Annotated in this window: 47 protein-coding genes, 8 pseudogenes and 1 riboswitch (1 of these 56 cut by a window edge); of the genes and pseudogenes, 27 read left to right on the plus strand and 28 right to left on the minus strand. The window is 62.5% G+C overall.

Features of this window, described 5'->3' with window-relative positions; all coding sequences use genetic code 11:
• Nucleotides 1-355, plus strand: a pseudogene (locus APH36_RS30975) (hypothetical protein); the annotation flags it as partial.
• 219 nt (nt 356-574) lie between these two features.
• Here the strand turns inward: APH36_RS30975 and APH36_RS31730 are convergent.
• The 3 genes and pseudogenes from APH36_RS31730 to gspG all read right to left on the minus strand — a co-directional run.
• A pseudogene (locus APH36_RS31730) lies at nt 575-761 on the minus strand (IS3 family transposase); the annotation flags it as partial.
• Nucleotides 733-1923 carry a type II secretion system F family protein gene (locus tag APH36_RS19365; RefSeq protein WP_060499876.1) on the minus strand — a complete coding sequence of 397 codons (1191 nt, stop codon included), beginning with the start codon at nt 1921-1923 and terminating at the stop codon, nt 733-735. The gene APH36_RS19365 and the pseudogene APH36_RS31730, both read right to left, overlap by 29 nt.
• Nucleotides 1924-1934: 11 nt before the next feature.
• On the minus strand, nt 1935-2360 hold the full coding sequence (gene gspG, locus APH36_RS19370) for a type II secretion system major pseudopilin GspG (protein ID WP_003253843.1): 426 nt from the start codon (nt 2358-2360) through the stop codon (nt 1935-1937).
• Nucleotides 2361-2545: 185 nt separating this feature from the next.
• On the opposite strand from gspG, the gene APH36_RS19375 reads away from it, so the two are divergent.
• From APH36_RS19375 to APH36_RS19390, 4 genes are all read left to right on the plus strand, one after another.
• On the plus strand, nt 2546-3139 hold the full coding sequence (locus APH36_RS19375; RefSeq protein WP_060499939.1) for a lytic transglycosylase domain-containing protein: 594 nt from the start codon (nt 2546-2548) through the stop codon (nt 3137-3139).
• Nucleotides 3140-3289: 150 nt separating this feature from the next.
• A complete protein-coding gene (locus APH36_RS19380) occupies nt 3290-4750 on the plus strand; it encodes a HAMP domain-containing sensor histidine kinase (protein ID WP_060499877.1) in 1461 nt (486 codons plus the stop codon).
• Nucleotides 4751-5034: 284 nt separating this feature from the next.
• Complete coding sequence (locus APH36_RS19385; protein WP_060499940.1) at nt 5035-6528, plus strand: sensor histidine kinase; 1494 nt, start codon at nt 5035-5037, stop codon at nt 6526-6528.
• On the plus strand, nt 6497-7924 hold the full coding sequence (locus APH36_RS19390) for a sigma-54 dependent transcriptional regulator (RefSeq protein WP_060499878.1): 1428 nt from the start codon (nt 6497-6499) through the stop codon (nt 7922-7924). The genes APH36_RS19385 and APH36_RS19390 overlap by 32 nt, the downstream gene beginning before the upstream one ends.
• Nucleotides 7925-7933: 9 nt before the next feature.
• Here the strand turns inward: APH36_RS19390 and APH36_RS19395 are convergent, their stop codons facing one another.
• The 3 genes from APH36_RS19395 to APH36_RS19405 form a co-directional block, all read right to left on the minus strand.
• Nucleotides 7934-8233: a hypothetical protein gene (locus tag APH36_RS19395; RefSeq protein WP_060499879.1), complete on the minus strand. Its 300-nt coding sequence runs from the start codon at nt 8231-8233 to the stop codon at nt 7934-7936.
• An 84-nt stretch (nt 8234-8317) separates the two neighbouring features.
• Complete coding sequence (locus APH36_RS19400) at nt 8318-9670, minus strand: GntP family permease (RefSeq protein WP_060499880.1); 1353 nt, start codon at nt 9668-9670, stop codon at nt 8318-8320.
• 110 nt (nt 9671-9780) lie between these two features.
• Complete coding sequence (locus tag APH36_RS19405) at nt 9781-10320, minus strand: gluconokinase (protein WP_060499881.1); 540 nt, start codon at nt 10318-10320, stop codon at nt 9781-9783.
• A 207-nt stretch (nt 10321-10527) separates the two neighbouring features.
• Between APH36_RS19405 and APH36_RS19410 the strand changes: the two genes are divergently transcribed.
• The 3 genes and pseudogenes from APH36_RS19410 to APH36_RS33250 all read left to right on the plus strand — a co-directional run.
• Nucleotides 10528-11547, plus strand: coding sequence for a LacI family DNA-binding transcriptional regulator (locus APH36_RS19410; RefSeq protein ID WP_060499882.1), 1020 nt, complete (start codon nt 10528-10530; stop codon nt 11545-11547).
• A gap of 207 nt (nt 11548-11754) precedes the next feature.
• Nucleotides 11755-12540 (plus strand): annotated as a pseudogene (locus APH36_RS33245) (PAS domain-containing protein); the annotation flags it as partial.
• A 102-nt stretch (nt 12541-12642) separates the two neighbouring features.
• A pseudogene (locus APH36_RS33250) lies at nt 12643-13074 on the plus strand (methyl-accepting chemotaxis protein); the annotation flags it as partial.
• On the opposite strand, the gene APH36_RS19420 reads toward APH36_RS33250, so the two are convergent.
• The 8 genes from APH36_RS19420 to APH36_RS19455 all read right to left on the minus strand — a co-directional run bounded on the left by APH36_RS19420 (nt 13049) and on the right by APH36_RS19455 (nt 20954).
• The gene (locus tag APH36_RS19420; protein ID WP_060499884.1) at nt 13049-16324 is read right to left on the minus strand and encodes a transporter substrate-binding domain-containing protein; all 3276 of its coding nucleotides are present in this window, start codon (nt 16322-16324) and stop codon (nt 13049-13051) included. The pseudogene APH36_RS33250 and the gene APH36_RS19420 sit on opposite strands and share 26 nt — an antisense overlap.
• Nucleotides 16325-16337: 13 nt before the next feature.
• Entirely contained in the window at nt 16338-16952 is a 615-nt protein-coding gene (locus APH36_RS19425) for a response regulator transcription factor (RefSeq protein WP_060499885.1), read from the minus strand.
• Between the two features lie 221 nt (nt 16953-17173).
• Nucleotides 17174-17416, minus strand: coding sequence for a DUF1272 domain-containing protein (locus tag APH36_RS19430; protein ID WP_060499886.1), 243 nt, complete (start codon nt 17414-17416; stop codon nt 17174-17176).
• Nucleotides 17417-17481: 65 nt separating this feature from the next.
• The gene (gene cobM / locus APH36_RS19435; RefSeq protein WP_060499887.1) at nt 17482-18234 is read right to left on the minus strand and encodes a precorrin-4 C(11)-methyltransferase; all 753 of its coding nucleotides are present in this window, start codon (nt 18232-18234) and stop codon (nt 17482-17484) included.
• A gap of 32 nt (nt 18235-18266) precedes the next feature.
• Nucleotides 18267-18653: a cobalamin biosynthesis protein gene (locus tag APH36_RS19440; RefSeq protein WP_060499888.1), complete on the minus strand. Its 387-nt coding sequence runs from the start codon at nt 18651-18653 to the stop codon at nt 18267-18269.
• Nucleotides 18653-19339 (minus strand): CbtA family protein, encoded by a 687-nt coding sequence (locus APH36_RS19445; RefSeq protein ID WP_060499889.1) that lies wholly within the window; start codon nt 19337-19339, stop codon nt 18653-18655. Before APH36_RS19445 ends, APH36_RS19440 begins: the two co-directional genes overlap by 1 nt.
• A gap of 9 nt (nt 19340-19348) precedes the next feature.
• Nucleotides 19349-19537 (minus strand): CbtB domain-containing protein, encoded by a 189-nt coding sequence (locus APH36_RS19450; RefSeq protein ID WP_060499890.1) that lies wholly within the window; start codon nt 19535-19537, stop codon nt 19349-19351.
• A gap of 92 nt (nt 19538-19629) precedes the next feature.
• Nucleotides 19630-19854: riboswitch (cobalamin riboswitch) on the minus strand.
• Between the two features lie 53 nt (nt 19855-19907).
• The gene (locus APH36_RS19455) at nt 19908-20954 is read right to left on the minus strand and encodes a LacI family DNA-binding transcriptional regulator (RefSeq protein WP_060499891.1); all 1047 of its coding nucleotides are present in this window, start codon (nt 20952-20954) and stop codon (nt 19908-19910) included.
• Between the two features lie 261 nt (nt 20955-21215).
• Between APH36_RS19455 and APH36_RS19460 the strand changes: the two genes are divergently transcribed.
• From APH36_RS19460 to APH36_RS19485, 6 genes are all read left to right on the plus strand, one after another.
• Nucleotides 21216-23432, plus strand: coding sequence for a TonB-dependent receptor (locus APH36_RS19460; protein ID WP_060499892.1), 2217 nt, complete (start codon nt 21216-21218; stop codon nt 23430-23432).
• Between the two features lie 70 nt (nt 23433-23502).
• The gene (locus APH36_RS19465; protein WP_060499893.1) at nt 23503-24837 is read left to right on the plus strand and encodes an LLM class flavin-dependent oxidoreductase; all 1335 of its coding nucleotides are present in this window, start codon (nt 23503-23505) and stop codon (nt 24835-24837) included.
• A complete protein-coding gene (gene mgrA / locus APH36_RS19470) occupies nt 24834-25877 on the plus strand; it encodes an L-glyceraldehyde 3-phosphate reductase (RefSeq protein ID WP_060499894.1) in 1044 nt (347 codons plus the stop codon). The genes APH36_RS19465 and mgrA overlap by 4 nt, the downstream gene beginning before the upstream one ends.
• Before the next feature lie 3 nt (nt 25878-25880).
• Nucleotides 25881-26810 (plus strand): aliphatic sulfonate ABC transporter substrate-binding protein, encoded by a 930-nt coding sequence (locus APH36_RS19475; RefSeq protein ID WP_060499895.1) that lies wholly within the window; start codon nt 25881-25883, stop codon nt 26808-26810.
• 136 nt (nt 26811-26946) lie between these two features.
• On the plus strand, nt 26947-28074 hold the full coding sequence (locus tag APH36_RS19480; RefSeq protein ID WP_060499896.1) for a hypothetical protein: 1128 nt from the start codon (nt 26947-26949) through the stop codon (nt 28072-28074).
• Between the two features lie 126 nt (nt 28075-28200).
• Entirely contained in the window at nt 28201-28584 is a 384-nt protein-coding gene (locus APH36_RS19485) for a YkgJ family cysteine cluster protein (protein ID WP_016501425.1), read from the plus strand.
• A gap of 94 nt (nt 28585-28678) precedes the next feature.
• On the opposite strand, the gene APH36_RS19490 is transcribed toward APH36_RS19485, so the two are convergent.
• Nucleotides 28679-29158 (minus strand): GNAT family N-acetyltransferase, encoded by a 480-nt coding sequence (locus tag APH36_RS19490; RefSeq protein ID WP_060499897.1) that lies wholly within the window; start codon nt 29156-29158, stop codon nt 28679-28681.
• A gap of 124 nt (nt 29159-29282) precedes the next feature.
• Here APH36_RS19490 and APH36_RS19495 point away from each other — a divergent pair, with 124 nt between their 5' ends.
• The 4 genes from APH36_RS19495 (at nt 29283) to APH36_RS19510 (ending at nt 32283) form a co-directional block, all read left to right on the plus strand.
• On the plus strand, nt 29283-29912 hold the full coding sequence (locus APH36_RS19495) for a LysE family translocator (RefSeq protein ID WP_060499898.1): 630 nt from the start codon (nt 29283-29285) through the stop codon (nt 29910-29912).
• Nucleotides 29913-29933: 21 nt separating this feature from the next.
• Nucleotides 29934-30806 carry an alpha/beta fold hydrolase gene (locus APH36_RS19500; protein WP_060499899.1) on the plus strand — a complete coding sequence of 291 codons (873 nt, stop codon included), beginning with the start codon at nt 29934-29936 and terminating at the stop codon, nt 30804-30806.
• Between the two features lie 96 nt (nt 30807-30902).
• Nucleotides 30903-31790, plus strand: coding sequence for a pirin family protein (locus tag APH36_RS19505; RefSeq protein ID WP_060499900.1), 888 nt, complete (start codon nt 30903-30905; stop codon nt 31788-31790).
• Between the two features lie 232 nt (nt 31791-32022).
• Nucleotides 32023-32283 (plus strand): DUF1652 domain-containing protein, encoded by a 261-nt coding sequence (locus APH36_RS19510; protein WP_016714039.1) that lies wholly within the window; start codon nt 32023-32025, stop codon nt 32281-32283.
• 58 nt (nt 32284-32341) lie between these two features.
• Here APH36_RS19510 and APH36_RS19515 read toward each other — a convergent pair whose 3' ends face one another.
• The 6 genes from APH36_RS19515 to APH36_RS19540 form a co-directional block, all read right to left on the minus strand.
• Complete coding sequence (locus APH36_RS19515; protein ID WP_016714040.1) at nt 32342-32629, minus strand: hypothetical protein; 288 nt, start codon at nt 32627-32629, stop codon at nt 32342-32344.
• Nucleotides 32630-32775: 146 nt separating this feature from the next.
• Nucleotides 32776-33423 carry a DNA oxidative demethylase AlkB gene (gene alkB / locus APH36_RS19520; protein ID WP_060499901.1) on the minus strand — a complete coding sequence of 216 codons (648 nt, stop codon included), beginning with the start codon at nt 33421-33423 and terminating at the stop codon, nt 32776-32778.
• Nucleotides 33424-33532: 109 nt separating this feature from the next.
• Nucleotides 33533-34978 (minus strand): curlin, encoded by a 1446-nt coding sequence (locus APH36_RS19525; RefSeq protein ID WP_060499902.1) that lies wholly within the window; start codon nt 34976-34978, stop codon nt 33533-33535.
• A 16-nt stretch (nt 34979-34994) separates the two neighbouring features.
• Complete coding sequence (locus APH36_RS19530) at nt 34995-35468, minus strand: curlin (RefSeq protein ID WP_060499903.1); 474 nt, start codon at nt 35466-35468, stop codon at nt 34995-34997.
• 15 nt (nt 35469-35483) lie between these two features.
• The gene (locus tag APH36_RS19535) at nt 35484-37715 is read right to left on the minus strand and encodes an Ig-like domain-containing protein (protein ID WP_060499904.1); all 2232 of its coding nucleotides are present in this window, start codon (nt 37713-37715) and stop codon (nt 35484-35486) included.
• Nucleotides 37716-37747: 32 nt separating this feature from the next.
• Complete coding sequence (locus tag APH36_RS19540) at nt 37748-39076, minus strand: hypothetical protein (RefSeq protein ID WP_060499905.1); 1329 nt, start codon at nt 39074-39076, stop codon at nt 37748-37750.
• 246 nt (nt 39077-39322) lie between these two features.
• Here APH36_RS19540 and APH36_RS30985 point away from each other — a divergent pair.
• The 3 pseudogenes from APH36_RS30985 to APH36_RS32115 form a co-directional block, all read left to right on the plus strand.
• Nucleotides 39323-39493, plus strand: a pseudogene (locus APH36_RS30985) (LysR family transcriptional regulator); the annotation flags it as partial.
• 32 nt (nt 39494-39525) lie between these two features.
• A pseudogene (locus APH36_RS32110) lies at nt 39526-40033 on the plus strand (hydroxymethylglutaryl-CoA lyase); the annotation flags it as partial.
• Nucleotides 40034-40495, plus strand: a pseudogene (locus tag APH36_RS32115) (OprD family outer membrane porin); the annotation flags it as partial.
• Between the two features lie 3 nt (nt 40496-40498).
• Here the strand turns inward: APH36_RS32115 and APH36_RS30995 are convergent.
• The 7 genes and pseudogenes from APH36_RS30995 to APH36_RS19585 all read right to left on the minus strand — a co-directional run bounded on the left by APH36_RS30995 (nt 40499) and on the right by APH36_RS19585 (nt 50010).
• Nucleotides 40499-41643, minus strand: a pseudogene (locus tag APH36_RS30995) (DUF6708 domain-containing protein).
• Nucleotides 41644-44322, minus strand: a complete 2679-nt coding sequence (locus tag APH36_RS19560) for a T6SS effector BTH_I2691 family protein (RefSeq protein WP_060499907.1) — start codon at nt 44320-44322, stop codon at nt 41644-41646.
• A gap of 10 nt (nt 44323-44332) precedes the next feature.
• The gene (locus APH36_RS19565) at nt 44333-45211 is read right to left on the minus strand and encodes a DUF4123 domain-containing protein (protein ID WP_060499908.1); all 879 of its coding nucleotides are present in this window, start codon (nt 45209-45211) and stop codon (nt 44333-44335) included.
• On the minus strand, nt 45211-47391 hold the full coding sequence (locus APH36_RS19570) for a type VI secretion system Vgr family protein (RefSeq protein ID WP_060499909.1): 2181 nt from the start codon (nt 47389-47391) through the stop codon (nt 45211-45213). Before APH36_RS19570 ends, APH36_RS19565 begins: the two co-directional genes overlap by 1 nt.
• A 13-nt stretch (nt 47392-47404) precedes the next feature.
• The gene (gene icmH, locus APH36_RS19575) at nt 47405-48253 is read right to left on the minus strand and encodes a type IVB secretion system protein IcmH/DotU (protein ID WP_060499910.1); all 849 of its coding nucleotides are present in this window, start codon (nt 48251-48253) and stop codon (nt 47405-47407) included.
• A gap of 246 nt (nt 48254-48499) precedes the next feature.
• A complete protein-coding gene (locus tag APH36_RS19580) occupies nt 48500-49318 on the minus strand; it encodes a phosphatase PAP2 family protein (protein WP_060499911.1) in 819 nt (272 codons plus the stop codon).
• A 2-nt stretch (nt 49319-49320) separates the two neighbouring features.
• Complete coding sequence (locus tag APH36_RS19585) at nt 49321-50010, minus strand: histidine phosphatase family protein (protein ID WP_060499912.1); 690 nt, start codon at nt 50008-50010, stop codon at nt 49321-49323.
• 276 nt (nt 50011-50286) lie between these two features.
• Here APH36_RS19585 and APH36_RS19590 point away from each other — a divergent pair, with 276 nt between their 5' ends.
• The 6 genes from APH36_RS19590 to APH36_RS19615 all read left to right on the plus strand — a co-directional run.
• On the plus strand, nt 50287-51036 hold the full coding sequence (locus APH36_RS19590) for a gluconate 2-dehydrogenase subunit 3 family protein (protein ID WP_060499913.1): 750 nt from the start codon (nt 50287-50289) through the stop codon (nt 51034-51036).
• Nucleotides 51037-51039: 3 nt separating this feature from the next.
• Nucleotides 51040-52824, plus strand: coding sequence for a GMC family oxidoreductase (locus APH36_RS19595; protein WP_060499914.1), 1785 nt, complete (start codon nt 51040-51042; stop codon nt 52822-52824).
• Nucleotides 52825-52836: 12 nt separating this feature from the next.
• Nucleotides 52837-54084: a cytochrome c gene (locus tag APH36_RS19600; protein WP_060499915.1), complete on the plus strand. Its 1248-nt coding sequence runs from the start codon at nt 52837-52839 to the stop codon at nt 54082-54084.
• A 220-nt stretch (nt 54085-54304) separates the two neighbouring features.
• Nucleotides 54305-55324: a transcriptional regulator PtxS gene (gene ptxS, locus APH36_RS19605; protein WP_060499916.1), complete on the plus strand. Its 1020-nt coding sequence runs from the start codon at nt 54305-54307 to the stop codon at nt 55322-55324.
• A gap of 66 nt (nt 55325-55390) precedes the next feature.
• Entirely contained in the window at nt 55391-56164 is a 774-nt protein-coding gene (locus APH36_RS19610) for a sugar phosphate isomerase/epimerase (protein WP_060499917.1), read from the plus strand.
• A protein-coding gene (locus APH36_RS19615; protein WP_060499918.1) for a sugar kinase crosses the window boundary here: on the plus strand, nt 56157-56653 show its 5' portion. Its footprint extends 454 nt past the window's final position; 497 of the gene's 951 nt are visible here — the first part of the coding sequence; the start codon lies at nt 56157-56159; the stop codon falls past the right edge of the window. Before APH36_RS19610 ends, APH36_RS19615 begins: the two co-directional genes overlap by 8 nt.

Genomic DNA, 56653 nt, shown 5'->3' on the forward strand with positions numbered 1-56653 from the left:
TAGGGATACTTCATTGCCAATTAAAAGTAAGGAAGGGCCATGGGGCTCACAGGTTACCGGTCCTGTCTTCTGTCAGCAAAGTGACGGCCCAGTGACCGGATTTAAGATTCGCATCGAACAGTATAAAGGCAATGATGATGATACTGCCGCCGGCAATGTGCGATTGTACTGCAGAAACGGGAAAGAGTTGGCGCTGGAACCGGGGGCTCAATGGGGAGAATGGAGTCAACGCTTCTCTTGCCCGACGGGTCAATCTGCAAATGGTTTTGCAACCCGTGTCGAGGATCCTTTTGATGGGGACGACACGGCACTCAATGGTATGCGATTGCACTGCGAGCTAAATGAGACACCCTAGTCGAGATGACAAGAGGGTGGGTCGTGTCTTTCCGGACACTGATTACGGTGATCACACCGCTTGCTGCTCCATCGCTATTGGCGACCGGTAGTTGTTGCGGCGCTGGAGCCAGATGGGGTGTATCGCATGAAGAAGCTGGTCATATCCTGCCTGGCTTCTTCAATTTCCTTGTAACCCTTGCTGGGAACATCCTTTTGCCAATCTCAGCTACTGAGTTGGGCTGCCTTGGTCTGAATGAATCATCACTTGCTGCTGTGGCTTGGGGCGCCACACGACGCATCACCAATGCGTCGATCGCCAGGTCGCTGCACATGCTGTGGTTGATTGACCAGCCAATCACCTGGAAGGAAAACAGATTCAGCACTGCCCCCGTCGCCTCAATGAATGCTTGAAGCCAGTTCGAATATCGGCATGTACATCAGGATCACGATCAGGCCGATCAGCAGGCCGATGAAGGTCATCAGCAGCGGTTCGAACAGTTTGACGAACCATTCCACCCAGCGGCCGATTTCCTGGTCGTGGAAGTCGGCGCAGCGCTCCAGCATCTCGCCCAGGTTGCCGGACTGCTCGCCGGCCCGCAGCAAGCGCAGCGACACCGGGGTAGCCAGGTGCCCGGCCTCCAAGGCATCGGACAGCGGCAGCCCTTCGCCCACCCGCTGGCTGGCCTGTGCCAGGCCTTGGCCTGCGGCACTGCCGAGCAGGCCGCGCGCCATGCCCATGGCGGTGAGGATGGGAATGCCACCTTGCAGCAGGATGCCCAGCGAGCGATAGAAGCGCGCCAGTTCGTACATCATCAAACGTTGATGCAGCGCTGGCAGCCGGCGCAACTGACAGGATGCCCAGCGTCGTACCCGAGGGTGGCGGCGCAGCAGCCACAGCGCCGTGACGCCACCTGCAGTGCCCAGCGCTAGTGGCAGTTGTTGCGCGTGCAGGAACAGACCGATCTGCATCAACACCCGTGACAGCCAGGGCAACTCGGTGCCCATGCCTTCGAACACCTGGCTGAAACGCGGCACCACGTAGCCGAGCAGGAACAGCACCACGCCGCCGCCTACCAGCAACAGCAGCAAGGGGTAAACCGATGCGCCCACCAGCTTTTGCCGGACCAGGTCCAGGCGCTGGCGATAGCTGATGTAGCGGGCGAGGGCGTCGCCCAGCGCACCGGTGCGTTCGCTGGACTGCACCAGCGCCACATACAGCGGCGGGAACACCCGGGGTTGCTGGCCCAACGCCTGGGACAGAGAGCGGCCTTCGTACAGCTGGCGCACCAGCTCGCTCAGCACCTTGCGTGTGGCCGCAGCAGGGGCTTTTTCTGCCAGGCTTTCCAGTGCGTCGATCAACGGCAGGCCGGCATTGAGCAGGGTCGACAGCTCCTGGCTGAACAGCACCAGGTCAAACGCCGCCTCGCGGCGCCAGGCCATGCCGCGCAAGGCGCCACCGTTGCTGCGCAGGCTGAGCACGCGCAGGCCTTGATCCTCGGCCTGGCGGCGGGCCTGGTCGGCGTCCTCGGCGTCGATCTGCAACTGCACCACACCCTGTCTGCCCAGGGCCTTGAGGCTGTAGCGCATGGTCGTTCTCCTTACTGCCAGCTGGTAATTTCGGCGTTTTCCCCGTCACCACCCGGCTGGCCGTCCTTGCCCATCGAGAGCAGGTCGTATTCACCGCCGTTTTCGCCGGGCTGCCGGTAGATGTATGGGCGGCCCCATGGGTCTTGCGGCACGGCCTTTTGCAGGTACGGGCCGGTCCAGCGAGCCTCGCCACTGGGGGCGACCACCAGCGCCTGCAAGCCTTGCTCACTGTTGGGGTAGTGGCCGACTTCCAGGCGGTACAGGTCCAGGGCCTTGCTCAGCCCCTCGATCTGCGCCCGTGCGACCTTGGCCTCGGAGCGGCCGAGCTGGCTGAAGTACTTGGGCGCGACGATGCCGGCCAACAGGCCGAGCACCACCAGTACCACCAGGAGTTCAAGCAGGGTGAAGCCACGTTGCGGGTTGGTTCTGCGCTGCATGGTGAAGCCCTCCACTGCATGGGAACACGCGTTGACAGGCACCATGCAACAGCCATGCACGTCTGCCTCGGGGCCTTGCGCCATGCGGCACAGGAAGCGGCACAGTGCTTGCGTCGTGGTCATTGACCTCGGGTTTTCCGGGGCATTTCCCCCACATCGGGGGCCACGACGAAGAGGCGACCGACATGCGTGGACTCATCCTCGGTTTGATCTGGCTGACGGCAGGGGTTGCCCAGGCTGATGTGTACATCTCAATCGATGCCAAGGGTGGCTACGTACTGACCAACGTCCATCGGCCCGGACGCCACTATGAAAAGGTGATCAACGAACCGCTGGCCCAGGCTGGCCCGGCCAACGCGCAGATGATCACTGGGCGCCCCTATGCCGAGGTGGTCGCCACTGCGGCACGCATCCACAATGTGCCCCCGGCGTTGTTGCACGCGCTGATCAAGGCCGAGTCCGGCTATAACCCCAAGGCCCGTTCGCCGGCGGGTGCGGTGGGGTTGATGCAATTGATGCCCGATACCGCTCGCGAAATGGGCGTGGAAGACCGCCTGGACCCGCAAGACAACGTGCAGGGCGGGGCCCGCTACCTGAAGCGCATGCTGACCCTGTTTGACAACGACATCACCCTGGCCGTGGCGGCTTACAACGCGGGGCCGGATGCCGTGTTGCGGCGCGGTGCGGTGCCGCCGTATGCCGAAACCCGCCGTTATGTACCTGCGGTGCTGCGCGAATACCGCAAATTGCAGGGGTTGGCAGATGATTCGCCTTTCTAGAGCTGCCTTTCAGGTCCATGCGATCTGTGTGGGAGCGCGTGTATGAAGTGAAAAAAACGTTACCCTTCGGCGGATGCCATCAATTTAACACTATGGTTTCCCCAACTCTGCGCTATAACCTTCTGAAGGTGCCCAGATGTGGAGTCCGCCATGGACATCGCCCCTCGTTCCGACGCCATCGAAGTGCCTGCCGGTAACGAGCTGGCTGCCCCGCGCAAGCCGTTCAACCTTTTGCGCTGGTATGCCTGGGTCAGCCTGGCCATCATCCTGTCGGTGGCTGCCGGGCTGGGGCTGATTTCCACCCGTTTCATCATCGATGAGAGCGTGGAGCGCGATGCCTTGCTCACCGCGCAATTCATCACCTCCATCGCCGACGCCGAAGTACGCCATGTGTCGATCCCCAACGTGCGCACCATGGGCGAGCTGATAGACCCGCGTACCGACCGCAGCAACCTGCCCGATGTCGACCCGGATGCCCGGCGCAAGGCGCGCGGCGAATTTCTCGACCATATCGCCCACCTGCCAGACATGCTGCTGGCCAATATCTATGCGCCGGACCGTACGGTGATCTGGTCCAGCAACCCGGCGCTGATCGGCAAGCTGATCAATGGCGACGATGACCTGGAGCGTGCTTTCGAATACAAGATGCGGGTTTCGGCCAGCTACCATAACTTCGAACAGGCCCGCGCCGAGCAGAAATTCGTTACCCCGCCCGAGCAGCTGTTCATCGAGAATTACATTCCGCTGTTCGATGCCGATGGCGAGAACGTCACGGCGATGGTCGAAATCTATAAAGAGCCCCATGACCTGATCGTGCGCATCGAGCATGGCCTGATCCTGATATGGCTGGCGATTACCGTGGGGGCCGCGCTGGTCTATATCGGCCTGTACGGCATCATGCACCGTGCCGCGCGGTTGCTGGCAGTGCAGCAGAAGCGGCTGATTAACAACGAGACCTATGTTGCACTGGGCGAGGTGTCGTCGGCGGTGGCCCACAGCCTGCGCAACCCGCTGGCGAGTATCCGCTCCAGTGCCGAGCTGGCCCAGGCGTTCGACGACGGCCCGGCCCAACGCCAAGTCAACGAAATCATCAGCCAGGTCGATCGGATGTCGCAGTGGATCCGCCAGATGCTGCAATCACTGCGCCCGCTGAACGACGAGGCCGTGGCGGTCGACTTGCCACAGGCGTTGCAGGAAAGCTTGCAAATTTATGCCGTGCCGTTGACACGCAGTGGGGTAAGCCTTGACCTGCAATCGTTACCGGCAGTGCAGGTATTGGGGCACCCGACGTTACTGCGGCAGGTGTTCAGCAGCCTGGTTGCCAATGCCCTGGACTCGATGGAGCAGGGCGGGCGTCTGCGTATCGAGGTGGTGCGCCAGAACCGGCGCTGCCTGACACTGCGCCTGTCCGACAATGGCAAGGGCATGAGCGAAGAGCAGCAGCGCATGGCCTTCCGGCCGTTCTTCACCACCAAACAGGGTGGGCTTGGGGTGGGGCTGGTGCTGGTGAAACGCATCATGGAGCGCTTCGGCGGTTCGGTTCGGCTCAGCAGCAGCGAGGGCCATGGTACGCGGGTATCGTTGACGTTCCGCTTGGTTCCTAGCTTATAACAAGCATTAAGTAAAATCTCTAAGTCATTGATTTTTATGGGTTTCATAATGTTTGGGTGATAATTACCCAAATGTGGGGAATCTTCCTCAGGTCGTATTTGGAAATACTTTATAACTTGCTGATTTTTATTGATTTGTTTTTGGCTGGCTGAGTTCTTGCTATGTGATGTGCGGAGCGCAACACGCAACACAAGGCAGCTATCAGGCTGCCCAGGCGGGGTGCTTTCAATTGGCTGTTGGCCTTGAGGCATTTCTGAACGGACGCCCTGTGCGGGAACCACGCGATGCAGATGCTGGAAAACGAAGTTCGCGACAAGCCCGGTGCGACCGCCAGCGGTCTGGCTGTGCCATTGCGTGAGTTCAACCTGCTGCGGTGGTTCTCGGTTATCAGCCTGTTGATCATCACCGCGGTGGCGGGCGGGTTGGGTTATGTGTCAACGCGTTTTGTGGTTCGCGACAGCGTGCAGCGCGATGCCATGCTTACCGCGCAGTTCATTCAGGCCATGGCGCAGGCCGAGGTGCGCCATTCGCAGTTGCCGCCAGGCACCACCATGGGTGAGCTGCTAGACCCGCGTCTGGACCTGCAGCACCTGCAGTTCACCCCCGCACTGGCCGAGTCGACCCGGGTCGAGTTCCTGGACCATGTCGAGCACTTGCCAGATACCTTGCTGACCAACGTCTACGCCCGCGACCGCACCATCGTCTGGTCCACCAACGCCGAGCTGATCGGCCAGCGGATAGAAGCCGATGGCGACCTCGACCGTGCTTTCCGTTCGCGCAAGCCAGTTTCGGCCAGCTACCACAAGGCCGAGGACGATCGCGAAGAACAGAAGTTTCAGCGTGAACCGCGTTACCTGTTCATCGAGAACTACATTCCGCTGTTCGACAGCCAGGGCGAGCAGGTATTGGCCATGGTGGAAATCTACAAAGAGCCACAGGACCTGGTGCGGCGCATCCAGTGGGGTTATGTGCTGATCTGGGCGTCGACCTTGGTGGGCGGGTTGCTTATCTATTTCGGATTGTTCTGGATCGTGCGTCGGGCGGCGCAGATGCTGCAGCTGCAACAGGACCGGCTGGTGGCCAGCGAAACCTACGTGGCGCTGGGCGAAATGTCGTCGGCGGTAGCCCACAGCTTGCGCAACCCGCTGGCCAACATCCGCTCAAGCGCCGAGCTGGCCCAGGAAACCGCCAACGTTGCCGCGCAGAAGAACATCACCGATATCATCAGCCAGGTCGACCGTATGTCGCGCTGGGTACGCGACCTGCTGGTGTCGTTGCGCCCAACCAGCGATGAACCCGAAGCCGTGGACCTGGTGGCCGCCATCGAAGACACCCACCTGGCCTTCGCCCAGCAGCTTGAACGAAACGGCGTGCGCTTCCATTTCGAGGGGCCTGACGTGCAGTGGGTGGTCAGCCAGCCGTTGCAGCTGACGCAAATTCTCAACAGCCTGTTTTCCAATGCCCTGGAGGCCATGCCCTGCGGCGGTATGTTGAATGCCCAGGTCAATGTGCAGGGTGGCCTGCGTGCCGAATTCGTGCTCACCGACACGGGCAAGGGCATGAGCCAACAGCAGGAACGGATGGTGTTCAAGCCGTTCTTCACGACCAAACAGGGTGGTCTTGGTGTTGGCCTGGCCTTGGTCAAACGCATCATGGAACGTTTTGGCGGCTCGGTCAGCCTGAGCAGCCGCGAAGAGGAAGGAACCCGCGTCAGCCTTACATTCAATATCGCAGCGGGAGGGGACCATGGAGCACAGCATCCTGGTAGTCGAGGATGATGAAATTCTCGCCGACAACATTCGCACCTACCTTAGCCTCAAGGGCTACGAGGTCACCGTATGCCATAGCGCGGAGCTGGCGCTGGAGCAGATCGAGCGGGCCCGGCCCGACGCGGTGCTGACCGACAACTCGCTGCCAGGCATGAGCGGGCACGACCTTCTGCGGACCTTGGTGGTAAAGGTGCCGGACCTGAAAGTGATTATGATGACCGGCTACGGCAATGTCGAAGATGCCGTGCAGGCGATGAAGGAGGGCGCCTTCCATTACCTGAGCAAGCCCGTGGTGCTGGCCGAACTCAAGCTGATCCTGGACAAGGCCCTGGCTGCCGAGCGCATGGAGCGCACGCTGTCTTTCTACCAGGAGCGAGAGGCGCAGAAGTCCGGGTTGCAGGCGTTGATCGGCGAGTCGCCAACGATGCTGACCCTCAAGCACACCCTGCGCCAGGTGCTGGATGCCGAACGGCGGATGGCCAGTGACGACCTACCACCGGTGCTGGTCGAAGGCGAAACCGGCACCGGTAAGGAACTGGTGGCCCGCGCCCTGCATTTCGATGGCACGCGCAGCAAGGGGCCGTTCATCGAGTTCAACTGCGCCTCGATCCCGGCCAACCTGCTGGAGGCCGAACTGTTTGGCCACGAGAAGGGTGCATTCACCGACGCCAAGGAGCGCCGGGTAGGCCTGGTGGAAGCGGCCGATGGCGGCACCTTGTTCCTCGACGAGATTGGCGAGATGGACCTCGTGCTGCAGGCCAAGCTGCTCAAGCTGCTGGAAGACCGCAGCATCCGCCGGATTGGTGCGGTGAAGGAGCGCAAGGTTGACCTGCGGGTGATCAGTGCCACCAACTGCAACCTCGAGCAGATGGTGCAGCAGGGCAAGTTCCGCCGCGACCTGTTCTTCCGCCTGCGCATCATTGCCCTGAAGGTGCCGCGCCTGTATGCCCGTGGGCAGGACATTCTGCTGCTGGCGCGGCATTTCCTGGCCCATCATGGCCGGCGTTATGGCAAGCCGAACCTGCGTTTTTCCGCCGAAGCCGAGAGCCTGATGCTGGGCTACAGCTGGCCAGGCAATGTGCGCGAACTGCGTAACATGCTGGAGCAGACCGTGCTGCTGGCACCGAACGAGGTGGTGCAGGCGCACCAGCTGAACCTGTGCATGACGTTGATCGACGAGCCATTGGCCGCTCAGCAGGCGCCGGCAATGTTCGAAATGCCACGGCACGAGCCGGAGCCAGGCACCAGCCTGCCCGACATGGAGCGCGAGCTGGTGTGCAAGACCCTGGACCGTACGGACTGGAACGTGACCAAGTCGGCGCGGATGCTGGGGCTGTCGCGTGACATGCTGCGGTACCGGATCGAAAAACTGGGGCTGAGCCGGCCAGACAAGCGTCAGTGGTAGGGCAGGTGTCTAGTGCTGGCTATCGTCAGCTGCGCCATCTTGCCGGCGAGTGCCCTCCTGGCCGCTGCCCTCCATTCCCGGCAGGTCACGGTTGTCATTCAGCTCTGCCGGCGGGCTGTCCGGGTCGTTGCCCTTGATGCGCGGGTCGGTATCCCGCGGCACGGGCTTCTCGATCGGGTTGAGGGTGCTGTCCACGCCTGGCCTTGGCGCAGTGCTGTGCGGGTCGTCAGGGTAGGTCGGGCCGGTGCCGGCGGCCAAGGCCAGCGGCGAACCGAGCAGGGCGATCAGCAGGATGCTTGTGCGGGGCATAGCAGTCTCCATTGCGTTGGGTAGGGCTCATACCTTCCTTCGGCCCTACCCGACGCATCCAGGTGCCATTGCCCCGATCAACGGTTACACCACCAGCGACAACAGCATGATGAAGATGATGCCGACCACCGAGAGAATGGTCTCCATCATGCTCCAGGTCTTGAAGGTTTCTGCCACGGTCATGTTGAAGTATTGCTTCACCAGCCAGAACCCGGCGTCGTTCACATGCGAGAGGATCAGCGAGCCGGCACCGGTGGCCAGTACCAACAGCTCACGGTTCACCCCCGGCACCAGGTCGATCACCGGCGCAACGATGCCCGCACCGGTAATGGTGGCCACCGTGGCGGAGCCGGTAGCGATGCGGATCACCGCAGCCACCAGCCAGGCTAGCAGGATGGGTGAAATTTCCGCCTGCACGGCCATCTGCCCGATCACGTTGCCCACGCCGGTGTCCACCAGCATCTGCTTGAAGCCACCGCCAGCACCCACGATCAGCACGATGGCTGCAGTGGGGGCCAGGCTCTGGTCGAGCATCTTCATGATCTGCTGGCGGTTGAAGCCGCGAGCCGAACCAAAGGTGTAGAAGGCCAGCAACAGGGCGGCGAGCAGGGCGGTGATCGGGTGGCCGATCAGGTCCATCCACTGGCGCACGATGTGCTCGGCCGGCAGCACCACGTCGGCGAAGGTTTTCAGCAGCATCAACGCGACTGGCAGCAGTACGGTGATGAGGGTGATGCTGAAACTGGGCAGGTTGCCCTGGTCGGAGTCCTTGGCGATCTGGTCCATCAGTTCCTGCGACGGGTTGCCCGGGATGTAGCGGGAAATGAAGTTACCAAACAGCGGGCCAGCGATGATCGCGGTGGGCAGTGCGACGATCAGACCGTAGAAGATGGTCTTGCCGATGTCAGCGTGGAAAATGCCGATCGCCAGCAGCGGGCCCGGGTGTGGCGGGACCAGGCCGTGTACTACGGAAAGGCCGGCCAGCAGCGGAATGCCGATCTTCACCAGCGACACCCCGGAGCGGCGGGCAACGATGAACACCAGCGGAATCAGCAACACGAAGCCGATTTCGAAGAACAGCGGTATGCCCACCAGGAACGCGGCGAACATCATGGCCCAGTGCACGTTCTTCTTGCCGAAGGCGCGGATGAGGGTTTGCGCGATCTGGTCGGCGCCCCCGGAGTCGGCCATCAGCTTGCCGAGCATAGTGCCCAGGGCAAGCACGATGCCGACAAAGCCCAGCACGCCACCAAAACCGTCCTGGAACGATTTCATGACCTTGGCCACCGGCATGCCGGAGGTCAGGCCCAGGAAACCGGCCGCGAGGGTAAGGGCGACGAAGGGGTGCACTTTGAAGTGGGTGATCAGCAGGATCAGCCCGACGATGGTAACCAGCGCGTCGAGCAGCAGGAAGGTATCAGTAGCCAGTCCGAACATGGTTTGAAGGCCTCGGTCTTATCGTTGTTTTGGGCGTAGCTTTTTGGAACTTTTCCCGCGTTTGCAGGTTGGGGTAGCGCTGTCTTTGGTGAGCCGGAAAACCGCCAGGGTCAGGCGGTTTGCGCCAGCCCCTGCTCACCGCAGCGCTTTAGCCAGCGGTCCACCGCTTCGGCAAGCGCTTCGACGGGTTGGGTAGCATCCAGTGGCAGGGTCAGTGGCTCGCCGCGTGGCGATTCCAGGGCAGCGAACTGGCTGTCGATCAGGCTGGCCGGCATGAAGTGACCGGGGCGGGCCCGCACGCGTTTTTCCGCCTCGGCCGGTGACAGTTCGAGGAACACGAACACCAGCCCGGGCATGGCATCGCGCAGGGTGTCGCGGTAGCGGCGCTTGAGTGCCGAGCAGGTCAGAATCGGGCGCTCCCCAGCCTGGGTGGTGGCCTGCAGCTCCTGACCGAGGCGTACCAGCCAGCCGGCGCGGTCGCCATCGTCCAGCGGGATGCCAGCGCTCATCTTGCGGATATTTTCGGCAGGGTGGAAAGCGTCGCCTTCGATCAGGCGGCCGCCGCTTCTGGCAGCGATAGCGGCGCCGATGCAGCTTTTGCCGCAACCGGCCACGCCCATCACCACGATGGCGGACAGGGGAGAATTCATCAGTACCTCCTGCGGGGTGAGATAGCGCTGTCTCGTCATCGACGAACAGCCACCTCCCCGGTGTTATTGGTCTTGTCCCTACGCAGTATGGACGCCTGGTGGCGAGCGCGTGATGGCTGCTACCAAAGATTACATTGCCTGCGTCCTGAGACAGCGCTACCTTAGTGGCCGTTCCCTCTCCTTGCAAGTAGTAAAATTACAACATCCATGTCCCGCACCGGCTCCCGCACTACAGGTCGTCCCACCCTGGCAGAAGTTGCCAGGCTTTCCGGGGTTTCCCCGATTACCGCTTCGCGCGCCTTGCGCGGGGTCAGCACGGTTGCGCCGGAGCTGGTGGAAAAGGTTATCGCCGCAGCGGCAACCCTTGGCTATGTCGCCAACCCGGCGGCCCGGGCGCTGGCCTCGGCGCGTAGCCAGTCGGTGGTGGTGTTGATCCCTTCACTGTCCAACCAGCTGTTCATCGATACCCTGGAAGCCATCCACGAGGTCATGCGCCCGCGTGGGCTTGAGGTGTTGATCGGCAACTATCACTACGACCTTGCCGAAGAAGAGAACCTGATCCGTAACTACCTGGCCTATCAGCCCTGCGGCATGCTGCTGACCGGCTTCGAGCGCAGCGATGCGGCGCGCCAGATGCTGGCCGCCAGTGGTGTGCCTTGTGTGCACATGATGGAGCTCAACGGCGAGCCTGGGGCATTGTCGGTCGGGTTTTCGCAACAGCAGGCCGGGCGTGCTGCTGCCCGGCACTTGATCAAGCGCGGTCGCAAGCGCCTGGCATTCATTGCCGCGCAGCTTGACCCACGGGTGATGCAGCGGGCCGAAGGTTTCCGCCAGGCGCTGGCCGAGGCCGGTTTGCAGGCGACCGAGCTGGAGGTACTGGCGCCGGAACCTTCATCGATTGCACTGGGCAGTGCACTGTTCAGCCAACTGATGCATAAGGCGCCGGATGTCGACGGTATTTTCTTCTGTAACGACGACCTGGCCCAAGGCGCGGTGCTGCAGGCCTTGCGCCAGGGGGTGGAGGTACCACGCCAGGTGGCAATGGTCGGGTTCAACGATTTGCCGGCCTCGGCGCACATGGTGCCGCGGCTGACCTCGATTCGCACGCCTCGGGCTGCTGTGGGGCGTGGGGCGGCGCAGGCGTTGCTGGCGTTGCTCGATGGCAAGCGGGTGCCGAACGCGCAGCAGGACTTGGGCTTTGAGTTGATGGTGCGGGAGAGCTCCTGACTTCTACCCCCTGTGGGAGCGGGTCTACCCGCGAACACCGGTGCAGCCGGTGCCATATGTCGCGTTGCCTTCTTCGCGGGTGAACCCGCTCCCACAGGAATGGTGGTAATTTAAAGAATGTAGTAATTACAAAGTGATAGCACTGTGCTTGCATGCTAATGATGGCGATCTATGCTCATGAAACCGCGCATAAAGGAGCCCGGCGTCATGTTCGATTTCCACCGTAAGTCCGATTTGGTCGAGATCCAGCGCAGCCAACAGGCTTTGGCCACCGCACAGGCCAAACTCGCCGCTATCAGCCGCTCCATGGCGATGATCGAATTCGCTCCCGATGGCACCATTCTCGATGCCAATGAGCGTTTCTGCCAGGCCATGGGTTACAGCGTTGACGAGTTGCGTGGCAAGCACCACCGGTTGTTCTGCGAGCCAGACTACGCAAAAAGTGCCGAATACCAACAGCTGTGGCGTGAACTGGGGCAGGGCAAGGCTATCAGCGGTACCTTCGAGCGCCTTGACAAGGCCGGGCGCGAGGTGTGGCTGGAGGCCAGCTACATGCCGGTGCTGGACGAGCAGCGTCAGGTTACCAGCGTGATCAAGGTGGCCGCCGACATCAGCCAGCGGGTGGTGCAGGAGCATGAAAGCGAAAACCTGCTCAAGGCCATCAGCCGCTCCATGGCGGTGATCGAATTCACCCCCCAGGGCCGGGTGATCAAAGCCAACCAGAACTTCCTCGACACCATGGGCTATCGCCTCGACGAGGTGGTTGGCCGTCATCATGGTCTGTTCTGCCTGCCGCACGAACGCGAGTCGGCCGAGTACCGCGAGTTCTGGGCGTCGCTTAACCGTGGCGAATACCATTCGCACCGTTTCGAGCGTATCAACAAGCAGGGGCAAATGGTCTATCTGGAAGCCTCCTACAACCCCATTTTCGACAGCAAGGGGCGCTTGAACAAGGTCGTGAAGTTCGCCAGTGACATTACCCGCCAGGTCTGCACCCAGCAGAACGCCGCCGATGCTGCCCATGCCAGTTCCATGCAGACCGACGCCTGCGCGCGCAAGGGCACAGAAGTGGTGCAGCAGACGGTGCAGGTGATCGAACAGATTTCCCAGGAGCTTAACGATGCCGCACGCAGCATCGATGCGGTCAGCAAGCAATCGGATGTGATCGGGCAGATCGTGCTGACCATTCGCGGCATCGCCGACCAGACCAACCTGCTGGCCCTGAATGCCGCGATCGAAGCCGCCCGTGCCGGCGAGCACGGGCGAGGCTTTGCGGTAGTGGCCGATGAGGTGCGTAACCTGGCGGCGCGAACCAGCAAGGCCACCCTGGAGATTGTCGATGTGGTGCGGCAAAACCACGACCTGTCGCTACTGGCGGTAGCCAGCATGCAGTCGAGTCTGAATCGCACCGGTCACGGGGTGGCGTTGGCCAACGAAGCGGGTACGGTGATCATGGAAATCCAGCAAGGCTCACGGCACGTGGTGGATGCCATCAGCCAGATCAGCTCGACGCTGCAATTGCACTGAGCGCATCGCGCATTTCGTCAAGCAGGGCTTGCAGGCTGGTTTGCAGCAGCGCGCGCTGCTCGACCGTCGGCAGCCCCTGTGCGTGGGCGAGCTCGATGGCTTCGCAGTCCTTGACCACGGTGCGCACCCTGATCATCTTGGCGCCACCCTTGATGCGATGGGCCAGGGCCCGCACGGCCTCGTCGGCGGCGTCTGGTGCCAGGGCACGCAAGTCGGCCAGGTCTTCGGCGACGCTTACCGACAGTTGTTCGAGCAAATGCCGCGTCAGCTGTTCGTCGTCCTGGGTCAGGTGGCGCAGTTCAGCCAGGTCGAACCCGCTATGGCGTGTGGTCGGTGTTTTTTGTTGCTGAGGGCGGACCTGGGGCAGATGGGCCTTTAGCGAACGTAGGCCAATCGGCTTGAACAGGCATTCGTCCATGCCGCTGGCCAGGCAGCGGGCGCGCTCCTCGGCCTGGGCATTGGCGGTCACGCCGAGAATCCTGCACGCTGGCAGGCTGCGCTCACCCTCCAGGCTGCGAATGCGCCGGGTCAGTTCGTGGCCGTCCATGACCGGCATGCTGCAATCGGTAATCACCAGGTCGAAGCGCGCTGCCTGCCAGCGTGCCAGGGCGATTTCGCCATTTTCCGCCAGGGTCACGCGATGACCCAGGGTATGCAGTTGCCGCTCCAGCAACAACAGGTTGGCGGGGTAGTCGTCGACCACCAGAATGTTGAGCGGGCCGCTAGTGCCTTCATGAGCTGGCGGGTCTTGCTCGGCCTGTACCGGTGCAGCACTGGTGGGCAGCTGCAGGCAGACTTGCACGCGGGTGCCGACGCCTTCCACGCTCTGCAGGCTCAAGGCGCCGCCCATCAATTCGGCGAGGGTGCGGCTGATGACCAACCCCAGGCCTGCGCCTTGGCGGGCCCTTGGGCCGTCGGCCTGAACAAACGCATTGAACAGCCGGGCCTGGTCGACAGGGCTGATGCCGATACCGGTGTCGCGCACATTCAGCTCGATTGCCAGAATGCCCTGGCCGGCAACTTTGGGCAGTAGCAGGCTCGCTTGCACTTCACCGCGATCGGTGAACTTGATGGCGTTACTGACCAGGTTGGACAGAATTTGCTTGCACCGCAGCGGGTCAGCCAGCACCCAGACCGGCTCTGCCGGCAGTTCGCCGTGCAGGTGCAAGCCTTTGGCCCGTGCATTGCCCTCGAATACCCGCAGTGTGGCGCGCACCAGCTCTACCAGATCGGTGGGTACTGGCTGCAGGCTGATGTGGCCGGATTCTATGCGGGAAATGTCGAGAATGTCGCCAATCAGCTCAAGCAGGCCGGTTGCCGAATCGTAGGCGGTCTGTAAAAGCTGGGTGTCGCAGCGGCCGCCACGGCTGTCCTCCAGTGCCAGTTCCAGCAGGCCGATCACGGCATTCATCGGGGTACGGATTTCGTGGCTCATGGTGGCCAGGAACGTGCTTTTGGTCTGGCTGGCCTGTTCGGCGTCGTCCTTGGCCTGGCGCAATTGCTCAAGCAGCCCGCGGCTCAACGCCAACTGTGCCTGAAGCGCGTGCTGGGCCTCTGTGCGCTGGTTGATCAGCTTGCGCAGGTAGCTGTTCCAGAATATGACGCCAGCCAACAGCAGGGCCGACAGCACCAGCACCTGCAAGGCCAATGTGCGGTAGTCGCGCCAGGGGCTGTCGCTCACCAGCGTGCTGGTACGCCAGCGGTTGATCAGTTGATCGAGCTCTTCGGGCGGAATGCTTAGCAGCGCCTTGTCGAGAATGGCCTGTAGCTGGGGCAGGTCGGCGGCGACGGCAAAGGCGGCGATGGCCGGTTCGTCGTCGAGGACGCTGGCGATGCGCAAGCGGTCCTTGAACACATGGCTGATGTAGTAGGCGGCATTGATATGGCTGCTAAGGGCAACGTCGGCGGTACCGTTGGCCACGGCCTCCATCTGACCGAGCGGGTTATCCACTTCGACTATCTTTGCCTGCGGATAGCTCTGTTGCATCAGGGCCCGTTGCGGTGAACCACGCACCAGGGCGATGCGCTTTCCGTTCATGGCCTTGGCTTGTGCGGGAGATTCGACGTCGCTGCGGGTGACGAGCACGCGTGGGCTGACCAGATAGGGGCGGGTGAAGCGCAGTTGCTTCAAGCGGTCAGCGCCGTAGCCCAGTGCCCCAATCATTTGTGCTTCACCGCGGGCCAGGCGGTCCACCATGGCCTGTGCTGAAGCGCTGTCGACGGGGGTGAACTGCAGCCCTGTGCGCAGCGAGATCTGCTTGAGCAGGTCGAGGGTTATGCCACTGGGGCGATGCTGAGCGTCGTTGAAGGTCAAGGGGGCCAGCGAGGTATTGACCAGCACGCGGATGGTGGGGTTGGCGGCGATCCAGGCCTCTTCTTCTGCGCTCAAGGCCGTGAGATGGCGCTGCAGCAGCAGGCTGGTGTTACCACTGCTCCAGCGGCGCAGGATGTTCAGGCGTTCGCTTTCGCTGATGCGCGCCAGCGCTTTGTCGACCAGCCGATGCATGCGTGGGTTGTCGTTGGCCAGGGCAAAGGCGAAAGCCCCTGGGGCTACCTGGCAGAAGTGGTCAATCTTGAGCGTGCCTTGGTAACTCCTGCCAATCAGGAAGTCAGTGCTGATGGCATCGCCCAGGTACGCATCCGCCTCACCTAGCTCGACGGCTGCCAGCCCGGCTTGGGTCGAGCGGTACAGGCTCAGTTGCGCTTTGGGGTACAGCGTTCGAACGGCAGCGGCGGGCAGATAATGATCGACCATGGCCAGGCGCAGGCCGGCGAGGTCAGGTGTGCCTTTCAGGCTGTGCCCCTTGCGGGTGACGATGACCGGGAGGTCGTCAGCATAGGGGGTGCTGAGGCTAAGCTGAGCGTCAGCCGCCTCGAAGGCATTCGAACTGCCCAGCAGGTCGATGCTGCCTTCACGTAAGGCGATGATCGCCTCGTGGCGGCTGTCGTAGCGCCGTACCTCGACGGGAATGCCCAATTGCTCGGCGATAATCCCGGCGTAATCGGCGCTAAGGCCTTCGTATTCGTGCTGACTGACGTTGATTTCAAACGGTGGATAGTCGGGCCGAGAGCTGCCCAGCACCAGGTGCTGGCGGCGCTGCAGCCATTGCCGGTCTTCGCTGGACAACGCCAGGGGGGCGGCGGCACTGGCCGAGCGCGCCAGCAACTGGCGGGGCTCGCTGCTGGCCAACAGCTCGGCCGAGGCGAGTAAGCCGGTAGCCAGAAAGACGCTCGCCAGCAGGTGCTTCATGGTGTGCAAACGCTCAATACACGCTGTTGCGTTTGGCCAGGTCGACCATTTCCACCAGTGATTCAGTCTTGAGCTTTTCCATGATACGGCCCCGGTAGGTGCTGATGGTCTTGGCGCTGAGGTTCATGCAAGTGCCGATATTCTTGTTGTTCTCGCCGCGCGCCAGGCGTCGCAGTACCTCCATCTCCCGGTTGGAGAGGCTGGCCAGGCGCACGGGCTCGCTTTCCAACGAATTGCTGTTGACCGACATCTGCGGAAAGGTCGAATAACCTTTGGTCAGGGCCTTGAGGGCAAACAGCAGCGCCTCGTGGTCTTCTTCTTTGGTGACGAAAGCGCCGATACCGGCATCCAGGCAGCGACGTACATACAGGTCGGTGGCCTGGCCGGTCAGTACCATGATCTTCGGCACCGGTTCCAGGCACTGCAGGCGCTTGATGACTTCCATGCCGTCCAGCCCCGGCAGGCCGATGTCGAGTATGACCACGTCCGGGCGCAGGTCGCGGGCCACCTGCGCCACTTCACTGCCATTGCCGACTTCGCCGACGACGTGGAAGCGCTCGCGTTCGAGCAGCATGCGCAAGGACAGCCGGACGATAGGGTGGTCGTCGACGATCAGCACGGTTGTCATGAGAAAAACTCCTGTCAGGATGTGGTCCGCTTCCTGGATCACTCAGGAATACGTCTGCAAGTGGGTTAATCGGAAGCGCTGCAAGATACGGCCAATCCCGAAGTTTGGTAATGGCGAGTATAGAAGTGTTGAAAGTCCCTGCTCTTGTTGTTGAAGAATCCTACAAAAAACAGGAAATACATCACCCTGTCCAAGCGGTGATGCCGGTTTTCTTCGGTCGGTCAGGCGCAGGCAGTGTGCGCTTTGTTCACGCGCTTGGCCGAGGCGGGGTTGTTGGCCAATGCCTTGCCGACACGCGTCGGACGGGCTACCAGCTGGCCCGAACAGTTCGGACAAAGGCCCTGCAAGCGGGTTTCGGCACAGGTGCGGCAGAAGGTGCATTCAAAGGAGCAGATCAGCGCATCGGGGCTGTCGCCGGGCAAGTCGGTATCGCAGCACTCGCAGTTGGGGCGTAATTCCAGCATGGGCCTAACTCCTGTTGGCAGGCGGGAACCTGGAGTCTGCTACGCCACGGCAAGGCTGGCAATGCTCAGTCGGCAGGGCGATACAGGTGGGCGTGCCCGGCACGGTACAAGGCCGACTCGGCGAATGGCGTATCCCCCAGCACATGACCCACCAGGATCAATGCTGTGCGCCGGAAAGCCTTGGCCGCGACGCGTTCGACAATGTCGCCCAGGTTGCCACGCACCCAGTCCTGGTCAGGCCAGGTGGCCCGGTGCACCACCGCTACCGGGCAGTGCGCGCCGTAGTGCGGCAACAGCTCTTCGACAATGCGCGAAAGGTGCTTGACCCCCAGGTGAATCGCCAAGGTGCTGCCATGGCGCGCCAGGTCACCCAGTTGCTCGCCGGGCGGCATGGGCGAGCTGTCGCCGTAACGGGTGAGGATCACCGTTTGCGCCACCTGCGGCAGGGTCAGTTCGCAGCCGAGCAGGGCGGCGCTGGCTGCTGTGGCGGTGACCCCGGGGATGATCCGGTAATCGATGCCCAGCGCCTGCAGGTGGCGGATCTGCTCGCCGATGGCGCCGTACAGTCCAGGGTCGCCGCTGTGTACACGGGCTACATCCTTACCTTGTTCGTGGGCGGTGCGCATGGCGCTGACAATCTGTTCCAGATGCAGTTCGGCGCTGTTGATCACGGTCTCGGCCTGGTGGCCTTCGAGTACGGCGTCGGGTACCAGTGAGCCGGCATAGATAATCACCGGGCACTGGCGAATCAGCCGTTGGCCCTTGACCGTGATCAGTTCCGGGTCGCCGGGACCGGCGCCAATGAAATAGACCGTCATGGAAAGTCCTTGCAGGAAAGAGGGGGAAGCGCTCAGCCGGCGAGGGCGAGGGTCGCCGGGCCCAGTACCTGGCGGGCCAGCAGCAATCTGGCCGTGCCAAGGTGCTGGCTGGCCATGGCCAGTGCCGCGCTCTCGGCCACACCCCAGCAGCCGCTGTGGGCATGGGCGGCGGCGGAGCGGTGGCTGAGCAGGGGTTCGTAAGGTTGCAGTTGCACGCTATGGTACAGCACCAAGGGCAAACCGAGGCGTTCGGCCAGCTGTAGCAAGCCAGGTTCGTCGGCCTTCAGGCTGATGCTGGCGATACCGCGCAGGTCGGCCAATGCCAGGCCCTGGTTGTCCAGGGCCTGGTCCAGCAAGCGTTGCAGGGTATCCGCCGGGCAACCCCGGCGGCAGCCGAAGCCGGCGTAGAAGGGCGGCATCAGGCCCGGCTGGAACGGCGGAACAGCCAGGCGCTGAGTAGGCCCAAGGCCAGCCAGAAGGCGGCGTTGGTCAGCCAGGAGGCCACTTTGAACTGGGTTTCCAGTGCTTCGGGGGCCAGGCTTTCATGCACGTCGGGTTGTGGTGCGCCAATCACATGGGGGATTACCAGCAGCACGGCGCCCAGCGCTTTCAGCAGCCAGTGACGAGCGAACACCAGCAAGGCCAGGCCCAGTGCGGTGGCACTGGCTGTGCCGATCCACCAGGCCTGGCGTTGCCCCAGGTCGGCCGCTGCCGTACCGGGCAGTTCGGGTGGCAGGCCCAAGGTCGGAGCAAGGCAGAAGACGGCGAAGCCGGCCAGCCCCCACCATGCACCCGTCCCGGCGCGCGTCGGCTCGCGCAGGCTGTACAGGGCGGCGAGGATCAGGGCGAAGCCGACCGCGACCACCAGGTTGCCGCCCGTAGTGGACAGCACACGTTGCCAGCCGTCTTCCGGCGACCAGGCTTCGGCGCTGTGCTCATGGGCGGGCACATCGCTGCCATGCTCGTGGTGGGCGGCAGGGGCCGAGGACTCGTAGGTTTCCGCCTCAAGAATCAGCGGGGCGACCCAGAAGCTTTGCAGCAAGGTCAGCAACAGGGCCGCAAGCAGCCCGCTGAAGCCCGCGGTACGGGCAATGCGCGTGATCATCAGGCGTACTCAGTGGCAGGGGAAGGCGGCGCTGTGGCGGGTGTCGTGGGCGGCGTTGTGCACGGCCTCGATGTGCGAGAAGCCGGCAAAGTACACCAGGCACAGGCCCAGCAGGCTGGCGCCGACGGCGATGACGATGCGCTGGCTGAGGGTGACAGGCGTGGCAAGGTTGTGTTGCTTGGCGCTGGTGACGGGCATGACGCGTTCCTCTGCTTTTTTTGGGCAATGGGCAAGCGCGGCAGCCCCGAGCGTAGTCGCCCAGGGGAATGCAACAGCGCCCGCCCACCGCGGGGTGTTCATGAACGCCAGGCCGGTCTCCGGGCTTGCGAGGAAGAGCAGGGCTCCTGGAAAGCGTCACCTTCCCATGCCGCATTACAAGGGCACAGTGGTACAGACGCTTCGCTCGCTTACCGTTGCGGGGGCAGCACCGGGATTGTCCGGCCCTGTTGGAGAGCCTGCGACGCACCGGTTTCCCGTTTCACCCCCTAGGGGGCACCTGAACGTGAGGCATAAGGAGAGCATGGGGCGGCCTTGGCGTCAATGCCACCCTCGGTGGCCGCACCCTGAATCACGCGCTCTCGCGGGCAATCAACTTGCACGCCAACAGGTTCAGCCGCTGGACCTCACCGTCACACGCCAGCACACCCAGGTGCTGCAGCACCCGCAGCGCCGCCACTTCGCCAATCTCCCGGGAGGGCGGGCGCAGGGTGGTGAGGCTGGGTAGCAGCATGTCGGCAAAGGGGTAGTCACCAAAGCCGACAATGGCCATGTCTTCTGGCAGGCGTAAGCCGGCGCGCTGGCCGGCCAACAGGGCGCCGGCGGCCAGGTTGTCATTGGCGAAGATGATCGCCTCGGGCCGTGGATTACGGCGGATCAATGTTTCCATCGCCTGCTTGCCCGCCTCGAACGGCGCGCAGTCTGCCGAGGGCACGAACACCCAAGGCTCCAGCCCGGCCTCACCCAGTGCCTCGACATAGCCGTCGCGCCGCTCCAGCGCACTCAGGTCGCCGGCTGCACTGTTTTGCACGAACGCGATGCGCCGGTGGCCCTTGTCCAGCAAGTAGCGGCAGGCCTGCACACCCACCTGATGATGAAGGAAACCTACTTGCAAGGGCGCCCGCTCCGGGCGGTAATCCCATATTTCCACCACGGGCACATCTGCGTCGGCCAGCATCTTTTCCGTGGCCGGGCTGTGGAAATGGCTGGTCACCACCAACGCTGCCGGCGACCAGCCAAGAAACGCTCGCACCGCGCTTTCTTCCTGCGCTTCGCTGAAGTAGCTGGACGCCAACAGCAACTGGTAACCATGCCGGCTGAGGGTATCGCTGAACGCCTGGATGGTCTGGGCGAAGATCGGCCCGGAAATGTTCGGGATCACCATGCCCACGATGCGCCCGCGCGCCGAGGCCAATCCCCCGGCGACCAGATTGGGGACATAGCCCAGCGCCTGTACAGCGGCCTCGATACGTTCACGCAACGGCGGTGACACCTGGTCTGGCTGGTTGAAGTAGCGCGACACGCTGATGGCTGAAACCTCAGCAGCCCGCGCCACCTCGGCGAGGGTGACACGGCCTGCGCCGCGTCGCTTGCGGGGGGGATCCTTGGCTTGGCTCACCGGGCTGCCTCCTGTGGAAATGGCGCGATGGTAGCGCTAACGGATGCGCGATTGGCAAATAGCTATATCGCATATAAATCTGACTTTTAAGTATTTGACGTGCTAAACGGTGGCCGCAGATACTTGTTCATGTTAGCGCTACCAAGCGCTGCTGTTGGCAAGCGCCTGCCACTCGCACGAGCGAGACCAGACAACCACAGCAACTTCGTGTCGGCCCCGTCAAATGGGGGCCTGGTCTGGTTTCCCGAGGCAGTGAGCACCATGCAGAAAAACCGTACACCTTTTCCCGCTACGCAACGCCGGCCGCTGGCCGCAGCCATCCTGCTGGCCGCTTTCGGCCAGGGCGCCCAAGCAGCCGAGCCTGCTGAAACGGGGGCTGCGCAGGCCACTGCACTGGGGGCGGTTACCGTGACAGCCACACGCCGCGAAGCCACATTGCAGGAAGTGCCGGTGGCAGTGTCGGTGATCGATGGCGAGCAGCTGGAGCGAGACAACCGCAACAGCGTGGCCAGCATCGTCCAGCAGGTGCCTACCCTCAACTATCGCGCCGGGGCCTCGAACAAGGACACCTCGCTGTTCATCCGTGGCGTTGGCACCATTTCCACTTCGCCGGGCGTCGAGCCAACGGTGGCGACGGTGGTCGATGGTGTGGTGTTCGGTCGCCCGGGCCAGTCGACCCTCGATTTGCTCGACCTGGAACGTATCGAGGTGCTGCGCGGGCCGCAGGGCACACTGTTCGGCAAAAACGCCTCGGCCGGCGTGCTGAACGTGGTCAGCAAGGCCATCCCTGAACAGACCCAGGGCTATGTGGACTATTCGCACTTTGGTGGTGGCGACGAGAACCGCCTGCGCTTTGGCATTGGCGGGCGCCTGAGCGAGCAGTTCAAGGGGGCGTTGAGCACCTTGTGGGGCGACTACGACGGTAATGTCGAGAACGTTGCCAATGGCCACGACGTCAATGGCTACGAGCGCAAAGGCGCCCGCGGCAAACTGGAGTTCGAGCCCAACGAAGACGTGCGCCTGACCCTGATCGCCGACTACATGAAAGGCGAAGACACCCTGCCCAGCGGTGTGATCACCAGCGCCAGCGCCGCCTTCGCCAGCCAGTTGGGTCCGGTGACGCCAAGCGCCCACAACCGCGACATCAACAGCGACTTCAAGACCCACGTCGAGGACGAGAACCAGGGGCTGTCGGCGCAACTGGACTGGCAGCTGGGCGACTACACCCTGACGTCGATCAGCGCCTGGCGCGGCTGGGACAACACCCAGTACCAGGACGGCGACCGCCGCGCCTTACTGCCACTGACCGCGTCCCACGACAAAGGCACGGTGGACTATGACCAGTACAGCCAGGAGTTTCGCCTGACCTCGCCCAAAGGGCAGTTCAACGAATATGTGCTGGGCGCCTTCTACATGCATGGCACGACCAAAGAGACCTACCAACGCCTGTCGGTCAACGGCGGTGTGGCCAACAGTGGCCGTGCCGACTACTCCACCACCAACGACAGTGTCGCGCTGTTTGGCGAGAACACCTTCAATTTCACTGACGACTTGCGTGCCATTTTGGGCCTGCGCTGGACCCACGACGACCTCGAATACGACCACCGCCGCGTCTCCACCTCGGCCACTGCTGTGGCCGGTATTCAGCCCTCTACCGCCAGCTCGGGTTCGGTGGATGAGAACGGCTGGAGCGGGCGGACCGGCCTGCAATACGACTTCAACGACAACCTGACCGGTTACGTCACCTATTCGCGCGGCTACAAAGGCCCGGCCTACAACGTGTTCTTCAACATGCAGCCGCGCGATACCGAGGCGCTCAAGCCCGAGACCTCCGATGCCTATGAAATCGGTTTGAAAAGCACGGCGCTGGACAATCGCCTGACCGCCAACCTGGCCGTGTTCCACACCGACTACGACAACTATCAGGCCAACTTCTACGACACCGTGGCCAACCAGGTGGTGACCCGCCTGGTCAACGCCGGCAAGGTCAAGACCCAGGGGGTGGAACTGGATGCCAGCTTCCAGGCCACCTCGCGTCTGAAGCTGTCGACCGCCGTGGCTTACACCAAAGCGCGCGTCGATCACTTCAACTGCCCGGCGGGTGCGGCGGCCAGTTGCAACATCGATGGCGGCCGCTTGCCGCTCACGCCGGACTGGAAGACCTACCTACGCGCCGATTATGTAATCCCGCTGGACAATGGCCTGGATGTGGAACTGAGCAGCGATTACAGCTGGCAGGACGCGGTGCAGTTCAGCCTCGACCAGAACCCGGACACCGTGCAGGGCGCCTACGGCATCTGGAACGCCAGCATCGCCCTGGCCGACTACAACGACGGCTGGCGCGTGGCGCTGCTGGGCAAGAATCTGGGCGACAAGTCGTATGCGCAGATGCTGGCCAGTGGCGGTGACTACATCTACCGCTCGGTACCACGGGATGACGGACGCTACTTCGGCGTGCAGCTGCGCAAGGATTTCTGAGTAGCGATACCTGTGGCTTGCCGGCGATGGGCCGCAAGGCGGCCCCAATCAAGCTTTCAAGGAGAACAACATGCCCCGCCAAATGAACCTGGGTGCCTTCCTCATGGCCACCGGTCACCATGTGGCCGCCTGGCGCCACCCGGCCGTACCCGCCGACCCGCTGGATTTCGCCACCTACAAGCGCACCGCACACATCGCCGAAGCGGCCTGCTTCGATGCCTTGTTCGTCGCCGACAGCGTTGCCGCGCCCAGTGACCCGCTGGCCAGCCACAGCGCCCGCTCGGTGTACTTCGAGCCACTGACCCTGCTGTCGGCGTTGAGTGCGGTCACCGAACGCATCGGCCTGATCGCCACTGCCACCACCAGCTACAACGAGCCGTATCACGTGGCACGCAAATTCGCCTCGCTGGATCACCTGTCCGCAGGCCGTGCCGGTTGGAACATGGTCACCTCCGACGCTGCCGCCGAAGCCGGCAATTTTGGCCGCCAGGCGCATATCCCGCACGCCGAACGCTATGCCCGTGCCGGGGAATTCCAGCAAGTGGTGCAAGGCCTGTGGGACAGCTGGGCCGATGATGCGTTTGTGCGTGACAAGGCCAGCGGCCTGTTCCACGACCCGCAAGCCGTGCGGGCTATCGACCATGTCGGCGAACACTTTCGTGTCAAAGGCCCGCTCAATGTCGCCCGCTCGCCACAGGGGCGACCGGTGCTGGTGCAGGCCGGTTCGTCCGAAACCGGCCGCGAGCTGGCGGCCCAAAGCGCCGAAGTGGTGTTCACCGCCCAGCCCAGCCTGGCACGCGCACAGGCCTTTTACGCCGACCTCAAGGGCCGACTGGCCCGCCATGGGCGGGATGAGCAATCGCTGAAGATCATGCCCGGCGTGTTCGTGGTAGTGGGGCAAAGCCAGGCGCAGGCCGAGGACAAGTACGAACAGTTCCAGGCGCTAGTCGACCCGCGTGTCGGGGTTGGCCTGCTTGGGCGAATGCTCGGCAACTTCGACCTTTCCGGCTACCCGCTGGATGGCCCGCTGCCCGATTTGCCGCCCACCGAAGACGGCCAGCGCAGCCGCCAGCAGTTGCTCACCGAACTGGCAGGCAACGATCAGCTGACCCTGGCCCAAATGGGGCGGCGCATTGCCGGTGGGCGAGGGCACTACAGCCTGGTCGGTACCCCGGTGCAGATTGCCGATGAGCTGCAAGCCTGGTTCGAAGGCAGTGCCGCCGATGGCTTCAACGTGCTCGTGCCGCACCTGCCCCTGGGCCTGGAAGACTTCGCCCGCTATGTAGTGCCCGAGTTGCAGCAGCGTGGGCTGTTCCGCCGCCAGTACCAGGGCCACACCCTGCGCGAACACCTGGGCTTGCAGCGCCCAGCCAACCCTTACTTTGCCGAACGAGACCAACCATGAGCTACACCGCCAACCCCGAGCGCTATGCGCGCATGCCTTACCGACGTGTAGGCCGCAGTGGCCTGGTGCTGCCGGCCCTGTCCCTGGGCTTGTGGCACAACTTTGGTGATGCCACGCCTATCACCACGCAGCGTGCCTTGTTGCACACCGCCTTCGATGCCGGCATCAACCACTTCGACCTGGCCAACAACTATGGCCCGCCCTATGGCAGCGCCGAGATCAACTTCGGCCGGCTGCTGCGTGAAGACCTGCGCAGCTACCGCGACGAGCTGATCATTTCCAGCAAGGCCGGCTGGGACATGTGGCCGGGGCCATACGGGCAGGGCGGCAGCTCGCGCAAATACCTGATCTCCAGCCTGGATCAGAGCCTGGCAAGGCTGGGGCTGGATTACGTCGACATCTTCTATTCGCACCGCTTCGATGCCGACACGCCGCTGGAAGAAACGGCCATCGCGCTGGCCGACATCGTGCGCCAGGGCAAGGCGCTGTACATCGGCATCTCGTCCTATTCCGCCGGCAAAACCGCAGAAATTGCCGCATTGCTCGATGAGCTGAAGGTGCCGCTGCTGATCCACCAGCCGTCGTACAACCTGTTCAACCGCTGGATCGAGCGCGATCTGCTCGACACCACGGATGCCTTGGGTGCCGGGGTGATCGTATTCACAGCGCTGGCGCAGGGCCTGCTCAGCGACAAATACCTGAATGGCATCCCGGCCGACGCCCGGGTGAACCGCGCGGGCGGCGGGTCTTTGCTACCCCGGCACTTGTCGGAAACCAACATCGCCCGTGCACGCGCCCTGAACGACATCGCCCGTCAGCGTGGCCAGAGCCTGGCCCAACTGGCCTTGGCCTGGACACTGCGTGACCCACGGGTGACCTCTGCCTTGATCGGTGCCAGCCGGCCCGAGCAGATCACCGAGAACGTTGCGGCGCTCGACAACCTGGCGTTCACCGCCGAGGAGCTGGCTGCCATCGACCAGTACGCCGTGGAAGGCGGGATCAACCTGTGGGAAAAACCCTCGACCGACTGGAAGGAGTGACCGATGCGCGTGCTACACCTTGCCATGCTGTTGTGGGTGGCCCTGGCCGGAGTGGCCCAGGCTGCAGACCCGGCTACCTTGCGGATTGGCTACCAGAAGGGCTCGATCAGCCTGGTGCTGGCCAAGCAGCATCGTCTGCTGGAGCAGCGATTTGCCAGTACCCGCGTTGAGTGGATCGAGTTCCCGGCCGGCCCCCAGATGCTGGAGGCATTGAACATCGGCAGCCTCGACATCGGCTCGACCGGTGATATCCCGCCGATCTTCGCCCAGGCTGCCGGTGCCGACCTGTTGTACATTGGTGCCGAGCCAGCCAAGCCCCAGGCCGAGGTGATCCTGGTGCCGAAAGACAGCCCGATCAGCGCGGTGGGCGAGCTCAAGGGCAAGCGCATTGCCCTGCAGAAGGGGTCCAGCGCACACAACCTGCTGTTGCGTGCCTTGGCCAAGGCGGGGCTTGGAATTCGCGATGTTCAGCCGGTGTACTTGGCACCCGCCGATGCCCGGGCGGCGTTCGAGCGGGGCAGTGTGGATGCCTGGGCGATCTGGGACCCGTTCTACTCTGCCATCGACCTGGAGGGTAAGGCGCGGCTGTTGGCCGACGGTCAAGGGTTGGGGCTGATCGGGCCGTTCATGCTGGGCTCACGGACCTATGTTGAAGCCCATGGCGCCTTTGTCGGCCAGTTGCTCGATGAAATCAGCCGGGCCGAGGCGCTGACCCGCAGCGATGAGGCTGGGAGCATTCGCTTGCTGGCGCAGTTCATGGGCTTGCCGGAGGCGGTGGTGCAGCGCAGTTTCAGCCACCGGCCGGCATCGCCGGTGCTGCCGGTGAGTGATGAAATCGTGGCGGCGCAGCAGCGCACTGCAGCGTTGTTCTTCGACAACAAGATCCTGCCCAAACGGGTCGACATTGCCGGGGCAGTGTGGCAACGGGAGTAAGTTACCCAAGCGGCCTTGCGTCGCGAAGGGGCTGCAAAGCAGCCCCCGACAGCCTCACAGGTTACCTTTCCGCCTGCGTTCTTCCCGATCTACCCGTCTATTTTCAGCACTCATTTCTAACTTCAGAGATTTACAAATGAGTGTATTTACCGCCTATTTCTGCGGCACCGGCTCCCACCGCTTCGACAACGCCAACCCCGATTTCTGGAACGGCGAACTGGTCTCGACCCTGGCCAGCAACGATCAGGGTCGCGAATTCGCCCACTGGATCGCCGTCGACGGTCCCGGCAGCGGTAACCTTCAGGATGACAACCTGTTCGTCGAACCCGGCGGCTATTTCAACTGGACCGGCCAGTTGTTCGGTCGTGGTTGGGAAGAAAACGTCAACCATGTGTTGCAGGTGATCAAAGGCGAAAGCAGCTGGCAGCGCACCCAATTGAGCCAAGAAGGGTACGAGCGACTGAAGGACGCTGGCGTACCTATCCCGGATGCTTCCGCCACAGCCTCCTGGTTCTGGCGTACCTACGACTACGGTAACCGCCACCCGACACCGCAGGAACTGCAAGAGCGCATCATCAGCATGTTCCGCAAACCGCGCCTTCCGCTTCAGGTCAACCTGGTGGGCTGGAGCCGGGGAGGGATCAGTTGCCACATGCTGGCCAACGCCATGGCACAAGACCCGGTGCTGCGGGACATACCGGTGAACATATTTGCTATCGACCCGGTACCCGGGATTGGCAATGTGCAAACCGAACGCACCACACTGGCGGCAAACGTGCGTGAATATGTCGGCTTCTATTCGCGGGATGAGCGTTCCAAAGGGTTTGCCTGCGTGATCCCGTCCGTGGACAGCCGTACGCAGATCTCCATTTATCCGATGTCGGGTCGCCATGCCACGCTGGTGGGCAACGCGTCGGCCGATGGTGCGAGCGGTGGCGAGGCGTTCAAGGAACCTGGGCTGGTCGTTCGTCATTTCGCTGAAGTCTGCCTTACCCGCTGGGGTGTTGCCCTGGACAAGCGACTGGCCTTGAGCGATCGGCAGCTCATGGAGTATCACCGGGCGATGACCGCTGCCGAAAGGCAGTACCACGCCATGCGCAGCCAGTCTTACACGGTGCTGACCGAGGGTGAGCGAGATGATCGGCTGGTGCATTGCGGCGAGGTTTGCACGCACTTCAGCAAGGTGTGCGGTGATGACTATGATCCGACCGAAGGCCTGGCTTTGACGCGTTGGGACGCGACTACCTACAAGGCGCTGCGGTAGCCGATGCGGGCGGCCGGATCAGCGGAAAAATATTTTGCATGGTCCCTCTATCCAACCGCCCCGAGTTCGATTGAAAATGGCGCCGCGGGCCAGCCCCGATAACAACAACCTTCCCTCCGTGACATCATGTCTGAATATAACCCTTGCCTTGACTGCGGCGCCTGCTGCGGGTACTTCCGTGTGTCCTTCTTCTGGGGCGAATGCCAGTCTGCCGGGGGGGTCGTGCCAGATGACCTGGTGGTGCAGATCAACCCCACCCGCGTTGCCATGATCGGCACCGATGCCAAGCCATGCCGCTGTGTCAGCCTTGAAGGCGAGATCGGCAAAGAGGTGGCTTGTACCATTTATGCCAACCGTTCCAGCCCTTGTCGCGAGTTCGAGGCGTCGTGGGAGGGTGGGGTGCACAACCCCAGCTGTGACGACGCGCGGGCGGCGTATGGGCTGCCGCCACTGACGCCGCCAGGGGCGAATGAACCGCATTGGCCGGATGACGGGGCAGAGGTGGCCTGATCGGCTGCATCGGTGCCTGGCAGCGTTCGGGGCCGCTTTGCGGCCCATCGCGACGCAAGACTGCTGCTGCAATTGATCGCGTAAACCCGAGGGATCACCCTTGGGCAAACGCCGTCAGCTTCTCGCCATCCAGCCGGTAGCGCACCCACTCATCCTGCGCCTCGGCACCGAGCTTCTCATAGAAGCCTATCGCCGGCTCGTTCCAGTCCAGCACGCTCCATTCCAGGCGGCCACAGTTGTTTGCCACCGCTTCGCGGGCAATGTGCCGCAGCAGTTGCCGCCCGGCACCGTCGCCTCGCTGCTCAGGCGTCACGTACAGGTCTTCCAGGTAAATGCCGTTGCGCCCGAGCCAGGTCGAGTAGCTGTAGAAGTACACGGCAAAGCCGACTGCCTGGCCATCGCGCTCGCACATGAGGCTGTGCACCGTGCTGCCCTCGCCAAACAGGCTGTGCTCGATGTCGGCGAGGGTGGCAACCACCTCGTGGAGGGCGCGTTCGTATTCGGCCAGCTCGGTGATAAAGGCCAGAATCTGCTCGGCATCGGAACGAACGGCAGGGCGAATGGTGAGGCTCATGGTAACGGCTTCCTTGATCCAGGTCTGCAGTACAGTGATGTGTATTCACAAAATTTAATGCAACTGTACAGGTCGCAGGGAAGGGCGACTCCGCTAGTGTGACAGCACCTGTAACGAAAGTGGAATGCCCGCCATGCTTGCCTCTGCCGACCTGCTGACCGCTTTCGTGCTGTTTGCCTTCGTGTCTTCTATCACCCCTGGCCCGAACAACACCATGTTGCTGGCCTCGGGGGTGAATTTTGGTGTGCGCCGCTCTATCCCTCACGCCTTGGGCATAAGCGTCGGCTTCATGGTGATGGTGCTGGCCGTCGGCCTGGGCCTGGGTGAGGTGTTCAAGGCCTGGCCGCCGCTGTACACGGTACTGCGCTACGCCGGCGCCGCCTACCTGCTTTACCTTGCCTGGAAAATCGCCACCTCCGGGCCGGTCGGCACGGCCTCGTCCAGCGCCCGGAAACCGCTGGGTTTCTGGGGGGCGGCGGCGTTCCAGTGGGTCAACCCCAAGGCCTGGGTGATGGCGGTGGGGGCGATCACCACCTACACGCCTGCGCAAGGCTATGTGACGAACGTGATTGTGATCGCGGCCTTGTTCGCGTTGGTCAACCTGCCCAGCGTCGGCGTGTGGGTGATGTTTGGCAGCGCCTTGCGCACTCTGTTGCAGAACCCCCGCTGGCTGATGCTGTTCAATGTCCTGATGGCCTTGTTGCTGGTGATTTCACTGTACCCGCTGCTGTTTGTAGAATCAGCGTTTTCCTAGCCCCGCGAGTACAGCAAACCGATGCAGTTGATTCCCTGGTCCCACGAATGCGCCGAAGGTTTTACCCTGCGTGGCTGGCGAACCCCGGCCAGTGGCAAGCCGCTGCTGCATTTCTTGCACGGCAACGGCTTCTGTTGCCTGGCCTACCAGCCATTGCTGATGGGCCTTGGCGAGCATTTCGACCTGTGGCTTTGCGACGTTCAGGGGCACGGCGACAGCGATCACGGTGGCGTGTTTCGTGGGTGGAACCGTACAGCCGAGCTGGCAGTGGAGGCTTTTCAGGCCGGGCGTGGCGAGTATGGCGATGTTCCCCGGTTTGCCGTGGGCCACAGCTTTGGTGGCGTGCTCACCGGGCTGATCCTAGCCAGTGAGCCGCAACTGTTTGCCCGCGCGGTGCTGCTTGACCCGGTACTGTTCAGCCGACGCATGATCGGTGTGATGGGGGCGGCTGCTCTGGTTGGCCTGCACCAACGCCATGCCCTGGCGCGCAAGGCTGCCAGCCGTCGCAGCCACTGGCCCGATCGCGAGGCAGCGCTGGCCTCGCTGAAAGGGCGGGGCATTTTCAAGGGCTGGGCCGATGCGGCGCTGCAGGCCTATGTCGAACATGCCATCGGCGATTGCGGTGATGCGGTAGTACTCAAGTGCCGGCCCAGCCGGGAAGTGGAAATTTTCAGTTCGTTCCCCAGACGCATGTGGGCAAGCCTGACCGCAATCAGAACGCCGACGCGGGTGTTGTATGGCGAGCAGACTTATCCCTTCGTGCCGCACTCAGTAAACCGTCTGGCGGCGCTCAACCGCGCCGTGACTGCACATCAAGTTGCAGGTGGGCATTGTTTCATGCAGGAAGATCCGGCTGCGGCGGCTCAGCAGGTGCTCGCTTTCTTGCAGGGCTAACTGTTCCATGCATGGAACGATGCATGCCAATTCAGCTGGCTACCGCCAGATTGTCGTCATTGATAAGGTTAACTCAGCCAAGAGAGGAGCCTTCTCATGAAACAGATTCTGGGTATCCACCGCAGCCCGCACGCCCATTGGGTGGGTGACGGCTTCCCGGTGCGCAGCCTGTTCACCTACGACAACCTGGCCAGCCGAATCAGCCCATTCCTGCTGCTGGACTACGCCGGGCCCCATGACTTCAGCCCCACCAACGCACGGCGTGGCGTTGGCCAGCACCCGCACCGCGGCTTCGAGACGGTCACCATCGTCTACCAGGGCGAACTGGAGCACCGTGACTCCACGGGCGCTGGCGGCCTGATCGGCCCTGGCGACGTGCAGTGGATGACCGCAGCCAACGGCATCATCCATGAAGAGTTCCATTCCCCGGGCTTTGCCCGCAGTGGCGGTACGCTGGAGATGGTGCAGCTGTGGGTCAACCTGCCGGCGCGAGACAAGCGTGCAGCGGCCGGTTACCAGACGTTGCTGGCGCAGGACATCCCTGAAGTCACGCTGGACGGCGAGGGCGGTAGCTTACGGGTAATTGCCGGTAGCTACCGTGGGCATACCGGCCCTGCGCGGACGTTCACCCGCATGGATGTATGGGACCTGCGGCTGAACGCCGGTGTAGCCCTGCAACTGCCGGTGGCCGCCGGGTGCAACGCGGCGCTGGTGGTGTTGCGCGGTAGCGTGCAGGTCAACGGTGAGCGCGAAGCCGGGCCCTCAAGCCTGGTGCTGCTGGACCGGGGTGGCGAGGATGTAACGGTCGAAGCGCTGGAAGGTGCCAGCGTGCTGCTGCTCAGTGGCGAGCCTATCGATGAGCCGATCGTCGGTTATGGCCCGTTCGTGATGAATAGCCAGGCGGAAATTGCCGAGTCGTTCGACGACTTCCATGCCGGGCGGTTTGGGCAGATGCAGGATGCGCGTCGTGATGCGGCGCACTGAGCGGTAGCCCGCCATACTGAACGCTGCCAAGACCACTCGTCGCCTAGTGTGCGATTGCGATCGAACACACGGCCCCTGCTGGCAATCTTCCACTAAGGTGCTAAGGGATTCCCCGCATCATCATTGCCCCGGCGCATGGACGCCTGCCCCGGCATGCGCAATATCAATTGGCGCCTCGCCTCACAAAGGCGTAATTCCACACAACAGACCATCCCACAGAGAGGGTCGTACCATGTCGTTGATTGGAGTTTCGATGCTAGAGATGCGGCAGTTGATCGAGCAGGCCTGCTTGCCTGATCGCTGTGAAGTCAGCTGCCTGGATGGCACCAACCTGACCATCCGCCTGGGTCAGGGTCAGAGTCTCGACGAGGGCGTGACCCTGAGCGGGGTCCCGCTGCAAAGCCTCAACAGCTGCCGTGACCTGGTCCACCTGGTGGGGCAGCTGCACGCGCTGCGTGACAGCCACCCGGTGCCACTTAAGGCCATTGCCTGAGTGAGCCGATGTATACCCGGCCGGCTTGAGCTGGCCGGGTGTATTTGCGTTATCCGGCCTACTGCAGCTCCAGCAACAGGTTCAAACCCCCATCCCCGCACTTGCCTTGGTCACGTACGACACCGTGGTAACTGCGCCCGTCCCAAACGAATGCCACGCTGTGGGCTCGGTCGACCTTGTCGGGCAGTGGCGGACAAATGTGCAAACGCAACGCTGGCCGGCCCTGCAGGTTGAGCGCGGCGAGTTGGCACTGGCACTCCACGCTTTGCGCCACCGGGCCAAACAGGGTGTCGCGCACGTAATCGAGTTGCAGCGAGGCATTGGGTGCACGGCCGGGCATTTTCATGAGCGTGCGGCTGATGAGTCGTGTGGGGGCATCGGGCAAGGCAAGTACGGCATGGCAGGCTCCTGGGTGTGAGAACGCGGCTTATTGTTTGAAGCTTGCCAGACCAAGATGTTCAACGTGTTTCATGCACGTTCATCGTGTTTGTGTCAGCTACCGGCCTTGCGCAACGTGAGGTTGATCCGCCGCTCGCCCATGCGCGGATGCACGCCGGGCTTGATGGGCTGCACCCCGTGAAAGCGCAAGCGGTCTTCGCCGCCCCAGATCAACACATCGCCATGGCTCAGGGGTACGCGCTGGGTCTTGTCGGCGCGCTGCAGGCCCCCCAGCAGAAAAACGGCCGGTAACCCCAGCGACAACGACACGATCGGCTGGCTGAAGTCCTGCTCGTTGCGGTCCTGGTGCAGGCTCAGGCGGGTGCCGGGCAGATAATGGTTTACCAAGCAGGCGTCGGGGATAAAACCCTCGAAACCGGCCATTGCCGCAGCGCGGGTGGCCAGGCTCAGTATCACCGGGGGCAAGGCGGGCCAGGGCCTGCCGCTGAGCGGGTCGGTGGCACTGTAGCGATAGCCGTGTTCATCACTTACCCAACCCAGTGCGCCGCAATTGGTCAAGGCGACGGCCATGTGCAGGCCTCCCGGTGTGCGCATGTGCCGGAACGGCGCGGCGCGCAGTACCGGGCGCAAAGCGTCCAGCAGGGGTTCGATTTCGCCCAGCGCGAAGCCGGGCAGCAGCACGGTATGGCTGGCCAGGCGTTGTGGCTGAGGGCCGAACAGATCGAGGTCGGACTGGATCATGGCACTGCACAGGTTCAAGGGTTACGGCATTGTATCCCGGCATGTGCAATCGAGAAAAAGGAACCGCGGCACCAGGGAGAGGAGCACCGCGGTTCAAGGGGGGAGTCGTTTACTTCTGGGTCACGGTGGCCAGGTTCGCGCTGCCCAGCTGGGTGATGGTGGCGGTTTGGGCGATACCGCTCTGGTCGACGTACGCCTTGTTGCCCTGGCCTCCCTGGGTCACGTAAGCGACGTTGATGCTGTCAGTCTGCTTGATGGTGGCTTCGTTGCCGCTACCGTACAGCTGGTTGGTATAGCTCTGGTTGCTGTACCCGGACTGGTCCAGCGTGATGGTGTTGCCAGTACCCTGGCTGTTGCCGTAGGCGTAGTTGTCGGTACCGCGCTGGTCGGCGATCAGGATGTTGTCCGTACCGTTCTGATCGAAATACAGCTCGTTGTTGCTGTCGGCCTGCTTGGTCTGCATCTGGTTGCCTTTACCCGTCTGGGTCAATGTGGCCAGATGGTCAGATCCGTTCTGGGTCAGGTTGACGCCGTTGCCGTTGCCGTTCTGGTTGATGGTGGCGTGCTGATTGGTGCCGAACTGGCCGCCCATCTTGGCGCCTTTCCAGTTGCTGGCGGTGATGCTGTTGCCATTGCCTTTGGTATTGATGGTCAGGTTGAGGTTTTCACCATTCTGATAGGTGAAATGCAGGTTGTTGTTACCCGTCTGGGTGATGGTGGTGGTCGAGTTGTTGGTCTCGAACTGGTCCGACCAACTGGCGTTGGCGTTGCCTTGCTGCGACAGGCTGACCTTGTTGCTCATGCCAAAGCTCTGGTCGATATAGCCTTCGTTGGACTGGCCGGTCTGGACCACGGAAGCCTGGCTGCCAATCTGGGTGTCCTGCCACACTTCAACCGAGTTGCCGCCACCGTATTGGCCAATGCCAATGGTGCCACCGGTACCTTCGCGCTGGTCGCCGTAAGCCCAGTTGTCGTGGCCATCCTGGTAGACCTGGATGTCGCCGTCGGCATGGTTCAGGTGCTCGGCGGTGGCGTAGTTGTCTTGGCCGGTCTGGTTGACGGTACTGCGGTTGTTGCTGCCACCGAAGGTCTGTTCGATGAAGGCCTCGTTGCGCTGGCCGGATTGCCAGGTGGTGGCTTTGCTGCCTTCCTGGCTGTCCTGCCACACGGTGGATTTGTTACCGACACCTTGCTGGGTTTGCAGCGATTCGTTGTTCAGCCCCACCGACTGGCTGGCGAAAGCGTCGTTGTAGCTGCCTGCGGCTTGCTGTTTGATCCGGCTGCCATTTTCGAACAACTGCTCGGCATAGCCGGCGTTGTACTGGCCGGTGGCACTCTGCTGGATATCACTGGTGCTTTCGGTTTGCACGGCCAGGTGATTGTGGCCCTTGCCGGTCTGGTTCTGGGTGGCCGAAGCGAAAGACGCCTGGGTCTGGCTGACTTCGGCGATGTTTTCCTTGCCGTCCTGGGTCTGGGACGAGGTGCTGTCAGCAGCCATGGCCTGACCAGCGAGGGCCAGGACGATAGCGGCACTTAACGGAGCGAGCTTGTACATGGTGGTGCCTCCAGGTCTATCGGTATTGGGTGATCTGAACATGCTGGCCATTGCCGGCCTGGGTCACGGAGCTGTTGAGGCCCGAGCCGGACTGCACGATGCTGGCGCTGTTGTCGTTGCCGATCTGCTCGATGGCTGCGCTGTTGCTGCTGCCGCTCTGGCGGATCGATGCGCTGTTGCCATTTCCCTGTTGGCTGATGCTGGCCATCAGGTCACTGCCTTCCTGCAAGATGTACGCTTCCTGCGTACCGCCGGCCTGGACGATGCGGCCCAGCAGGGCCTGGCCGTTCTGGTCGAGGGCGGCGCGGTTGCCCGACCCTTGCTGCTCGATCACCGCAGCCTGACCGGCACCGACCGGTAGCAGGCGGATGATCACCGGGTCACCGAGGTCGTTGCCGGGCGCAAGGTCGGCATTGTCCATCAGGTCGTCGGCCCAGCTGGCCTGGCCCACGAGGGCCAGGCTGAGAAGCAGTGGATACAGGCGTTTCATGGCGTTTCCCCGCCTTTACTGCACAACCACGTTGACGGTGCGGGTAGTACCCGGGCTGGTGGTGATGGTTGCCGTCGGCGCGGCGGTCGGGACTATCGTGGTGCTGTTGCTGACGGCCAGGCGCCAGCGGCCGTTAACCGGCACTGTGGTGGTACCCAGCGTCTGCACCCCGGTGGTGGTGGTGACCCGGACCGTGACAACGTTGCCCGTGGTAACCGATGAGGTACCGCTGATATCCCAGTTGTAACGGTTGTTGGAGCGTGCCGTGACGGTGGCTGCCGTAACCGCGAAGGTTTCGGCGGCTGGCCGTGGCGACACGTTGACGGTGACCGTACCCGGGGTGGACAGCGCCCCCAGCGAGTCACTTGCCTGGTAGGTGAAGGTGGTGGTGAAGGCTGCGGTTACCGTGGCCGGTGGGGTGTAGGTCACCGTGGTGCCATCGGTGCTGACAGTGCCTCGGCCTACCGCCGGTTGTGTGACGGCCGCAACAGCCAACGGCACGTTGCCTTCCGGATCGGTGTCGTTGGCCAGCACGTTGATGGTCAAAGGCACGCCCAGGGTGGCGACCGTTTCCGGGTTGGCGGTGGGTGCCTGGTTGGGTGCAACGTTGATGGTGACCGTAGCCGGTTCCGACTTCAGGCCCTTGGCGTCCACCGCGCGGTAGCTGAAGGTGGCCACCAGTGGTTGCGTAGCCCCGGCTGGCGGGGTGTAGGTGACCGAGGTGGTACCGTTGAGCACCACGCCGCCAAGGCCGGTGCCTGGTTGGGTGAGGTCACTGATGGTCAGCGGCACGTTGCCGTCCGGATCGCTGTCGTTTTGCAGCAGATTGAGGGTAATGGGCACACCGACACTGGTGCTGCCAACATCGGCCTGGGCCAGCGGCGGCTGGTTGGCCGCTTCAACCGGTGCGTTGCCGACCACGATCACCGGTTCTACATCGCTGCCCCCGTGGGCAGACTTGACCGTAACGGTGGCCGGCGGTTGCGCCACATCGTTGACCGTGATGCTTTGCAGCGTGCCTGCTTTCGACATGCGGCCGTAGCCTTGGGCGAGCATGTCGGGGATGACGACCTCATCACTGGACCTGGCCTCGATCAGCAGGCGTTTGTTGGCCCAGTCATAGCGTGCAGTGCTGACCTTGACCACATCGGTCAGCTTGCTCGACAGCGCGGTCGGTTGGGTGCCGCCAGCACTGTTGCTGGCGGTAACCACCACCACCGCAGGCGGTACGGCCTGGCTAAGTTGCTGGCTGAAGAACAGGCCGTTGTTGTCCGCCGTCAGATTGAACTCGCAAGGCGAAGGGGGCGTGCCGATCAAGGCCAGGCCATTGCGCATGCACAGGCTGGCCTCTCTCGGAGCCTTGGCGAACACTTCTACACGGGTGCCGCCACCGTTGCGCGAATAGGTGGCTCGCTCCAGCGTGACCGGCGTTTGCGCGCGTTGGTCCAGCACCTTGCCCGAAACGGTGAACAGTGCGGTCTCGATGCGCCCGGGCGGGCCGTCGATGCGGATGAAGTTGGTGTTGAACGGGCTGCCGACCACGGCTTCCGGGCGATTCGGATCGCCGATGAACGTTTCAGTGGCGCCGGTATCCGGGTTGACCTCGGTATAAGGGCCGCCAACCCCGCGCAGCCATGGCCCGAGTGCACCGTTGAGTGCCCCGGTGAAGTTGCCCGGTGCGCCGATGCCGATGTCGCGGGTGATGTTGATCGCCCGCCGGCCTGGCGTGGTGACGTTGACCGTTTCCACACCATAGGGGTGGGTAATGGTGTAGGTACCGGCGCGTGGCACCGAGACGCGGATACGAATGCGGGCGAAGCTCTGCTGGTCGCCGTCTACCGGGTTTTCGGCGGCAAAGGCCGCTTCCAGGCCGGCAACGTAGGCATCCAGTTCATAGCCGCTGTTGCCGACTGCCGGGATGGTGGCCTCGGCCAGGAACCAGAACATCTCTGGCGGCCAGTTGTCGGGGAATACCAGCGGCAGTGCATCGTCGTAGATGCCGGGCTCTGGCAGCAGCGTGCACATGTAGGATGGCGCGGCGGGGGGGCCGGGTACCCGGGTGCTGGTGGCGCGTGACTGGCACAGCTCCAGCGACTGGTTGAGGCTGTCCTTGTACCACATGGGGTAGCCGCCCGTGGCGAAGGTGTAAGGCCCTGGGTCGACTTCAGACAGCGCAGCGAAGGCGGCGCTGGTAACGGTGAGGGAAAAACCGGCGGCGAACAGCGCACGGCGCGACCAAGTGTTCATGCGGCCTCCTTGAAGGCTGAGCCTTTGTCTGTTCATGGCACCAGCACCACGTCTTCGGTGTCGCTACCGCCATTGGCACTGGTGACCTGCACCTTGGCCGGCGGGATGGGCGAGAGGGTCATGCTCAACGTTTTCACGGCGCCGGTGCCGCCAAGGTTGCCGATCAACGTGCCGTTGCCGGTGTGTGCGGTCAGCACTGGCGGGGTGGTTTCGTCGCTGGTACTGGCCACCAGGGTCAGTTCGCCCGTGGACAGGCGGTATTGGGCCTGGGTAATGGTCACCAGGTCGGTCAGCGGCACATTGCGGGTTGTCAGGCTGCTGGTCGGGATCGCCACGCTGTTGTCGGCGGTTAGCGTCAGGATGCTGCCTGCCGCCGGGTTGAGGGCCGACTGTGCATACCAGGCACCGGTGCCGTTGGCCTCGGTGAGGTTCAGGCTGGGTGTTTGACTGGTCAGGCTGACGCTGGCCGGTGGTGGCGGGGCCATCACGAAAATGTCTTGCTGGGCGCGCAGGTTGCCGTTTTCGGCGTGCCGCGAATAGGTACTGCGCTGTGGCATCAGCGGGGTTGGCAGGGCGACGGTCGAGAGCTTGCCGGATATCGAGAACAGCTCGGTACGCAGGTCGATGCCACCGGGACCTTCGATGCGTACAAAGTTGGTATTGAACGGGCTGCCGGTTACCCGTTCATCCAGGTTCGGGTCACCGATGAAGCGCTCGCTGCCTTCGGTGTAGGGGCCGTTGACACTGCGCAGGAACGGCCCGACATCGCCCTTGAGCGCGCCGGTGAAATCGCCTGCGCCGGCAATGCCGATGTCGCGGGTCATGTTGATCGCCCGGCGGCCGGCGGCGGGCACGTCGAACACTTCGACGCCGTAGGGGTGGGTGACCACGTAGGTGCCAGCGGTAGGTACATCGACCCGGATGCGCACCCGGGCGAAGCTGACCTGGTCACCCTCGACCGGCTCTTCGGCGGCGAATGCCGCTTCGATCGCGGTACCGTAGCTGAGGTCGATGCCGCGGGCGGCGTCGACGATGGCGGCGTCTGCAGTGAACCAGAACGCTTCGTCAGGGAAGTTGGTGGGGAAGACAATAGGTTGCGTATCGTCGAACACGCCCGGCGTGGGCAGCAGCGTACACATGTACGCCGGTGCGCCGGGTGCGCCGGCAACCCTGGAGCTGACCGCCTTGGTCAGGCACAGGTCGAGGGTACGACCGTGACTGTCCTGGTACCAGGCTGGGAAGCCGCCGTTGGCGGGGACGTAGGCGCCTGGGTCGACAGCGTTCAAGGCAGCCTGCGCCGGGAGCTGGAGCATGCCGGCGAAAATCGCCACTGCCAGCGGGTGGGGTATCGGTCGGTGCATGAGTCTATTCCTCCTGCAAACGGGCCCATGAACTTGGGGCGTCTGGGAGGAGATCGGCAAGAGCTGTGCCAAAAGCTGGAAACTGCCTTGCAGGCCCTACGGCACAAGGGATCCAGTATCTAAGCGGGGCATTTCACACGCTGTTGACGGTGGGCAGCCTTCCCCAGGATTGGGGATTGGGGGGAGGCCTTTGCGACCCGATAGGCGGGTGCAGTCCCAACTTTGCTACAGTGCACCGGCCTTCCCCCGGCAGGGCTGGCCCTGCTGCGACATGCCCGGGAAATGACCCGCGCCATGGAGCGCCTGGACAGCGAACTTAGCGAATACGCCGAAGGGGCACGTGGCCATGTGCGGGTACTGGCAAACGTGTCCTCGATCATGGAGTTCCTGCCCGAAGAAACCTCGGCGTTCATGCTGTAAAACCCGCTGATCCAGGCTGAGAAGTCGACATGCGCGATGGCTTGCAGAGCCTGCAGGCAATCATGCCGACGGCCGCCAAGCGCCGCTGGATCGACGCCGCCTACGTCGCTGGCGTGCGCCACATGGAAGTCGCCTCGTTGTGGTGGCTCATGCCCTCACATACCCGGGCCTGCACGTCACCGTGCTGGCCCCCAACCTGCGTGGTGCCCGGGACGCGCTTGAGTCCGGCGCCCACCGCATCGTCGCCCCGGTATCGGTCAGCATGGCACACAGCCTGGCCACAGCCTGGTTGCAGTGCAACAGGGCATCCGCGAGCTGGACGCCTCGCTGGCTGGCCTGGGAGGCTGCCCGTTTGCCCCTGGTGCGTCTGGTAATACCGTCACCGAAGACCTGGTGTTCATGCTGCAGGGCATGGGCTACGACACGGGGATCGACCTGCCTGCGCTGATCGCGTCGCGCCGGGTACTGAGCGAAGCGCTGCCGGACGAACCACTTTACGGTTGCATTGCCCGCGCCGGATTGCCGCTCGACTTCGCCCTCAGCACCAACGTCGGCTACAGCATTCAGGGCTACACGTTCAGCGGTGGTTATCAGAAGGTGAGCGGTGACACGGCGTATGCCTATGTGGGCGGTACCGATACCTACCTGTTCAGTGAACAGCAGGTCAGCACCTTTGCCCTGGCCAACGAGCGTGCGTGGATGCTGCGCTATGACTACAACTTCGCCGCCTTGGGTATCCCGGGGCTTACGCTCAATGTGCGCTATGTGAAGGGCGATCAGGTGAAGCCTCAGCGTATAACCAGCGCGAAGGGCAGGGCGCTGGCGGCAGGCGATGGAGAAGGGCGGGAGTGGGAGCGCACCACGGATATCACCTACGTGGTGCAGTCGGGGCCACTCAGGCATGTGTCGCTACGTTGGCGAAATGCGAGCATGCGCTCGAACTTTGCCGATGCGGCGGATGAGAACCGGGTGGTTGTGGGGTACACGTTCGAATTTTGAACGTCATGGGGTCGGAGCACCCTTTGACTTCGCCGTACGCGGTTTGCGTGGTTTTTTCTCCGGACGCTTGCCAGGCTTGAGCTGCCAGCGATCTGCGTTGGCGAGCAGGCGCTCTTGAATGGCGGGCGGGTAGTCGCTGAGGGTCGTCACCGGTGGAACGGGTTTGCCAGGCATACCTGCCTCGCGGATCACCTTTGGCCAGCGTGGTCGCCAGCACAGCAGCAGGCTGAGCCAATGGCCGGTACCTACGATGACGAAGGCGGGCCAGACCATGAGCAGGACGACTTTGAACAGCCAGCTGCTCTTGCGGAAGAAGCGGCCAAGGCCTTCGAACTGGGCGCTGAAGGCCTGGATGGGTGAGGGTAGCTGGGTACTCAGGCGAGGGCGGGGGACGGCGTGCGGGCCTTCTTCCATGTAGCGGCGGATGAACTCCCACTCGTCGCGGAGTTCACTGCCGCCTTGGCCTTGTTTGCCGAGCAGGGCCATCTCCATGTGCGGGAGGCCCGTGCGGCTGGGGTGCCAGACCAGGCCGAGTCGCATGCCCACGCTGAGTGAGTCATCTTCTGGGTCAATGGCAGTACTTCCGGTTGTTCTCCATGGGAAGGTTACGATTCCGCCACAGTATTTCGGTCTATGGAGGTAAACTTGTTGAGTTACTCGATTGAAGCGAATGAGTAGGTGGCGGCGCGGCTCGTAAGCATTTCCAGTCGGGTTAGATGAATTCCATACTTCGAGTAAAGGTAGAGTATGGTCGAGGAAACTGAGAGCATTATAACTGTGCTGAGGAGCGTGACTACGGATCGCCCCTCAGGATCCGTAATATCCATCCATATAAAACCAAAGGTGATGTATAGTCCGACAGCAATGGCCGGGGCGATAGCGCCGAGCGTTGCGAGCGTAATTAGACCACGTTTTTCTTCTGAACCGCCACAGCGAACTTCCAAGAAGATGTCGTTAAAAGCGAACAGGGGGCCTCTTGCGCAAGGCTTTTCACTGACGGACTGGAAATGCATTTCTTCCTGCAAATCGCCCTCATAGAAGTCTTTATTCCCGCACTTTTCTTTCGATGTCAGTTCTGCTTCATATGCTTCTCGCTCAGCCTTGGACTCTTTGGTCATTCTCCAAAAACCCCATTCGATCAAATACATTTACAATACCTCGCTGAATGCCGAGTGCAGGGTCTTCAGTTCTTCAAGATCTTCAAAAGGCTTTGAGTTTTTTGCAAGGCGGAACGTGCTGCGCTTGCACCACTTTTCCAAAGCATCGTCCTCAAATATGTAAATTATTACAGTCAGAGCCAGGCTGACCCAGAAAGTGCCAAGAATTAGACGAGCGAGTAATAAACGAGCAGCTTGTGTGCCGAGTTTTTCTGCGATCGCTCCCAAGGACGTGGATAGCATCCTTGCCAGCTTGGTTTTGGCATTTTGAGAGAGGTAGTCGAAGAGAGGCTTTGCAATCGCAACTGCTGTCCCTAACTCTGCCAGCGAAAGGGTTATTGTGGCCATCCCTCTTACAAAATACGTAGCGGCTAAGAGTCTGGATTTTTTTTCAGCCTGCTTGGAAGCGCCACTCTGGCTACTATTGAAATGCTCAACTGAATCAGTGAAATCCCACCACGCTAGCAGCGAACCTCCGATACCCGCCAATCCAGCGCCCCATAGTTTCAACCTTCCCAATGTCGCTGCTGCCCCTTTCCCGGTCACACTCTTAGCGCCGTATCGGGCTACCACCTGGTCCACATAGCTGGCTCCGACTTCAAAGCCTGCCGCTGCCGTGGTCATCGCGGCCGCCAACAGTTCAGTCTTCACCCGCGCATCACTGTCGGGCAGTTCGCGAGCCTTGAATGCCATCAGCATGCCTTCCAGCAGGCAGACCAAGCTGGCGGCACGCACTTTGTAGAAGTCACTTTTCTTGCCGTCTGCCTGCATCAGGCTTTCAGCCCAGGCTTGGTCCAGAAAGCGTGCAATCTGGCCACCGCTGCGTTGAGAACTAATCGGTTGCCCGCTACGTGCAGCTTCACTCAGGCGTACGTCGACAGCGGTTTCATGTACCGAAGCAAACAACGCCAGGCGCAGGCCATGGTGCAACGCTCGGTCTGCACTGTTCGGGGCTCCGCTACGCAGGACCTGGCGCCCAAGCGCGACGAACCATCCATACAAGCCGATGCTGGCGCTGTTGTTCTGCTTTTGCAGTTCCTCGTACAGCGAGTTGATACGCCCGAAGGCATTCGCTGCCGCGTGTGCGCGCTTGGCAAGGCCTTCGGCCAGCGTGTAGTTGAACTCCGAGGGCGGTTCCGCCTTGGCGGCCTCAATCAGCGCCGCCAGCTCTTCCCGGATGTCGTCCTGGTTGTAGCTGATGCCGCGCATCGCCAGGTTGCCCCGGTCCGCCACGTCACTGCGCCACCAGTGGTCCAGCACTTTCGTGCCCCAGTCACTCAGTTCCATGCCGATCACGCACTGGCCGGTCTGCTCGGCAAAGGCCAGGCCGCTGATCAGGTCGACGTTGTCATAGCGGTCCAGGGCTTGCAGCAAGCGTTCGCTGATCACCCAGCGGGCGTGGTCCTTGGCGCGGTCTTCGGCGGCTTGCTGGGCCTGTTGCATGGCCTGCTCGAACGCGTCGAGCTGATCGTGCATGGCCTGGCGGTCTACCAGGTGGCCGTATTTCTGGTCGAACTTCTTGCTGAATTCGCCGGCGTCCTGGCGCGCCTGGACCTTGGCGCGGATGTCGCGCTCGAACTGCGCCATGTGCGGCTTCATGCGTTCGTCATGGGCGTCGGCTTGCTGCCTGGCCCGTTCGGAAAAAGCGTAGATCTCCGCATGCAGGTGAGGCTGGTTGCGCACTTGCTCGGCCATGACTTCGCGCTTGACGATCTGCTCGGTCACCATCTGCGGGTAGAGCTTTTCGATCTCCAGAAACGATTGCGCCACCAGCAGCTTGCGCTCGTTGTCCACGCCGGGTTCCACGGTGCGTTCCAGCCATTTCGTTTTCACATCATCGACCGCGGCATTGCGCCAGGCGTTGAGCTCCTGGGTAATGCCGATGGCGTCTTCGATCACGATGGCGGCGCCACGGGGTTTGGTCTGGTTCACTGGCGGCGCCAGGGCCTGGCGTGAGGCGTGGGGTGAGACGATCTGGTCGTTGTTGAAGGGTTGCCGGTCCAGCAGCGCCTGCAGGTCGGCATCGTCCCGGGCCTTGAAGTCGGCTACCCAGTTCAGTTGGTCGTGCTTGAGCACATGGGGCTGCGGCGGGGCGTCGGAGGGCTGGATGAAGCGGGCGATATCAATGGCGGGCAGGCTGTTGCGGTATTCGTCTTCGAGCAGGCGGTAGTTGTCGAGCAGGCGCGGGGTGAGGGGGGAAGGGCTGAACAGCGGACGCAGTTCCTGGATGTCGTCGAGGTCGTAGAGGGTGATGGTCCAGCCGAAGCTGCGGATGATCTCATCCAGATTACCAGTGAGGGGAGCGGGCGCCCACGGTGCGTCGGCGCTGATGTACTGCAGTGACCCGTTGGGTGCCACGCGGTACTGGCTGTGCCATTCGTAGGCATCTGCGCTGTGGCGCTTGATCAGCAGGTAAAGAAAACCTTCACGCAAGGGGCGGATAGCGTAGCTGGAGTGGGTCATCTCGCCCACGTCCTGGAACGGGCTGAGATAACCCGGCAGTTTGGGCAGGCGGGCGCGTTGTGCCGGGTTGCCGCCCACAGCGGCGTAGCGCAGGGGCAGCAGCTCGAAGCGACGGGTGCAGTCGGCGACCGGGCTGTTGCGCAGGGCAGGGCGGTAGCCGGTGGTGATGCGCCGGCACAGCTCAAGGGTTTCGGTAAGCGAGTCCATGTTGTGTACCTCAGTCCTTGGCGTGCAAGCATCGCTGCACGTTGTCGATCAGGGGTGTTTGCTGCGTGCGGGTAGCCGCGATTGCGTCTTGCCAGGCAGGCGTTTCAGATAGTTGTTCACCGTTGCGGGCCATCATCAGCACATAGCTGATCAAGTCCTGCTCGCGGTCCAGCCCTTGTTCACGGGCCTGATTCAGGTGGTGTTGAATCAGCTCAACCCGCGTACCGTGGCAGACAGCCGTCAAGGCCGGGCAGGACGGCTCGTGCTTCAGCATTTCGGCAAGTTGATAGCTCAGCGGGTCGCCGGCCAAGGCTGCCCAGCAGTCTTCGCTCAGGGTGATGGGCGGGACAGGGATCATGCGAGGCTGGTCGCCGCCAGCGATTTGCACCCACAACCTCTTGTGCGGATGCGCCACCGGGGCCCACCAGCAATGAATGGGCGCCAACCACTCGGCCACGCCAGGCAACTCGCGGCAGGTATCCAACACTTGCAGGACGGCTGCGGTGTGGTAGCGCAACAGGTAAGCGTGGCCATCCGGCCCGGTAACGGAGTTGGCTTGGCTCAAGTGCTGTACAAGCTGGGCGGCTGGCAGCGCGCTGACGATCCAGCCACTCACCGCACCCGTTGCACGTTGCTCCAGCTGCCACTGGAAATCGTACTGGCCTGAGACATCGGAACCTGGCCTGGAGCCGAACAACCAGGGGCCTACCGCGCGTAAATTGCCGAATTGAGCTTGTTGCAACAAAGGCCAGCAGCGCCCCGTGTAATGTTGGGTCAGCGTTTCCCGGGCCCGGGGTGAAAGGTTGGCCATTTCAACGACGGCACTTAGGCGATAGCGGTCGGATGTGCGTAGCACTTCTACCATTGCTCTGATAAATGGGCTGGGCATCAGCTGGCACCCTCCATGGGAATCATGTTGTGGCCGTCGGCGATGGCTTTGAGCAAGCAACTCAAACAAATCGGCTCCCCAGGCTCAGGTACGCCCGCAGTGGCAGTCATGCGCTGGCTGCCCTTGGCCTGCTGGCTGATCGGCCCCTTGAAGTCCAGCGCAAGGCCGTCCAGCGTGATGCCGGCGCCGTCGATTCGCAGAAGACCTGCCGGGCTTCTGATCGTCAGGCTTTCGCTGACCTGGATGTCGTAAACCTTGGTGGTATGCCGAATAGCCTCGCCGGTCTGCAATGTGCTGTGACCGGCCACGACTTGTTCTAGATGGCCACCGATCTCTACCGTGTGGTTGGCCTTGGTGAGGTCCTGCCGGTGATTGCCGACGTGTTCGATTCGGTCCTTGCCTGTGGTGATGGTGTGGGTGCGGCCAATGCTCAGGCTGTCGTCATTGCCAACTTCATGTGTCCGGTTCTGGCCGATGCTTACGGTCTCGTTCCGGGCAACGTCTTCAAGACGGTCCTGCCCAATCGAAATCGTTTCGTCCCGTTCGACGCGTTCGGTGCGATCGTTGCCCACCTGCGTGGTCTCGTCGTGCTTGACGATGTTGTTCTGGTCCCGCTGGGCATGGATGAACACTTCCTCTTTGCCCAGTTCGTCCTCGAAACGCAGTTCGTTGTAACCATCACCTTTATGGGTCTGGCTCTTGATGGTCATGCGTGTCTTGTGTTCGGGCAGGTCGTAGGGCGGTAACTGATCACCGCAGTAGGTGCGCCCGGTGATCATCGGCTGGTCCGGGTCGCCGTTGACGTACTGGATGATCACGTCCTGGCCGATGCGCGGAATGGCCATCGAGCCCCAACTGCCACCGGCCCAGCCCTGCGACACGCGTACCCAGCAGGAGCTGAACTCGTTGTTCTGGCTTTCACGGTCCCACGGGAAGCTGACTTTCACCCGGCCCCATTGGTCGCAGTAGATTTCTTCGCCCTTCGGCCCGACCACCGTGGCCATGTGCGGCCCGTCGATACGCGGCCGGGGCAACGGGGCCGGCCGCCATTCGGTTCTGCCGGGGACCAGCACGGCGTCCTGCTTGTAGCGTGTGCCTTGCCGGGCAGCTGCGGCTTCCTCTTGCAAGCTGGTGAACTGGACGCCTTCGTGGTGCACGCGGTTGACCCGCCAATGCAGGTTCAGGTCTTCGCGCGGGTGCTCGATCAGGGTGAAACTCAGGCCCGGTTGCAGGCGTACATCGTCGCCTTCCACCTCGGCCATACGGGCGTCATGGCGCAGGGCGGTGATGCGGGTGGCGGTGAAGGGTACGCCGACCGCCTCACGCTTGTAACGACCGGGATAGTCGAAGCGTTCGTAGGCGGTGGACTGGTGCGTCAGGTCGTTGCCCTGCGCACGCTGTTCCAGGCGGTACGCCGGGTGGGTGAAGGTGTAGTCGCGCTGCACCTGGCGGGCGGTACGCACCTGTTCGCTGTAGCGCAGGCGGCGCAGGCAAGGCCTGGGCTGATTGCCGCCGCTGGTGGCATGGTACAGCACCTGGTTGGGGTCGATGTCGTCCGGCTCGAAGAAGCCGCCGTCATCATCGTCGGCCTGAATGGCGCCCCGGCTAATCTGCCCCAGCGCCAGCAACCGGTCGGTGATGATCAGCGTGTGGCCTTTGGGCGTGTGTTCGAAGCGGTAGACGAAGCCCTCTTCGGCAGCCAGGCGGGCGATGAAGTCGAGGTCGGTTTCACCGGCCTGCACGCAAAACTCGCGCACCTCGTGTTTGTCGATGCTCTTCAGCGTGTAGCCGGTGATGCCCTGGCGCTCGAGCATGATCTGCAGAATCTGTGGCACGGTTTTCTGCTGGAAGATGCGCCAGTTCGAGCGCAGCCCCGCGCGGGCCAGCACGGGTTCGACCAGAGCCCGGTAACGGGTGCGGTGAAAGCCCGTTTCGCCCTGGCTGAAGGTGCTGACCAGCCCATGCACATAGCGCAGCGGGCGCTCACCACGCCAGATCGTGAACAGCACCGGCTTGTCGAGCAACTGGCCGAAGTCGACATCGTCTTCGAAGCTGATCAGTTCCAGCTGCAACTGGAATGGCGTGCTGATGGCCTCGTCCAACTCGAACGACACCACCTCAAACTCGCTGCGGCCAACCAGCGGTTGGAAGGTAAAACGCAAATCGGTTTGGCTAGGCATGTGGCGTCCCCCACTACTGCTGCAAGATGGCGTCGAGCGATTGCAGGACTTCGGCGGTGATCAGGTCGAGGCGGTAGCTGTAGTAGCTGTAGGTGCAGACCATGGCGATGGCCGAGAGCACCAGCGGGCTCCACCAGGGCCACTCCCAGCGCCGCCCGCGGTAGGGGCGATGGACGACGTTGGTGTAGGGATCGCAGACGGCTTCGGGGGTGGGACCGCGCAGTTCGCGGATGACCTTGTGCATGCGCGAGATCAGGGCCTTGATGATGTCGTCACACTTGGGGTCGAGGGCGTGCTTGCCGCGCAGGCCCAGGCAAATGCAGAAGTACAGGAACTCCAGTACATCCTGGAATTCCTTGGGCGACTGCATGACCCGCTCGAGCAGCACGAAGATTTTTTCGCCGCCCTGGGTTTCGTCGTGGAAGATGCTGAGCAGGGGCTCGTGGCTCCAGCACGAATTGTTGCCCCAGGGGCGGCTCATCACGGCCTCGTCCAGGAACAGACACAGGGCGTAGGAGTAGACTTCCTGCTGGGCAACGGGGTAGCCGTGCTGCCGGATTTCTTCGCGGATGTTGCGGACCTGGTTCTGCACGGTCTTGTGCACGTAGGCGATGTTGGGCAGGTCATCCAGTGTGTTCAGGCGAATGGCCAGGCCGAACAGCGGGGTGGCGGCGTCGAGCATCAGGTTCTCAAAGCCGCCGCGTAGCTGGAACTGCGGGTCGGCGGGGTAGCCGAGCGGTTCCGTGGCGTGTTCAGGGCCTGCCCCGCTGTGAGGCTCCTGGACAGCCTCTATATCCTCGAGCAGAATTGGCTTTTTCATGGCGGGCACAGGCTTGTCAGTGCCGTCGGACTGTCTGGACATCCTTAATCCTCGTCAGTTAACAGATCAGGCTCACGCAATGACCCCGCACTTTCCATGCGGTCGCGCACAAGTATCTTGCGAAAGCCTGAAGACTAACGAGGATTCAATAGGCAGGGGAGATTGAAACTTCCTAAAGCGCTGTAGGAAGTTTCGCTAAGTTTTATTTTACAAGTATTATTAGCAACTAAGTGGATGACAGGTGCCTGTCAGATTCCACTATCCCCGTGGCTTGGAGACAAGGCCGCTCTACAAGGGCTGCGCCATGGCAGCTTCATGAATGACCGGGCTGTGTTCTGACGCCTGCAACGCGGTGCGGCCATAGAAGAACAACGCCGTTACCCAGGTTGTCAGCCAGACAAAGATCCCCGCCCAGAATGTATGCGACATATAGTGCCAGCCCTGCAGTACCCGTGTTGTGCCATACACGAACCCGATCAGCAGAATGACCGCCAGCAACTTGCGCGCCTGTGCCCAGCGATGACGCAATGCCACGAAATACAGCGCCAGCAAGGTAAACCCGCTGGAGGCATGGCCGCCCGGCCAGCAGCGGCCATCGCCGGCCTTGTTCCACCAGGAGAAGTTCTCGAACCATTCAACGCGGGCCTGCGTACCGCCATACAGTGTGGTCTCCACCGGGCAATACACACTGGTATGGCTTTTCAGGTAATGAATCACGGTCGTGCTCAGGGCAAACGCCACAACCACGAACAGCAAGTCGCGCCGGTGTTGGGTGGTGAAGCGCAGCACGGGTGCGATACGGGCTTTTTCCAGCGCCCGGGTCAGGCCCAGTTGGGGGCGGTTGGCCAGGCGCGGCCAGATGAACGACAGCAAGCTGCCGATGACGGCCAGTTCACCTGTCCAGTCCGGCAGGATGCGCGGCCACTTGTGGGTGACCTTCTCGAACCACTGATTGTGCAGCAGCGGGAACTGACCGGTGGCGGGGTCGAGCAGCAGGTTGCTGATCCAGCGATCGAGCTCGGTGAGGTCGAATGCCATGAACACGATAGCGGCCAGCAACAGCGGCAGTAGCAGGTTATTGCGGTAGAACGCGGCGCGGGAGGGCATGTTCACATTTCCTTGGCATCAACGAGTTTGCGCCATTCACTGGCAGCCATCTGGCCCAGCAGCGTTGTCTTGCCATCGCTGCCCTGGGTGATGAACAGGGCACTGGCATAGCTGTTCGACGTCGCGCTGGCGGGCACCTGGAGCGCTTGCTCCAGCTGCTCCATGCAACCGCTGTGGCTGACCAGCACGAGGTTGTGGCCGGCCCGCTTGTGGCCAAAGGCGTTATCGGCAAAGTGCCCGTCACACTGGTTAAGCCAGCCTTGCGTGGCAACGGTTTTACCAAACATGGCTTGTGCGGTTTGTCGGGTGCGCACCTCCGGGCTGCTCCACACGTCGGATGACGCCAGGCCAAGGTGTTGCAGGCTTTGGCCTACAGCGGCGGCCACCTGGCTGCCCGCAACCGTAATGCCGGTGGGGTCGCCCAGGCAGGCACCTCTGGACCGGTCGCAGCGTTCGGCATGGCGCAGCACCACAATCACCGAGCCTTTTGCCCAAGCGGCCTCCAGCGCACTGCGTTGCAGGTGGTGCGGGTTGCCCAGGTTGGGGACGGCCGTGCGGGCATGCGCCCAGGCTGCTGCCACGCCCAGGATGAACAGCAGGCACAAGACTGCGAATAGCGCTGTACCCCAAGGTAACCGGTATACCTGCACACGGTGTGAGGCGGGGGATTTGTCGATAACGCCTTGCAGCATGTTTGCCACTCCAGTCAGCTCGCTCCATTACGAGAGCGTCGGCACTGTAGGTAGCAGGATGTCGGTAGAGAGTGAGGCAGATGTGAAAAATGCCTTGGCCCGACAGATCTCTAGCGTTGCTGCAGAGATGAGAAGTCAACCATGAAACCGGTTTCAAAACATTTCTGAACGCGCTAGATTATTCGGCTGTCTTCTTGATGGCCTATCAAGATCACCTCTCCAATGAAAATCAGATGGCGCTTATCAAGGCCGCCCCAAAGCCGATGAGGATTCCCAATGCCTGAGCATGCCCCAGACAACCCGCGCAGGGATTTTCTGCGCAAGACCTTGACCCTGATCCCTGTCGTTACCGTGGCCAGCACAGGGCTGGGCGTGGGTGCCAGCCAACTGCTTGCGGCCCCGCAACCGCAGCAACAGCCAGCGAAAGTGCCGGCCACGCCACCGGCGGGTAACTATCAGCCGACATTTTTCAGCGCCGAAGAGTGGGCGTTTCTGCAAGCCGCCGTGTCCCGCATCATTCCGGCCGACGAGCTTGGCCCCGGCGCGCTGGAAGCCGGCGCTGCCGAATTCATCGACCGGCAGATGAACACGCCGTACGCCACTGGCGCACAGTGGTACATGCAAGGCCCTTTCAACGCCGACGCAGCGCCAGAGCTGGGCTATCAGTTGCAGCTCAGCCCGCAGCAAATCTACCGCCTGGGCATCGCTGCCGTGGACGGCTGGTGCAAGGCCAATTCCGGGCAAGTTTTTGCTGAGCAAGATAGCGCTACCCGAGACCGTATTCTCGGCAAGATCGAGGCCGGAGAGCTGGTTTTCGACACCGTGCCGGCCAAGGTGTTTTTCAGCTTGCTGGTGCAGAACACCCGCGAAGGGTTTTTCTGCGACCCGATCCATGGGGGCAACAAAGGCATGGTCGGCTGGACCCAGATCGGCTTCCCCGGCGCCCGCGCCGACTTCATGGACTGGGTCGAGCGCAACGAGCCTTACCCGTTCCCGGCTGTATCGATCCGCGGCGAGAGGGCCTGAGGCATGGCGACTGTGTTGAACAAAGTGGATGCGGTGATCGTCGGCTTCGGCTGGGCCGGTGCGATCATGGCCAAGGAACTGACCGAGGCCGGGCTGCAGGTGGTGGCGCTGGAACGTGGGCCGATGCAGGACACCTACCCGGAAGGCAGCTACCCGCAGGTGATCGACGAGTTGACCTACAGCGTGCGCAAGAAGCTGTTCGTCGACGTGTCTAAAGAAACCGTCACTGTCCGCCACAGCATGAACGATGTGGCACTGCCCAATCGTCAGCTCGGCGCTTTCTTGCCGGGCAAGGGTGTGGGCGGCGCGGGCTTGCATTGGTCGGGTGTGCACTTTCGGGTAGACCCGGTCGAGTTGCGCATGCGCAGCCATTACGAAGAGCGATACGGGCGAAAGTTCATCCCCGACGACATGACCATCCAGGACTTTGGCGTCACTTACGAGGAGCTGGAGCCGTACTTCGACTTCGCTGAGAAGGTGTTCGGCACCTCTGGCCAGGCCTGGACCGTCAACGGCCAGGTCGTGGGCGAAGGGAAGGGCGGCAACCCCTATGCGCCGGACCGATCGAGCCCGTTCCCGCTGCCTGCGCAGAAGAACGTGGTGTCGGCCAGGTTGTTCGAAAAGGCCGCCACCAGCTTGGGCTACAAGCCTTACAACCTGCCATCGGCCAACACCTCCGGGCCATACACCAACCCTTACGGGGCACAGATGGGGCCGTGCAACTTCTGTGGTTTTTGCAGCGGGTACGTGTGCTACATGTACTCCAAAGCCTCGCCCAACGTGAATATTTTGCCGGCGCTGCGCCAAGTGCCCAACTTCGAGCTGCGGCCCAATGCCCATGTGCTGCGGGTGAACCTGGACGACAGCAAGCGCAAGGCCACCGGCGTCACCTACATCGATGCCCAGGGGCGCGAGGTAGAGCAGCCTGCGGAGTTGGTGATCCTGGCGGCGTTCCAGTTCAATAACGTTCGCCTGATGCTGCTTTCCGGCATTGGCAAGCCTTACGACCCGGTGAAGAACGAAGGCGTGGTCGGGCGTAACTTTGCCTATCAGAACATGGGCACGGTCAAGGCGTTCTTCGACAAGGACACCTACACCAATAATTTCATCGGCGCGGGTGGCAACGGCATCGCCATCGACGATTTCAACGCCGACAACTTCGACCATGGCCCGCACGGCTTCGTCGGCGGCTCACCGATGTGGGTGAACCAGGCTGGCAGCCGGCCGATTGCCGGCACCGCCAACCCGCCGGGCACGCCGGCATGGGGCAGCGCGTGGAAGAAAGCCACTGCCGACTACTACACCCACCAGGTATCGATGGACGCCCATGGCGCCCACCAGTCGTACCGCGGCAATTACCTGGACCTGGACCCGACTTACCGCGACGCCTATGGCCAACCGCTGCTGCGCATGACCTTTGACTGGCAGGAAAACGACATCAGGATGAACCAGTTCATGGTCGACAAGCTGAGCAAGATCGCCCAGGCGATGAATCCCAAGTCCATTGCGGTACTGGGCAAGAAGGTCAAAGACCACTTCAACACCGCCAGCTATCAGACCACCCACCTGAACGGCGGCGCGATCATGGGCACCGACCCCAAGACCAGCGCACTGAACCGTTACCTGCAAAGCTGGGACGTGCATAACGTGTTTGTCCCGGGCGCTTCGGCGTTCCCTCAGGGCCTGGGGTACAACCCGACCGGGCTGGTGGCCGCGTTGACCTACTGGTCGGCCCGCGCCATCCGCGAGCAGTACCTGAAAAACCCCGGCCCGCTGGTCCAGGCTTGAGGAGCGATGAGCATGAAGACAATGTTGATCGCAACCCTGCTGCTCGGGGCCACGACGGCTGTGCAAGCCACCGCGAATGATGATGCCCAGGTGCGCCAGGGCGAGTACCTGGCCCGTGCCGGTGACTGTGTGGCCTGCCATACCGCCAAGGGCGGCCAGCCCTTCGCCGGCGGGCTGCCGATGGAAACGCCGATCGGCACGGTGTACTCCACCAACATCACCCCGGCGGCCAGCGGCATTGGCCAGTACAGCTTCGAAGACTTCGACCAGGCCGTGCGCAAGGGCATCCGCAAGGACGGCAGCACCCTATACCCAGCCATGCCATACCCGTCTTATGCGCGCGTCAGCGAGCAAGACATGCAGGCGCTGTACGCCTACTTCATGAAGGGCGTGGTGCCCGTCGAACAGGCGAACAAGGCCAGCGACATCCCCTGGCCGCTGAGTATGCGCTGGCCGCTGGCTGCCTGGCGCGGCCTTTTCGCGCCCGAGGCCAAGCCGTGGCAGGCAATGGCTGCTGCCGACCCGGTGGTGAACCGTGGTGCGTACCTGGTCGAGGGCCTTGGCCACTGTGGTGCCTGCCATACACCGCGGGCGCTGACCATGCAGGAAAAGGCGCTGAGCCCGGCAGATGGCGAGCAGTTTCTGGCCGGCAGCGCTCCGCTGGAAGGCTGGATTGCCAAGAACCTGCGTGGCGACCACAAGGACGGCCTGGGCAGCTGGAGCGAAGCGCAGCTGGTGCAGTTTCTCAAGACTGGGCGCAGTGATCGCAGCGCCGTGTTCGGTGGCATGAGCGACGTGGTCGAGCACAGCATGCAGTACCTGAGCGATGCCGACCTGACCGCGATCGCCCGTTACCTGAAGACCCTGCCGCCGAGCAACCCTGAAGACCGGCCGCACGTCTATGACAAGCAGGTGGCAGATGCGCTGTGGAAGGGCGATGACAGCAAGCCAGGGGCGGCGGTGTACATCGACAATTGCGCAGCCTGCCACCGTACCGATGGCCAGGGTTACACCCGCGTGTTCCCGGCTTTGGCCGGCAACCCGGTGGTGCAGACGGCGGATGCCACGTCGCTGATCCATGTGGTGTTGGCAGGGGGCACGGTACCGGCGACGCACACGGCGCCTTCGAATTTCACCATGCCGGCGTTTGGCTGGCGCCTGAGCGACCAGGAGGTTGCCGAGGTGGTGAATTTCATCAGGAGCAGCTGGGGCAACCAGGGAAGCGCCGTCACGGCCGGTGATGTGAAGTCGCTTCGCTGACTCCTCTAGCTGCACCCAGATCCACTGTGGGAGCGGGTGAACCCGTTCCCACAGTTTTTTGGTTGAAATTGCATTTGCATCAATCAGTTAATTTACTTATCTAACCTCGAATATTATGTTTGTTTCAACATTGCCGACCAACGGAAGGTTGACGAACTGCCGCAGTTTTGCTGTATTGAAACCGGTTTCATCGCAATCACAACAATCATAAGGACTGCCTATGACCGACGCGCCTGCCCATGCCCGCGAACGGGTCACCATCAGCGAAGTAGCGCGTGTCGCTGGCGTTTCAAAAGCCACCGTTTCCCGTTACATCGGTGGTGACCGTCAGTTGCTGGCCGACGCCACGGCCAAGCGCCTGGAAGAAGTCATCGAGCGGCTTGGCTATCGCCCCAACCAGATGGCCCGAGGCCTCAAGCGCGGCCAGACGCGACTGATCGGCATGCTGGTAGCCGATATTCTCAACCCCTATTCAGTGGCCGTGATGCATGGCGTGGAAACCGCCTGCCGTCAGCACGGTTACAGCCTGGTGGTGTGTAACACCAACCGCGACGACGAGCAGGAGCGTCACCACCTGGTGGCCCTGCAGAGCTACAACGTCGAAGGGCTGATCGTGAACACCCTTGGCCATCACCCCGGCGAACTGCTCAACCTGCAGCGTGACATCCCCATGGTGCTGGTCGATCGCCAATTGCCCGAGCTGAATGTCGACCTGGTTGGCCTGGACAATGCCGATGCGGTCGAGCAGGCCCTCGACCACCTGCAGGCACAGGGCTACCGCGATATTTTGGCGGTCAGCGAACCCCTCGATGGCACCAGCTCACGCCTGGAGCGGGTGCAGGCATTCAGCACGTCGGTCAGCCGTCGTGCCGGCATGCGCCAGCAGGTGCTGGAAATCGATGCCGGGCTGGAGGGGCAACTGGCGTCATTCCTGGCCAGCCGCGGCCATGGCCCGCAAGCCATCTTCACCTTCAACGGCGTTGCAACCCTGGCAGTGACCCGGGCCTTGCACGAGGCCGGGCGCAACCTGTTTGCCGACGTCGGGCTGATCGCCCTCGACGACCTTGACTGGTACCCCTTGGTCGGTAATGGCATCACTGCACTGGCGCAACCCACCGAGCGTATCGGTGTGGCGGCTTTCGAAAGCCTGCTTGGCCGCCTGCGTGGCGACAGCGGGGCGGCCCGGCGCATCGACTTCAAGGCCGAGCTGATCATCCGAGGTTCAACCCAACCCCAATAAGCAACGGCAGGCTGGCGCCTGCTGCTGTCGACTAAAAATGAAACCGGTTTCATAAGGACAAGAACAATGCACACGAACCCCGTTTCCATCAGCCTCTCCAGCTACGGCGCCGACTTCGTGCGGCAACGTGGTCAGGAGCAGTTCCTTGACCTGCTGGCAGCCGCTGGCGTTAGCCGTGTGGAGTTGCGCGAAGAACTGTTTGCCAGTGCGCCGGACGCGACAGCGCTGGGTGCTGTCATTGCCGCATTGCGCCTGGAATGCCTGTACTCGACACCCCTGGAGTTGTGGACCGCGCAAGGCGTACCCGACCCGCTTGTGGCGCAGAAGCTGGCGCTCGCCCGTGCGTTTGGCGCGGTAGCGCTCAAGGTGTCCCTGGGGCACTTCAACGCACGTTGCGATGTCGCCGCCCTGGCAGCGCTACTGCCCGCAGAAGGGCCGCTGTTGCTGGTGGAAAACGACCAGACGGAACACGGTGGCAGGATCGAACCCCTGCTGCAGTTCTTCCGGCATGCCGACCCGCTTGGGCTGCGCCTGGGCATGACCTTCGATATTGGCAACTGGCAATGGCAAGACGAGTCTGCAAGGCAAGCCGCGCGTCAACTGGGCCGCTGGGTGCGCTATGTGCATTGCAAGGCTGTGGAGCGCCGGGCCGATGGCCGACGGGTTGCCATACCGCCGCAAGCAGCTGACCTGCAAGTATGGGCAACGCTGATGGCCGAGTTCGCCCCCGGCGTGGTGCGCGCTGTCGAATACCCCCTGGTTGGCGACGACCTGCTGGCGCTGACCCGTGCCCAGGTGCGTAGCCTGTCTGCGCTGGGTGCGGAGGTGGCCCATGCATGAGCATGACGTGCTGTGTTTTGGTGAAACCATGGCCATGTTCGTTGCCGAGCAAACCGGCGACCTGGCCAGTGTCGGCCAGTTTGGCAAGCGCATTGCCGGCGCAGACAGCAATGTGGCGATCGGCCTGGCGCGGCTGGGGTTCAATGTGCGCTGGTTGAGCCGGGTCGGTGACGATTCACTGGGCCGTTTCGTGCTCGACAGCCTGCAACGCGAAGGCCTGGACTGCTCCGGCGTGGAAGTGGATAGCCACTGCCCTACGGGCTTTCAGCTCAAGGCCCGCTGCGATGACGGCAGCGACCCGGCTGTGGAGTACTTCCGCCGTGGTTCGGCGGCCAGCAAGTTGTCACCCGAACGGCTACGTGCAGAACTGTTGCAAGCGCGTCACCTGCACGCCACTGGCATTCCGCTGGCGCTGTCGGACAGCTGCCGGGCTCTGTCCCACGCGTTGGTTGACGCCATGCATGCAGCCGGTCGCAGCATCTCGTTCGA

Origin of the sequence: Pseudomonas sp. NBRC 111133 (genome assembly GCF_001320605.1) — a bacterium.
GTDB classification, from domain to species: domain Bacteria; phylum Pseudomonadota; class Gammaproteobacteria; order Pseudomonadales; family Pseudomonadaceae; genus Aquipseudomonas; species Aquipseudomonas monteilii.

Excerpts from the sequence above, each read along its gene's own strand:
- APH36_RS19365 (WP_060499876.1), bottom strand. The coding sequence starts at position 1,923 with ATGCGCTACAGCCTCAAGGCCCTGGGCAGACAGGGTGTGGTGCAGTTG.
- gspG (WP_003253843.1), bottom strand. The coding sequence starts at position 2,360 with ATGCAGCGCAGAACCAACCCGCAACGTGGCTTCACCCTGCTTGAACTC.
- APH36_RS19375 (WP_060499939.1), top strand. The coding sequence starts at position 2,546 with ATGCGTGGACTCATCCTCGGTTTGATCTGGCTGACGGCAGGGGTTGCC.
- APH36_RS19380 (WP_060499877.1), top strand. The coding sequence starts at position 3,290 with ATGGACATCGCCCCTCGTTCCGACGCCATCGAAGTGCCTGCCGGTAAC.
- APH36_RS19385 (WP_060499940.1), top strand. The coding sequence starts at position 5,035 with ATGCAGATGCTGGAAAACGAAGTTCGCGACAAGCCCGGTGCGACCGCC.
- APH36_RS19390 (WP_060499878.1), top strand. The coding sequence starts at position 6,497 with ATGGAGCACAGCATCCTGGTAGTCGAGGATGATGAAATTCTCGCCGAC.
- APH36_RS19395 (WP_060499879.1), bottom strand. The coding sequence starts at position 8,233 with ATGCCCCGCACAAGCATCCTGCTGATCGCCCTGCTCGGTTCGCCGCTG.
- APH36_RS19400 (WP_060499880.1), bottom strand. The coding sequence starts at position 9,670 with ATGTTCGGACTGGCTACTGATACCTTCCTGCTGCTCGACGCGCTGGTT.
- APH36_RS19405 (WP_060499881.1), bottom strand. The coding sequence starts at position 10,320 with ATGAATTCTCCCCTGTCCGCCATCGTGGTGATGGGCGTGGCCGGTTGC.
- APH36_RS19410 (WP_060499882.1), top strand. The coding sequence starts at position 10,528 with ATGTCCCGCACCGGCTCCCGCACTACAGGTCGTCCCACCCTGGCAGAA.
- APH36_RS19420 (WP_060499884.1), bottom strand. The coding sequence starts at position 16,324 with ATGAAGCACCTGCTGGCGAGCGTCTTTCTGGCTACCGGCTTACTCGCC.
- APH36_RS19425 (WP_060499885.1), bottom strand. The coding sequence starts at position 16,952 with ATGACAACCGTGCTGATCGTCGACGACCACCCTATCGTCCGGCTGTCC.
- APH36_RS19430 (WP_060499886.1), bottom strand. The coding sequence starts at position 17,416 with ATGCTGGAATTACGCCCCAACTGCGAGTGCTGCGATACCGACTTGCCC.
- cobM (WP_060499887.1), bottom strand. The coding sequence starts at position 18,234 with ATGACGGTCTATTTCATTGGCGCCGGTCCCGGCGACCCGGAACTGATC.
- APH36_RS19440 (WP_060499888.1), bottom strand. The coding sequence starts at position 18,653 with ATGCCGCCCTTCTACGCCGGCTTCGGCTGCCGCCGGGGTTGCCCGGCG.
- APH36_RS19445 (WP_060499889.1), bottom strand. The coding sequence starts at position 19,339 with ATGATCACGCGCATTGCCCGTACCGCGGGCTTCAGCGGGCTGCTTGCG.
- APH36_RS19450 (WP_060499890.1), bottom strand. The coding sequence starts at position 19,537 with ATGCCCGTCACCAGCGCCAAGCAACACAACCTTGCCACGCCTGTCACC.
- APH36_RS19460 (WP_060499892.1), top strand. The coding sequence starts at position 21,216 with ATGCAGAAAAACCGTACACCTTTTCCCGCTACGCAACGCCGGCCGCTG.
- APH36_RS19465 (WP_060499893.1), top strand. The coding sequence starts at position 23,503 with ATGCCCCGCCAAATGAACCTGGGTGCCTTCCTCATGGCCACCGGTCAC.
- mgrA (WP_060499894.1), top strand. The coding sequence starts at position 24,834 with ATGAGCTACACCGCCAACCCCGAGCGCTATGCGCGCATGCCTTACCGA.
- APH36_RS19475 (WP_060499895.1), top strand. The coding sequence starts at position 25,881 with ATGCGCGTGCTACACCTTGCCATGCTGTTGTGGGTGGCCCTGGCCGGA.
- APH36_RS19480 (WP_060499896.1), top strand. The coding sequence starts at position 26,947 with ATGAGTGTATTTACCGCCTATTTCTGCGGCACCGGCTCCCACCGCTTC.
- APH36_RS19485 (WP_016501425.1), top strand. The coding sequence starts at position 28,201 with ATGTCTGAATATAACCCTTGCCTTGACTGCGGCGCCTGCTGCGGGTAC.
- APH36_RS19490 (WP_060499897.1), bottom strand. The coding sequence starts at position 29,158 with ATGAGCCTCACCATTCGCCCTGCCGTTCGTTCCGATGCCGAGCAGATT.
- APH36_RS19495 (WP_060499898.1), top strand. The coding sequence starts at position 29,283 with ATGCCCGCCATGCTTGCCTCTGCCGACCTGCTGACCGCTTTCGTGCTG.
- APH36_RS19500 (WP_060499899.1), top strand. The coding sequence starts at position 29,934 with ATGCAGTTGATTCCCTGGTCCCACGAATGCGCCGAAGGTTTTACCCTG.
- APH36_RS19505 (WP_060499900.1), top strand. The coding sequence starts at position 30,903 with ATGAAACAGATTCTGGGTATCCACCGCAGCCCGCACGCCCATTGGGTG.
- APH36_RS19510 (WP_016714039.1), top strand. The coding sequence starts at position 32,023 with ATGTCGTTGATTGGAGTTTCGATGCTAGAGATGCGGCAGTTGATCGAG.
- APH36_RS19515 (WP_016714040.1), bottom strand. The coding sequence starts at position 32,629 with ATGAAAATGCCCGGCCGTGCACCCAATGCCTCGCTGCAACTCGATTAC.
- alkB (WP_060499901.1), bottom strand. The coding sequence starts at position 33,423 with ATGATCCAGTCCGACCTCGATCTGTTCGGCCCTCAGCCACAACGCCTG.
- APH36_RS19525 (WP_060499902.1), bottom strand. The coding sequence starts at position 34,978 with ATGTACAAGCTCGCTCCGTTAAGTGCCGCTATCGTCCTGGCCCTCGCT.
- APH36_RS19530 (WP_060499903.1), bottom strand. The coding sequence starts at position 35,468 with ATGAAACGCCTGTATCCACTGCTTCTCAGCCTGGCCCTCGTGGGCCAG.
- APH36_RS19535 (WP_060499904.1), bottom strand. The coding sequence starts at position 37,715 with ATGAACACTTGGTCGCGCCGTGCGCTGTTCGCCGCCGGTTTTTCCCTC.
- APH36_RS19540 (WP_060499905.1), bottom strand. The coding sequence starts at position 39,076 with ATGCACCGACCGATACCCCACCCGCTGGCAGTGGCGATTTTCGCCGGC.
- APH36_RS19560 (WP_060499907.1), bottom strand. The coding sequence starts at position 44,322 with ATGGACTCGCTTACCGAAACCCTTGAGCTGTGCCGGCGCATCACCACC.
- APH36_RS19565 (WP_060499908.1), bottom strand. The coding sequence starts at position 45,211 with ATGCCCAGCCCATTTATCAGAGCAATGGTAGAAGTGCTACGCACATCC.
- APH36_RS19570 (WP_060499909.1), bottom strand. The coding sequence starts at position 47,391 with ATGCCTAGCCAAACCGATTTGCGTTTTACCTTCCAACCGCTGGTTGGC.
- icmH (WP_060499910.1), bottom strand. The coding sequence starts at position 48,253 with ATGTCCAGACAGTCCGACGGCACTGACAAGCCTGTGCCCGCCATGAAA.
- APH36_RS19580 (WP_060499911.1), bottom strand. The coding sequence starts at position 49,318 with ATGCCCTCCCGCGCCGCGTTCTACCGCAATAACCTGCTACTGCCGCTG.
- APH36_RS19585 (WP_060499912.1), bottom strand. The coding sequence starts at position 50,010 with ATGCTGCAAGGCGTTATCGACAAATCCCCCGCCTCACACCGTGTGCAG.
- APH36_RS19590 (WP_060499913.1), top strand. The coding sequence starts at position 50,287 with ATGCCTGAGCATGCCCCAGACAACCCGCGCAGGGATTTTCTGCGCAAG.
- APH36_RS19595 (WP_060499914.1), top strand. The coding sequence starts at position 51,040 with ATGGCGACTGTGTTGAACAAAGTGGATGCGGTGATCGTCGGCTTCGGC.
- APH36_RS19600 (WP_060499915.1), top strand. The coding sequence starts at position 52,837 with ATGAAGACAATGTTGATCGCAACCCTGCTGCTCGGGGCCACGACGGCT.
- ptxS (WP_060499916.1), top strand. The coding sequence starts at position 54,305 with ATGACCGACGCGCCTGCCCATGCCCGCGAACGGGTCACCATCAGCGAA.
- APH36_RS19610 (WP_060499917.1), top strand. The coding sequence starts at position 55,391 with ATGCACACGAACCCCGTTTCCATCAGCCTCTCCAGCTACGGCGCCGAC.